This window comes from Ruminococcus sp. (assembly GCF_019423705.1).
Taxonomy (GTDB): domain Bacteria; phylum Bacillota; class Clostridia; order Oscillospirales; family Ruminococcaceae; genus Hominimerdicola.
This window is the reverse complement of record NZ_JAHZAX010000010.1, coordinates 67,156-124,826: the sequence shown is the minus strand read 5'-3', so window position 1 is coordinate 124,826 and position 57,671 is coordinate 67,156. Positions and strand designations below refer to the sequence as shown.

General features: G+C 44.9%; 46 protein-coding genes, 1 tRNA gene and 1 pseudogene. 19 read left to right on the top strand and 29 right to left on the bottom strand.

The window, feature by feature from the left end:
- Positions 1 to 463: 463 nt before the first annotated feature.
- The 6 genes and pseudogenes from QZ371_RS09615 to QZ371_RS11595 all read left to right on the top strand — a co-directional run.
- Positions 464 to 1,585, top strand: a complete 1,122-nt coding sequence (locus QZ371_RS09615) for a metallophosphoesterase (protein WP_295211967.1) — start codon at positions 464 to 466, stop codon at positions 1,583 to 1,585.
- 175 nt (positions 1,586 to 1,760) lie between these two features.
- Positions 1,761 to 1,883: a hypothetical protein gene (locus QZ371_RS09610; RefSeq protein ID WP_295211966.1), complete on the top strand. Its 123-nt coding sequence runs from the start codon at positions 1,761 to 1,763 to the stop codon at positions 1,881 to 1,883.
- Between the two features lie 194 nt (positions 1,884 to 2,077).
- Positions 2,078 to 4,348, top strand: a complete 2,271-nt coding sequence (locus QZ371_RS09605) for an ABC transporter ATP-binding protein (RefSeq protein WP_295211964.1) — start codon at positions 2,078 to 2,080, stop codon at positions 4,346 to 4,348.
- Between the two features lie 27 nt (positions 4,349 to 4,375).
- On the top strand, positions 4,376 to 4,933 hold the full coding sequence (locus QZ371_RS09600; RefSeq protein ID WP_295211962.1) for a DUF1854 domain-containing protein: 558 nt from the start codon (positions 4,376 to 4,378) through the stop codon (positions 4,931 to 4,933).
- A 33-nt stretch (positions 4,934 to 4,966) separates the two neighbouring features.
- Positions 4,967 to 7,147: an ABC transporter ATP-binding protein gene (locus tag QZ371_RS09595; protein ID WP_295211960.1), complete on the top strand. Its 2,181-nt coding sequence runs from the start codon at positions 4,967 to 4,969 to the stop codon at positions 7,145 to 7,147.
- Positions 7,148 to 7,353: 206 nt separating this feature from the next.
- Positions 7,354 to 7,503: pseudogene (locus tag QZ371_RS11595) on the top strand (alpha/beta-type small acid-soluble spore protein); the annotation flags it as partial.
- A gap of 168 nt (positions 7,504 to 7,671) precedes the next feature.
- Here QZ371_RS11595 and QZ371_RS09585 read toward each other — a convergent pair.
- Entirely contained in the window at positions 7,672 to 8,544 is an 873-nt protein-coding gene (locus tag QZ371_RS09585) for an Abi family protein (protein ID WP_295211957.1), read from the bottom strand.
- A 320-nt stretch (positions 8,545 to 8,864) separates the two neighbouring features.
- On the opposite strand from QZ371_RS09585, the gene QZ371_RS09580 reads away from it, so the two are divergent.
- The 7 genes from QZ371_RS09580 (at position 8,865) to QZ371_RS09550 (ending at position 16,798) form a co-directional block, all read left to right on the top strand.
- Positions 8,865 to 9,257 carry a BlaI/MecI/CopY family transcriptional regulator gene (locus QZ371_RS09580; protein WP_278944050.1) on the top strand — a complete coding sequence of 131 codons (393 nt, stop codon included), beginning with the start codon at positions 8,865 to 8,867 and terminating at the stop codon, positions 9,255 to 9,257.
- Positions 9,247 to 10,470 carry a M56 family metallopeptidase gene (locus QZ371_RS09575; protein ID WP_366558728.1) on the top strand — a complete coding sequence of 408 codons (1,224 nt, stop codon included), beginning with the start codon at positions 9,247 to 9,249 and terminating at the stop codon, positions 10,468 to 10,470. Before QZ371_RS09580 ends, QZ371_RS09575 begins: the two co-directional genes overlap by 11 nt.
- Positions 10,460 to 12,175, top strand: a complete 1,716-nt coding sequence (locus QZ371_RS09570; RefSeq protein WP_366558727.1) for a DUF2079 domain-containing protein — start codon at positions 10,460 to 10,462, stop codon at positions 12,173 to 12,175. The genes QZ371_RS09575 and QZ371_RS09570 overlap by 11 nt, the downstream gene beginning before the upstream one ends.
- Before the next feature lie 61 nt (positions 12,176 to 12,236).
- Positions 12,237 to 12,689: a hypothetical protein gene (locus QZ371_RS09565; RefSeq protein ID WP_118124755.1), complete on the top strand. Its 453-nt coding sequence runs from the start codon at positions 12,237 to 12,239 to the stop codon at positions 12,687 to 12,689.
- A gap of 411 nt (positions 12,690 to 13,100) precedes the next feature.
- Positions 13,101 to 14,135 carry an AAA family ATPase gene (locus QZ371_RS09560; protein ID WP_295211954.1) on the top strand — a complete coding sequence of 345 codons (1,035 nt, stop codon included), beginning with the start codon at positions 13,101 to 13,103 and terminating at the stop codon, positions 14,133 to 14,135.
- Between the two features lie 651 nt (positions 14,136 to 14,786).
- Positions 14,787 to 14,936, top strand: coding sequence for a hypothetical protein (locus tag QZ371_RS09555; protein ID WP_158455053.1), 150 nt, complete (start codon positions 14,787 to 14,789; stop codon positions 14,934 to 14,936).
- Between the two features lie 155 nt (positions 14,937 to 15,091).
- Complete coding sequence (locus tag QZ371_RS09550) at positions 15,092 to 16,798, top strand: recombinase family protein (RefSeq protein ID WP_295211953.1); 1,707 nt, start codon at positions 15,092 to 15,094, stop codon at positions 16,796 to 16,798.
- Positions 16,799 to 16,881: 83 nt separating this feature from the next.
- On the opposite strand, the gene QZ371_RS09545 is transcribed toward QZ371_RS09550, so the two are convergent.
- The 6 genes from QZ371_RS09545 to QZ371_RS09520 form a co-directional block, all read right to left on the bottom strand.
- Entirely contained in the window at positions 16,882 to 18,300 is a 1,419-nt protein-coding gene (locus tag QZ371_RS09545) for an SGNH/GDSL hydrolase family protein (RefSeq protein ID WP_295211952.1), read from the bottom strand.
- A gap of 173 nt (positions 18,301 to 18,473) precedes the next feature.
- The gene (pulA, locus tag QZ371_RS09540) at positions 18,474 to 20,435 is read right to left on the bottom strand and encodes a type I pullulanase (RefSeq protein ID WP_295211951.1); all 1,962 of its coding nucleotides are present in this window, start codon (positions 20,433 to 20,435) and stop codon (positions 18,474 to 18,476) included.
- A gap of 76 nt (positions 20,436 to 20,511) precedes the next feature.
- Positions 20,512 to 21,387 (bottom strand): phosphatidylserine decarboxylase, encoded by an 876-nt coding sequence (locus QZ371_RS09535; RefSeq protein WP_295211949.1) that lies wholly within the window; start codon positions 21,385 to 21,387, stop codon positions 20,512 to 20,514.
- A gap of 78 nt (positions 21,388 to 21,465) precedes the next feature.
- The gene (locus QZ371_RS09530; RefSeq protein ID WP_295211948.1) at positions 21,466 to 22,095 is read right to left on the bottom strand and encodes a CDP-alcohol phosphatidyltransferase family protein; all 630 of its coding nucleotides are present in this window, start codon (positions 22,093 to 22,095) and stop codon (positions 21,466 to 21,468) included.
- Between the two features lie 16 nt (positions 22,096 to 22,111).
- Positions 22,112 to 23,191: a lysylphosphatidylglycerol synthase transmembrane domain-containing protein gene (locus QZ371_RS09525; protein ID WP_295211947.1), complete on the bottom strand. Its 1,080-nt coding sequence runs from the start codon at positions 23,189 to 23,191 to the stop codon at positions 22,112 to 22,114.
- 82 nt (positions 23,192 to 23,273) lie between these two features.
- Positions 23,274 to 24,236, bottom strand: a complete 963-nt coding sequence (locus tag QZ371_RS09520; RefSeq protein WP_295211946.1) for a phospho-N-acetylmuramoyl-pentapeptide-transferase — start codon at positions 24,234 to 24,236, stop codon at positions 23,274 to 23,276.
- Positions 24,237 to 24,526: 290 nt separating this feature from the next.
- Here QZ371_RS09520 and QZ371_RS09515 point away from each other — a divergent pair, with 290 nt between their 5' ends.
- From QZ371_RS09515 to QZ371_RS09500, 4 genes are all read left to right on the top strand, one after another.
- Complete coding sequence (locus QZ371_RS09515) at positions 24,527 to 25,501, top strand: biotin--[acetyl-CoA-carboxylase] ligase (RefSeq protein ID WP_295211945.1); 975 nt, start codon at positions 24,527 to 24,529, stop codon at positions 25,499 to 25,501.
- 378 nt (positions 25,502 to 25,879) lie between these two features.
- Positions 25,880 to 26,365, top strand: coding sequence for an NAD(P)H-dependent oxidoreductase subunit E (locus tag QZ371_RS09510; RefSeq protein ID WP_295211944.1), 486 nt, complete (start codon positions 25,880 to 25,882; stop codon positions 26,363 to 26,365).
- Between the two features lies 1 nt (position 26,366).
- A complete protein-coding gene (gene nuoF / locus QZ371_RS09505; protein ID WP_295211943.1) occupies positions 26,367 to 28,259 on the top strand; it encodes an NADH-quinone oxidoreductase subunit NuoF in 1,893 nt (630 codons plus the stop codon).
- An 8-nt stretch (positions 28,260 to 28,267) separates the two neighbouring features.
- On the top strand, positions 28,268 to 29,950 hold the full coding sequence (locus tag QZ371_RS09500) for a [FeFe] hydrogenase, group A (protein ID WP_295211941.1): 1,683 nt from the start codon (positions 28,268 to 28,270) through the stop codon (positions 29,948 to 29,950).
- A gap of 255 nt (positions 29,951 to 30,205) precedes the next feature.
- Here QZ371_RS09500 and QZ371_RS09495 read toward each other — a convergent pair whose 3' ends face one another.
- The 3 genes from QZ371_RS09495 to QZ371_RS09485 all read right to left on the bottom strand — a co-directional run bounded on the left by QZ371_RS09495 (position 30,206) and on the right by QZ371_RS09485 (position 32,978).
- Positions 30,206 to 31,333 (bottom strand): serine hydrolase, encoded by a 1,128-nt coding sequence (locus QZ371_RS09495; RefSeq protein WP_295211940.1) that lies wholly within the window; start codon positions 31,331 to 31,333, stop codon positions 30,206 to 30,208.
- A gap of 86 nt (positions 31,334 to 31,419) precedes the next feature.
- On the bottom strand, positions 31,420 to 31,875 hold the full coding sequence (locus QZ371_RS09490) for a CBS domain-containing protein (protein ID WP_295211939.1): 456 nt from the start codon (positions 31,873 to 31,875) through the stop codon (positions 31,420 to 31,422).
- Between the two features lie 188 nt (positions 31,876 to 32,063).
- Complete coding sequence (locus tag QZ371_RS09485; protein ID WP_295211937.1) at positions 32,064 to 32,978, bottom strand: hypothetical protein; 915 nt, start codon at positions 32,976 to 32,978, stop codon at positions 32,064 to 32,066.
- A gap of 179 nt (positions 32,979 to 33,157) precedes the next feature.
- Between QZ371_RS09485 and QZ371_RS09480 the strand changes: the two genes are divergently transcribed.
- Positions 33,158 to 33,844, top strand: a complete 687-nt coding sequence (locus QZ371_RS09480) for a DUF2461 domain-containing protein (protein WP_295211936.1) — start codon at positions 33,158 to 33,160, stop codon at positions 33,842 to 33,844.
- A gap of 385 nt (positions 33,845 to 34,229) precedes the next feature.
- Here the strand turns inward: QZ371_RS09480 and QZ371_RS09475 are convergent, their stop codons facing one another.
- The 5 genes from QZ371_RS09475 to QZ371_RS09455 form a co-directional block, all read right to left on the bottom strand.
- On the bottom strand, positions 34,230 to 35,180 hold the full coding sequence (locus QZ371_RS09475; protein ID WP_295211934.1) for an AEC family transporter: 951 nt from the start codon (positions 35,178 to 35,180) through the stop codon (positions 34,230 to 34,232).
- 275 nt (positions 35,181 to 35,455) lie between these two features.
- The gene (locus QZ371_RS09470) at positions 35,456 to 37,210 is read right to left on the bottom strand and encodes a 1-deoxy-D-xylulose-5-phosphate synthase (RefSeq protein ID WP_295211932.1); all 1,755 of its coding nucleotides are present in this window, start codon (positions 37,208 to 37,210) and stop codon (positions 35,456 to 35,458) included.
- Positions 37,211 to 37,494: 284 nt separating this feature from the next.
- Positions 37,495 to 38,046, bottom strand: coding sequence for a histidine phosphatase family protein (locus tag QZ371_RS09465; protein WP_295211930.1), 552 nt, complete (start codon positions 38,044 to 38,046; stop codon positions 37,495 to 37,497).
- A 159-nt stretch (positions 38,047 to 38,205) separates the two neighbouring features.
- Positions 38,206 to 43,977 carry a DUF3320 domain-containing protein gene (locus tag QZ371_RS09460; protein ID WP_295211982.1) on the bottom strand — a complete coding sequence of 1,924 codons (5,772 nt, stop codon included), beginning with the start codon at positions 43,975 to 43,977 and terminating at the stop codon, positions 38,206 to 38,208.
- Between the two features lie 320 nt (positions 43,978 to 44,297).
- A tRNA-Met gene (locus tag QZ371_RS09455) sits at positions 44,298 to 44,374 on the bottom strand.
- 376 nt (positions 44,375 to 44,750) lie between these two features.
- Between QZ371_RS09455 and QZ371_RS09450 the strand changes: the two genes are divergently transcribed.
- Positions 44,751 to 46,244, top strand: coding sequence for a sodium/solute symporter (locus tag QZ371_RS09450; RefSeq protein ID WP_295211980.1), 1,494 nt, complete (start codon positions 44,751 to 44,753; stop codon positions 46,242 to 46,244).
- Positions 46,245 to 46,356: 112 nt separating this feature from the next.
- On the opposite strand, the gene QZ371_RS09445 is transcribed toward QZ371_RS09450, so the two are convergent.
- The 14 genes from QZ371_RS09445 to QZ371_RS09380 all read right to left on the bottom strand — a co-directional run bounded on the left by QZ371_RS09445 (position 46,357) and on the right by QZ371_RS09380 (position 57,431).
- On the bottom strand, positions 46,357 to 46,884 hold the full coding sequence (locus QZ371_RS09445; RefSeq protein ID WP_295211928.1) for a hypothetical protein: 528 nt from the start codon (positions 46,882 to 46,884) through the stop codon (positions 46,357 to 46,359).
- Positions 46,885 to 47,136: 252 nt separating this feature from the next.
- A complete protein-coding gene (locus QZ371_RS09440) occupies positions 47,137 to 47,541 on the bottom strand; it encodes an NUDIX domain-containing protein (protein WP_295211926.1) in 405 nt (134 codons plus the stop codon).
- Positions 47,542 to 47,756: 215 nt separating this feature from the next.
- Positions 47,757 to 47,990 (bottom strand): acyl carrier protein, encoded by a 234-nt coding sequence (acpP, locus tag QZ371_RS09435; protein WP_038672418.1) that lies wholly within the window; start codon positions 47,988 to 47,990, stop codon positions 47,757 to 47,759.
- 149 nt (positions 47,991 to 48,139) lie between these two features.
- Positions 48,140 to 48,958 carry an acetyl-CoA carboxylase carboxyltransferase subunit alpha gene (locus QZ371_RS09430; protein ID WP_295211923.1) on the bottom strand — a complete coding sequence of 273 codons (819 nt, stop codon included), beginning with the start codon at positions 48,956 to 48,958 and terminating at the stop codon, positions 48,140 to 48,142.
- Positions 48,951 to 49,832 (bottom strand): acetyl-CoA carboxylase, carboxyltransferase subunit beta, encoded by an 882-nt coding sequence (accD, locus tag QZ371_RS09425; RefSeq protein WP_295211922.1) that lies wholly within the window; start codon positions 49,830 to 49,832, stop codon positions 48,951 to 48,953. The genes QZ371_RS09430 and accD overlap by 8 nt, the downstream gene beginning before the upstream one ends.
- Positions 49,832 to 51,202 carry an acetyl-CoA carboxylase biotin carboxylase subunit gene (locus tag QZ371_RS09420; RefSeq protein WP_295211920.1) on the bottom strand — a complete coding sequence of 457 codons (1,371 nt, stop codon included), beginning with the start codon at positions 51,200 to 51,202 and terminating at the stop codon, positions 49,832 to 49,834. The genes accD and QZ371_RS09420 overlap by 1 nt, the downstream gene beginning before the upstream one ends.
- Positions 51,203 to 51,228: 26 nt before the next feature.
- Complete coding sequence (locus tag QZ371_RS09415) at positions 51,229 to 51,795, bottom strand: hypothetical protein (protein ID WP_295211919.1); 567 nt, start codon at positions 51,793 to 51,795, stop codon at positions 51,229 to 51,231.
- A gap of 65 nt (positions 51,796 to 51,860) precedes the next feature.
- Positions 51,861 to 52,292 (bottom strand): 3-hydroxyacyl-ACP dehydratase FabZ, encoded by a 432-nt coding sequence (fabZ, locus tag QZ371_RS09410; protein WP_022288125.1) that lies wholly within the window; start codon positions 52,290 to 52,292, stop codon positions 51,861 to 51,863.
- Between the two features lie 33 nt (positions 52,293 to 52,325).
- On the bottom strand, positions 52,326 to 52,802 hold the full coding sequence (gene accB / locus QZ371_RS09405) for an acetyl-CoA carboxylase biotin carboxyl carrier protein (RefSeq protein ID WP_295211916.1): 477 nt from the start codon (positions 52,800 to 52,802) through the stop codon (positions 52,326 to 52,328).
- Between the two features lie 15 nt (positions 52,803 to 52,817).
- Positions 52,818 to 54,050, bottom strand: coding sequence for a beta-ketoacyl-ACP synthase II (fabF, locus tag QZ371_RS09400; protein WP_295211914.1), 1,233 nt, complete (start codon positions 54,048 to 54,050; stop codon positions 52,818 to 52,820).
- A 217-nt stretch (positions 54,051 to 54,267) separates the two neighbouring features.
- Complete coding sequence (gene fabG / locus QZ371_RS09395) at positions 54,268 to 55,002, bottom strand: 3-oxoacyl-[acyl-carrier-protein] reductase (protein WP_295211913.1); 735 nt, start codon at positions 55,000 to 55,002, stop codon at positions 54,268 to 54,270.
- Between the two features lie 55 nt (positions 55,003 to 55,057).
- Positions 55,058 to 55,996: an enoyl-[acyl-carrier-protein] reductase FabK gene (gene fabK / locus QZ371_RS09390; RefSeq protein WP_295211912.1), complete on the bottom strand. Its 939-nt coding sequence runs from the start codon at positions 55,994 to 55,996 to the stop codon at positions 55,058 to 55,060.
- 2 nt (positions 55,997 to 55,998) lie between these two features.
- Positions 55,999 to 56,397: a hypothetical protein gene (locus QZ371_RS09385; RefSeq protein WP_295211910.1), complete on the bottom strand. Its 399-nt coding sequence runs from the start codon at positions 56,395 to 56,397 to the stop codon at positions 55,999 to 56,001.
- A 26-nt stretch (positions 56,398 to 56,423) separates the two neighbouring features.
- A complete protein-coding gene (locus QZ371_RS09380; protein ID WP_295211908.1) occupies positions 56,424 to 57,431 on the bottom strand; it encodes a beta-ketoacyl-ACP synthase III in 1,008 nt (335 codons plus the stop codon).
- Between the last annotated feature and the right edge of the window lie 240 nt (positions 57,432 to 57,671).

Genomic DNA, 57,671 nt, shown 5'->3' with positions numbered 1-57,671 from the left:
CGGCAATTTTGCCAATTATGATATTCTATAAAGTCTGAGGCAAACTGGCAGAGCTGAACAAAGCTTCACGCTATCCGCCGCAGACAAAATCTCACGTCTGCGTTGCCCGAAACTATCACCACTATTCACTCTGCTCACCTCACTTTAAAATTAGCATTTGCAACACTTTTATTTTAACATTTTCAAGCAGGCAGGTCAAGGTGGGTCAAAGAATTTTTAAAATCTTTTTAGATTTCCTTACCTGCCCTTTACACACATTCTTTATAAAATATACATTGACATTGTTTTGTCCATAAACTATAATGTTTTTTGTACGATAACGCAAATATATACAATATATTTCGTTGAAAATATTGAAAAGGCAGACAACTTTTGGGCGACCACAGATTGTTGAGAGCATTGTCGAACAACAATTTTCGCCCCTACATCAAACTATGTGATTTTTTAGGAGGACGACATAAAAATGCTTATGTGGGCTTTTATAGCAATTGCTGTGCTTTGCGGTTCAGCGGCGGGTGTTATTTATCTTGTGAACAGGCTCACCAAATTCGGGATATATGAAAAGCTTTCAAAGGGCAAGCGCTGGCTCAAATACACTTTGAGCGCTGTTACTATCGTGATAATATCGGTAGTGCTCACGCTGTTGTGGGGATACATAAACGCTATCATCTGCGTTTTGCACCTTGTTATATTCTGGCTCATATTCGACCTTGTGCGCTTTATTATACAAAAGGCAAAAAAGAAGGATATCAAAAAAAGCCTTTCGGGATATCTTGCTATCCCTGTGACGGTGATATATCTTGCTGTGGGCTGGTATCTTTGCAACAACGTTTGGGTGAAAGATTATACCATTGAGACGGACAAAAAGGTTGGAAATATCAAGGTAGTTCAGATATCAGATTCCCACGTTGGCACGACGTTTGACGGCAAGGGCTTTCAGAAATACGCTGACGAGATATCAGAGATCAATCCCGATGTTGTGCTCATAACAGGCGACTTTGTTGACGACGGCACTTCAAAAGAAGATATGATACTTTCCTGTCAGGCAATGGGCAGCATAAAGACGAAATACGGCGTTTATTTCTCTTTCGGCAATCACGACAAGGGCTATTACGGCTCTGAGCAGCGTGGTTACAGCGGCGATGATCTTATCGCTGAGCTTGAAAAAAACAACGTAACTGTATTGCAGGACGAGAACGTTCTTATCGACGACCGCTTTTACATAATCGGCAGACAGGACAGGTCTGAGGAAGTTGAAAAGAACGAAAGCAGAGCCTCTATGGAAGAGCTTATGGCAGGCCTTGACAGCTCAAAGTACACCATTGTAATGGATCACCAGCCTTGCGATTACGAGAATCAAGCTGCGGCGAAGGCTGACCTTGTGCTTTCGGGTCACACCCACGGCGGACAGCTTATACCGATAAACTTTATGGGCAGGCTCATAAGCGACAACTGCCGCAATTACGGCTATGAAAAGCGTGACGACACCAACTTTATCGTAACATCGGGCATTTCAGACTGGGAGATAAAATTCAAGACTGGCTGCAAGTCTGAGTATGTTGTTATCGACATCGAGGGAAAATAAGCGGTCAAAAGCCGCAAAGTGACAAATGTCACAACTTTAAAAAGTTTTTAAAAAGCTATTGACAAACAACAAAAAGCGTATTATAATAAGTCTTGCGTGATATTTCACGGACATTCGTATAATGCTTGAAATGTTTAATGCTGACACATTTTTAGACTGAAAGGAGGTGGGTAAAATGAGAAAAATGAGAAATATTCTATTTGATCTTATCAAGACTAATGAGAATAACGCTACAAACAATGCAAGTGCGAACCGCCTTTCAGAAGTCATTTTACCTGCCTTTATAATAAAATGCTGATACTATTTTCAGCAGCTTTTTGGTATTTATATCGCAGACATTTTGAGACCTCTGATATTCGGTATCAGAGGTCTTTTTGTGTGTTGTGACATTTTGGCGAAGCTGCATTGCCGGTTTACATTATACGAATTTAGAAGCAAAAGATTATGAAAAACTAAAAACTAAAACTATTCCGCAAAAGGAGGGGAAAATATATGAAGTTTTTTGACGTTCTGCCTGAGCTTGCTGAGAAAGAGCTGCTCAAGCGTGGCGTTATGACTGACGAGCTGCTTTACTGCGTTAAGGCCGATCTTGACGGAGAGGGCGGATATGTGGACGTATACATAACTTTCACAAAAGAAAACGTGTACATCCTCCGTGGCTATGAAAAATACGGCAAAATGAAGCGTGGGCAAAAGCGCAAGCAGCTTGTTGATTTCACCGTCACGGGCTATGAGGAATACCCTATCGGTGATATCGAGGAAATGTACGTTGACAGGTACGCAAATTCCGCACGGCTTATGATAAAGGACAAGGCAGCAAAGGAATTTCCCGTGGCAAGGTTCTCGCTGGGCTATGCGGACAAATTCGAGAAATTCAGCCAGCGTGTGAGCTGCACCGCAAAGAACGAACCTATCGACGACCGCCTGCTTGAAGGTGTAAAGACCCATTGCCCTATCTGCGGCGAACCTTATCCCGACCCGAACAGGCCTGTCTGTCCTAGGTGCGTTGACAGGCGCTCAGTATTCAAGCGGCTGCTTTCGATGTTCGGCGAATTTAAAGAGGCGGTGTTCCTTATACTGCTCACTATCGTGCTGAGCAACGTTTTCGCCGTGCTTTCGCCGATATTCGGCTCGCAAATGCTTTATGACGACGTGCTTGCGGAAAACGGCAAGTATTACGGCAGGATACTGATGATAGTAATGCTCATCGTGTGCGTTAATATCGCAGGAATGATAATGAGGATAATCTCGGGCATAATCACATCAAGGGTCGTGCCGATCGTAACGCACAGACTTAGGGTGAAGATATTTTCATCAATGCAGCGGCTATCCCTTGACTTTTTCACCAGCAAGCAGACAGGCTCGCTTATGTCAAGAGTTGACAGAGACAGCCAGAACATTTACTGGTTCTTCACCGATATCGTGCCATACGGACTGACGAACGTTGTGAAGATTCTGGGCATTGCGGTGATAATGCTGACAATATCTCCCCTGCTTTCTATCGGCATTATACTGACTATCACGGTGATAGAGATAGTTCAGCATAGGTTTTACAAGAGCCAGCGCAAGCTTTACCGCAAATATGACGTTGCAATGCGTTCGGCGAACTCCGTGCTTTCGGACGTTATGAACGGTCAGCGTGTTGTAAAGGCTTTCGCCCGTGAGGACAGGGAGATAGAACGCTATCGTTTGAAAAACACCGACGCTTTCACAATAAACACCCGCATAAATTCTAGGATAGCAAACACTATCCCCGTTATATGGACGTTTTACAGGATAGTCAACAAGCTTGTTTTCTGTATCGGCGCTGTGCTGGTCATCAAGGGGCACATACTTTTCGGCGCACTTTCGGCGCTTATATCCTACACCGAAATGGCAATGGACCCTATCAACTTTTTCACTTGGATAGGCGACCGCTGGGCGAAATGTATGGACGCCGCTTCAAGAATGTTTGAGATTATGGACGCTCTTCCAACAGTCAAAGAGGACGAACACCCTGTTCACATCGAGAATATGAAGGGCGATATCGAGCTTAAAAACGTTTCATTTGAATATGAGGCAGGCCACCCCATCATAAAAAATGTGTCCTTCAAGGTGCAGGCTGAGCATATGTTCGGTATTGTGGGCAAGACAGGCGCAGGAAAATCAACTATCATAAACCTTATGGCAAGGCTTTATGACGTAACGGGCGGTGAGATAACAATTGACGGCGTGCCAATAAGAAAGATAGCCTTTGAGGACATTCGCCGCAATATCGGAATTGTTTCACAAGAGACTTTCCTTTTCATCGGCTCGATCGCTGACAATATCCGCTATGCAAACCCTGACGCCACAATGGAAGAGGTCATCGAGGCGGCAAAGTCCGCAAACGCCCACGAATTTATTACGAAGCTCCCCGAGGGTTACAACACCAAGGTGGGCGAGGGCGGCGTTTCACTTTCGGGCGGCGAAAAGCAGCGTATCTCTATTGCAAGGGCTATCATTCAGAAGCCCAACATTCTTATCCTCGATGAAGCCACCGCTTCAATGGACACAAGGACAGAGCGCAAGATACAAGCCGCTATTGACAATCTTAAACAGGGCAGGACGATAATATCCATTGCCCACCGCCTTTCAACCCTTCGTGACGCTGATATGCTTTGCGTTATCGAAAACGGCGAGCTCAAAGAAATGGGCACTCACGACAAGCTTATCAAGTCAAAGGGCAAATATTACGAGCTTTACAAGCTTCAATCGGAAGCTTTGCAGTTTATAAATGATTAAATATTGTTTAGTAAGGAGATGAAATATATGGCTGAAAACAATATCCAAGAACAGGAGCAAGCAGAGCAGGAAGTTTACGAAGTCGATAAGCTGACGCTGCTTGACTGCAAGGAGATACGCCTTGCCAAAGAGGAAAGCGGCTTTCTGACGCTTTGTTATAAGGGCAAGACTTATCACAAAGTCAATCCAACACGGCTCATACCATTTTATTCAAAGACCACATACATAAGCCTTTCATATGAAAACGCTGAAAAGGAGTTCCGTGAGATCGGCGTGATAAAGGATATGGCGGAGCTTGACAAGGCTCAGTATGAGCTTCTTGACAGCTATCTTGAATACAAATACTATATGCCTGAGATAACAAAGGTTTACAGCATAAAGGACAATATGCGTGGTGCAATATTCGTCAAGGCAGACACCACATCGGGACAGAAAACTATCTGTATCCGTGACTGGTATCAGAATTTCAGAATGATCGGCTATGATTATCTTTACGTCAACGACGCCGACGGCAACAAGTATTTTTGTCCCGATATCCACAAGCTTGACAGAAAAAGCCTGCAAGTGCTGGAAATGTTTACTTGATAGCTGACACATTCAAGAAAGGAGTGTGAAAAAATGGACCTTAGAACTTCCCTCCCCAAAGGCGCCGGTGACGATATCATCTACTCTCTGCCTGCGAATTTCAGCAGAGAGGGCGAGAAAATGGACGGGCATTTCTGCGTTTCAAGGGAGAAGATATATGTTTACAGCGGCGATGAGATAATTTTGCAATTTGATATCGCCGATTTTGCGGAGTTTGAGTGCAAGCAGCAGATAGGCACTTCAATGGCGCAGGGCACAACGAAAAGCGGTGAGACAATCTGCTTCTGCGGCTTTTCACAAGATCAGTTCCTGCGATATGCAGAGCTTTTAAAGCTTCTCGATCATTACATACGCACAGGAAAGCTTATTGAAGAAGTTGACGATGAAGAGCCTGTTTGCCCGAAATGCGGTCTGCCCATTGAGGGCGCAAAGGAGTGCATATACTGCACAGGCAAGGGCAAGACGATGTACAAGCTCATAAAGCGCATTGCCCCATACAAGAAATATTTCGCCATTGCGGTGGTGTGCACAATACTTTCGGAGCTTATATGGGTGCTTGCACCATATCTTGACAGGGTTATCATCGACAAATACGTCACCCCGAAAAACGCCGACTGGGCAGGGCTTATCGGCGTTATCATCACAATAGTTACTCTGCTTTTGCTGGCTGGCGTGTTTGAATTTTTCAATATGAAAAACAGCTTCAAGGTGGCGCTGAACCTTGGTAGAGATTTAAGACAGGAGATATTTGAAAAATCCCAGCAGCTTTCAATGAACTCAATTTCCAAGCGGACGGCAGGCGAGCTTATCAACCGTGTATCAAGCGACGCCGCAAAGCTTGAGGACTTTATAACCGCAAACGGAAAAGACGCCATTGTTAAAATACTCTCACTTGTGATAATAGGCATACTGCTTTTTGTCATGGACTGGCGGCTGGCACTTATGACCGTTTTACCTGTGCCAATAGTTTTTATAATAGTGCAAAAGCTTTTTGACACAATGGCTATCCGCTACACAAAGGTATGGAAAAACAGCGTTTCACACGGCGAGACTTTGCACGATATCCTCAATGGTATCAGAGTTGTGAAGTCCTACGGCAACGAGGTCAGAGAGATACAGCGCTACACGGAATGTTCCGAGCGCTGGTCGAAAAGCTGCGTTCGTGCGGAGATAATGTGGTATCTGACTATCCCTGCTTCGGAATTTATCCTCACTATCGGCAACTTTTTCGTTCTGTATTTCGGCGGAAATATGATACTTGACCACACAATGTCGCTGGGTCAGCTCATTCAGTTCACCACCTATGTGGCAATGCTTTACGAGCCTATCCGCTGGCTTATTCAGATACCGAGGACGCTGGCGGACACGTCGGTCTCCGCAGGAAAGGTCTTTGAGATACTTGACGAAGAGACGGACGTTCGTGACTGCGACGACCCTATGGAGCTTGACATCAAGGGCGATATCGAATTTGACGGAGTGTATTTCGGCTACAAGGTCTACAATCCTGTGCTGAAAAATATCACCTGCAAGATAAATAAGGGCGAAATGATCGGCATTGTTGGTCATTCGGGCGTGGGAAAATCCACGATGATAAATCTTATCCTGCGGCTTTATGACTGCACCCAAGGCGAGATACGCATTGACGGGGTCGACATCAAGAAAATTTCACAGCATAGTCTGCGTTCGCAGGTGGGCGTGGTATTGCAGGAGACTTTCCTTTTCGACGGCAACGTGCTGGAAAACATCGCATACGCAAAGCCCGACGCAACCTTTGAAGAGGTCATAAGGGCGGCGAAGATCGCAAACGCACACGACTTTATAACCAAGCTTCCCGACGGCTACAACACCCGTGTGGGCAACAAGGGCTATCAGCTTTCGGGAGGTGAGCGCCAGCGAATCGCCATAGCAAGGGCGATCCTTCACGACCCGAAAGTAATAATCCTCGATGAAGCAACGGCTTCACTTGACACTCAAACTGAAAAGCAGATACAAGACGCTCTTGGCAAGCTCACCAAAGGCAGGACGACTATTGCCATCGCACACCGCCTTTCTACGCTAAGCAACGCCGACCGCCTTATCGTTCTTGACAAGGGCAGGCTTGCGGAATTTGGCACTCACGTCGAACTTATGCGCAAAAAAGGCGTATATTACAAGCTTGTAATGGCTCAGCGGCAGACGACTAAAATGAAGCGTGCCGAACCTGTTCAGGCGTAAAAAATATCAGAAACAATAAAACAAGAGCCTATAAATCTGTTAAAAGATCTATAGGCTCTTTAATTTTTTTTAATCTTCATAAAATTTTACACCTAAAAACCCAAAAATCCCCCTCTTTCATTCTATAAATTACCTCTTATAAACTTTGTAAGCAGTCATATAATATTATTGCAAACCCGAAATACAAATGAAAAGGAGATACGAAAATGAAAGGTATCACAACTCAGCAGGGAAGAGAAACTCTCAACAAGTTCAAGATGGAGGCTGCCAACGAAGTAGGCGTTAACCTCAAGCAGGGCTACAACGGCGATCTTACTGCCCGTGAAGTTGGTTCTGTCGGCGGTCAGATGGTCAAAGTAATTAGTCCTGAACAACAATGGATATTTACCCGAAACAGCGTAAGAAACACAGGTCATTGCATTGAGATTACATATGCCGTTAGACTGTCAGTATAGGAGCAGCACAACGATATATTTTCTTATCAAAACATCGCATTTGTAAAAACAAATGCGATGTTTTGATGTTTATTCGTTCAATATATTAACCCAATCATCTGGAAATCCCATAAGTTTTTTATCAACGTGAGGGTACTTGTGAAAAAGTTTATCTAGTTTGTCCACAAACGCTGTCCAATGTTGATCATTAGTTATTAGATGTTTTATGCAAAGAAGAGTTGCAAATACACGGATACTGCTTATCCCCTTTTCTGTATATTGCTTATATAGCTTTGGCGTTTTAGCAAGATTAACATTATACAAACGTCCATAGTGTGCACAAATATTCCGCACAAAAGCAATGTGTTCGACCCAGCTTTCAAGATAAGTATATCCCACGCCATACAACGTTGCAACGGCTTTTTTGTCCTGAGGTTTCATATTTTTATAAAACTTTGAGAGCGTACCGAAACTGAACAGCTCCACCAAAGCGTAAAACGGAATTTTGCCGTCAATATAATTATTTTTGAAATTCTTAACAAAAGGGGCTTTGCTATTTCTGGATATTTCCTTTTCTATCTCACAAAGAAAATCATAGTGATAGCCAGGATCATTAAAATTATCCGGATCTTCATATCCTAGTACACCATAAATATGTGAGAAATGATTAGCTACCCTACACCTGAGATTAACTTCAATTTGCTCTATCCAAGTAAATAAGAGTTGCCTGAAGTTGGCGTTAAACAGGTATAACTCAACGATTTGTTCAAAGGATATAGAACCATCAAAATTTTTATTTTTACCTTTTAGTCCAAGACCATATGCTTTTATCAAGCGGAAATATGAAATATCATTAAGAATTCGACGTGCATATTCTTCATTGACAATTCTCAACCCAAGCATTTTCAAGTTCTCGATTTGTTGATCAACATTCATTGATGGTTGCTGTTCTTTAAGCTGCATAAAAAAGTCCCCTAATAATTAAACGACCCGACGTGGTACGCATTGCTAAGAGGCGTGTCGGGTTCTGTTAATACTATTATATGCGATTTTTTCTAAAAAGTCAATGGTAAATATATCTAGATAGATGTCATGAAAATGAAATTATGTTATTCTTAAGTGCTATCGCTCTTTCATATTTTTTATATTAAAGATAGAGTACAGGAATCATTGCATTGTCGAAAATATTAAATAATTGTAAAATCATCACAACATAACTTGACTTGCATCTTAGACAAGTGTATAATATCATCATAGACAAACGTCTAACATGGAGGTGCATCATGAAGAACAATATAAAAAGACTTCCCGACGCAGAATTTGAGATAATGAAAACTATTTGGAGCATGAGCGAGCCTGTCACCAGTTCTCAGATAGCAGAAAAAATGAGCGACCATAACTGGAAACTTCCAACGCTCATTTCCTTTCTTAAACGCCTTATTGAAAAGGGCTTTTTAAGGACCGAGAAAACAGGCAAGGAGCGTCAGTATTATTCGCTGGTATCCCAATCGGATTATCTGAAATTTGAAACGGAAAATTTCTTTGGCTCGGTCCATAACAACTCACTTTCAAGCCTTGTTACAAATCTATACGAAACTGATAAGCTAAGCAGTCAGGATATCGATGAGCTGATACGTTTTCTTGAAGAAGTAAAGGACAGAAATAATGATAAATAATTTATTTACATATTTTATACGGAGCAACGTACTGATAGTGTGCCTGTATCTTTGCTGTAAAATATTTTTAGCCATGGGTAAAAAGCGTCAAAAATCATTGTTCTATAAGGTGTGCTCGGCGTTGTCACTGCTGATAATATTCCCCTTAGACCTGGCCACTCTTATTCCTCACCAGGCTGTCACCGCTGACGTAGTTCAGAATATTTACGTACAAAAATACATTTTTACAGAAACGCAGCATATTCCAGCTGTCAAGAAGATAATGCCTTTTCTTGTTGCGGTCTGGTGTATTGGTGTAGCTTTCAACAGCTTTGTCTGCCTTTACAAATACTTCACATTAAAGCACTTTGTTGACCGCTGGGCGACAGACAACGGAGTATACAAATTCGGCAATAAAAGTCTGAAGGTGAAAAAGTGTCCAGGTATTTCAAGTCCTATGCTTATGGGTATAATCGCCCCCGTGATAATTCTTCCTGATAATATTGCTCCTGAGAATTATAATGTGGTGTGTATGCACGAAAAATTTCACTATCTTGATCACGATATCTTCATAAGGGCAGTAATGCAGATCATTTGTATAATTAATTGGTTTGACCCGCTTGCATACAAGCTTTCAAACAGTATGAACTTGCTGTCTGAAATAGCTTGCGACGAGAAAGTTGTCAAGGTGATAAATGATGATGAGAAATATAATTACTGCGGTATGCTGATAAACGGCTGTGAAAATAAGCAGGATACGGCGTTTTCAGCTTGTTTGTATTCGCAGAAAGAAAAGGTGAAAACAAGGATAAACGAGATAACTGCAAGGAAAAAGATATCATACGCAAATGTCATTATACTTGTTGCCATAACTTTGAGCACGCTTATTCTCTGCTCTTTTGTTGACATTAATATCGGTGACGATAATTCAAGTTCGACATTTACATTTAATAATGGAGAAGAGGTAACAAAAGAGCCTGTGCACGCCAATGCAGGTCAAAACATAGACATAAAAATAGCACTTGATCTATCCTCTGTTTACTCTGACAAAAATGGAGAATATGTTGAGCTTGGTTACTATCAGAACGGAACAGAGCACAGGATTTTCTGTGACAAGACCATTGGCAGTAAAGTAACTTTTACCGCAGACAAAGACGGCGACCACACTTTTTATTTAAAAAATTACTCTGCATATAAAATAACCCTTTCGGAGTTTGACGTCAATGTTCAGTAACAAACAAAACCTCCTCTCGTGTATTTTATGCGGATATATTCTTGGCTGTTTGTATACCATGCTTATCAGCGACGCCAATCCTATCTCAAAGTATTATGTATCGAACATTTCGCTGCTGCAATTAGTCATTCCCACCATCGCATTTTCAGCAACACTTTGCCTTATAACTGTTTTCAAAAGAGTTAATTTAAATTTGCTTTTGACAGGATTGATATTTGCTTATTCGTTGATATCAATATGGAAAATGACCAATACCACAGCATATTTCGGCTTTGCCTGCATTGCTGTTTTGGCTATAATAATATTTAGGTTTGCTGATATAAAGGAAACTGAAATATTAAAATGCCGAAAAACGGAGATAATTTCAGTTCTGTTGTTCACGGTGATATCAGTAACAATATTGATGATCGGCACCGTATGCAGACTAAAAAGCTATGAATCATCGTGCTTTGATATGGGAATTTTTCTGCAAATGTTTGAATATATGAGTAAAACGGGCAAGCAATACACCACGGTCGAACGAAATGTGCTTATGTCACATTTCAATGTGCATTTCTCACCCTGCTGGTATTTGCTACTGCCAATATATATGATATTTAGAAACTCGGTTGTTTTAGTCATATTGCAAGTGCTTATCATTGCAAGCGGAGTATTGCCGCTGATAAAAATATGCAGGCTTTACAAGCTCGGCAGAACTGACACCGTTTTGTGCAGCATAATATATCTTTTCTACCCTGCATTTTGCAGTTCTCAGTTTTTTGATATCCACGAGAATATGTTTTTGCCTGCATTTATATTGTGGCTGTATTATTTTATGTGCAAGAAAAATCACATTGGTGAAGTTGCAGCGTGTCTGCTTATACTCTCAGTCAAAGAGGACGCAGGGGTATACATCATTTGCCTAGGTCTGTATTCCTTGTTTTCCAAAAAGAAAAAGACCAGCGGTTTACTTATCACTATAATTGGCATACTTGGCTTTATTGGCACAAATTTATACATAAACATTTTTGGCGAGGGTGTAAAAGTAAACCGATATGACATTTACTTGGCCGAAAACGACAGCGGACTTATTGCGGTGATCTTAAACGTCATAAAGAACCCGGCATATTTTGTGTCAAATCTGATAACAGTAGATAAACTGCTTTTCCTGCTGTTGATGACAGTGCCTTTTATTTTTGTTTGCTTTAAAATAAACAAAGCGTCAGATCTGTTTTTGCTCGTTCCGCTGATAATCGTTAACCTCAGCACAGACTACACATATCAATATAATGTAGATTACCAATACGTTTTCGGAAGCGGAGCAATGCTTTTCTGTGCTTTTGTTAAAGAGGTATCAACATTAAAGCAGAAACGAAAGGTATTACTTATATCCGCAATGTCAGCGGTCATACTTTTCTCGGTTACAGTTAGTGATAAAATACAGTTATACACCGAACGATATGAAAACACCGCACTTATAACGCAGACTAACGAATTTATCGACACCATAGACAAAACCGTCTGCATATATGCAGACACATATATAATACCGTCGCTTTACAAATTTGATAATGTATATCTTTTGGATAATGCTGATGTTTCAAAAGCTGAAATAATACTTCTTGACAACCGCAAAAATGATTATCAAGGAAAGCTTGAGAAATACAAAAAGACTTTTTCCATTTGTGAAGTTCACGGGATGGTTACTGTATTATTAAATTATTAAATTAAGAATATTATTAAGGCCTAATAATATATAATTTTTTTAGAAAGGAGGTTGTTTTGCAATGAAAAAAATTGTTTCCCTATTGCTTTCTCTGTGTATGATTTTTAGCTTTGCTACAATTTGTTACGCAGATGATGAAACAGTTATTCCACCTGTCAGCAATGAAATGATTATCAATCCATACTTAAGAAGTACTGCAACATTTGGTTCTTGTAAAATTGACCAAGGAGTCACAATGGGCTTTGCTTCTGGTGATAATGGATGGGCAATTGCCGCTAATACTACAGTTACACTTAAATTTTATATGAAAACTAAAGAATCTAATGTAAACTGTGGTTATTATCAGGGTTCAACATATGTTCAAAAATCACATACCGTTAAAGCGAATTCAAGCGGTGATGGGTATGTTTATACTTGCACAATGAAAATAACCAAAGGCGGAAATTACAAATTCTTCATTTCAAATATGACTGCCAAAACCATAACGGTTACAAAAACAACCGTTTCATTTTAAAGGTTGACCATTTAAAAGTTCAAATAAAATTTGAGTTGCAACTATGACACATAACATCAGTCGCAAGAAGCCCCAAAGGGTAACTTGCGACTGAACTTTTATTAAGGCAAAAGTTCTCTAAAAATTCACTTCTGTTAAATTAATAACGTTTTGACATAGGGGGTATCTCACAGTGCGACGGCGAAAACGCACATCTTACCCCCGTGTCAAAATCAAATCTCCTGTGCAAAACAATGAAAATGGACCATGACTATTGACAAACGTATTAAAATGCGATACCATAAGAATGGAGAATAATATAGGCTCGTAAAGATTTTAAAAGTCTTTGCGAGCTTTTTGTTTTGAATATAAATTTCGCTATGTTGAGTGACAATAACAGAAACTTGAAAACAGAATAGGAGGTCTGGTAGCGTGAAAAAACTCATCACTCGATCCTGCGAAGAAATAATGACAACTGTGTACAAGCCAATAGAGTTCGTTATAGACGGCTTGATCGCACAAGGTTTGTATATCTTAGCAGGAGCACCAAAGGTCGGCAAATCTTGGTTGGCACTTGATATGTGCTTGTCAATATCAAAAGGAGAAAGTGTTTTAGGTCAGAAAACATTGCAGGGCACGGCATTGTATTTGTGTTTAGAGGATAGCTACGTTCGTATTCAAAATCGCTTGTATGAAATAACTGATGTGCCAACTGAAAATTTGTACTTCTCTGTTATGTCTGAATCTATCGGCAACGGACTTGAAGAACAAATCGAAAGTTTTAAAATTGAACATTGCGGTCTAAAAATTGTGTTCATTGACACTCTGCAAATGGTTCGCAGCGATACTGATTCAAGCTATGGTTCAGATTACAAAGAGCTCTCTGTGCTAAAAGCACTTGCTGACAAGCTTGAAATCGCAATAATAGTTGTACATCATACAAGAAAATGCAAGGATACGGACCCGTTTAATATGATCTCAGGAAGTACAGGAATCAGCGGTTGTGTTGACGGCAGTATGGTTCTGATCGAAACAAAACGTGGAAGCCGTAATGCAAAACTCTATTGTGTAGGACGTGATATTGAAAACGCAGAAATAAGTTTGCATTTCGATAGTGACTTGAAAAAGTGGATAGTTACAGATGAGTTGTCCACAAGCAAAACCAAAGACAACATTTTTCTTGCAGCGTTGTATGTTTATCTAAAAAAGCACATTTCGTTTTCAGGTATGGCGTCTGAACTTGTAAGCGAACTAAAAGAAGTCACGCAAGAACAATTCTATCCGAATAGAGTTACAAGAGATCTGGTTCAGAACGGCTACACACTCAGAAAGTACGGGATAGATTTTCAGTACAAGCGAACTAGAAACGGCAGGCTGATAATTCTTCATTACGACCGTGAGCGTGACAGCAGTGACAGTAAAAACACTAGCGAAGTTACTGTCAACAAGCTGATTCAAAAAGTCTGAAAAACCTTGTAAAATCTTAATTCACAGAGTGTGACAGTAAAAAGTTAAATCAATGTTTACTGTCAACCCAAATCAGCGAACGTGGGGCGATTTGTGGGCTAAAAAAATCAGTCGGGTAAGTTTAGCAGAAACTCACCAAAACCACATACAAGCGATTTGTGAGCCGATGTGGGCGATGCGTTGAAAACAGTGACAATACAGATGAGAAAGTTTAGCTTATGGTGAGAAAAAATGACTTTTACAAGAGATAAGGAAACGCATAATATTTCATTGCAAGTTAAAGTATCGGGGTCAAAGCCCCCGATACGCTCACAGCGAACGAGCAAAGCTCGCCGCAAAAGTGTCGTAAATACGCAGTTTGCGAGATACGACAAGGTCGAGAAGTCAATGGGGTCGTAAAAACAGGTCCTTGATAATTCAGAGGTCGCACACCGCTAAAATCAGGCTGAAACAGCGTAAATGCGTGCTATCGTGTCGGCGTCGAAAGGTATAAATGCAATAAAATCAAGCAAGTTTTTTGTTGCAGTTGGTGATTACTATTTCAAAGTTTTTGTGATATCATTGACTGGAAAAACAGTGAAAAACAAATGGATAATTTTTGATGAGTGTGAGAAAATATTACTGATGCAAATGGAAAAGGAGAGATGTCTATTGAGTAAAAATCCGAAAAGTCCCTATTCCAAGCTGGAAATGAAGAAGAAAACCCTGGCTGCTTGGACTAAGCTGCTGCTCAACAGCGGCGAGATCGACATCAAAAAGTACAACAGAATGATAATGATGATCGAAAGACTGGCGGCATGACCGCAAATGCAGTGCCGAAAGGCATTGCTACATATTGCCACAGGTAAGTTATTCCGTGCCATTGACCCTGTGCTGTCGGCATGGTATAATCATATTAACTAAACAAAATCAAAGTCAAAACAATCAGTCAAGGCTTTGACGAAAGGAGAATTTTAATGGATATTTATGCAGCCGCTGACCTTATGAAACGTGAGCGGAAAACAATTTTTGATCTTGAAATCAATGTTACATTTTATGCACGAGTATCAACGACCCGTGATGAACAGGAAAACTCTATTGAAAATCAGATAAACTTCTTTACAGAGATGATAAAGTCAAACCCAAATTGGAATTACATTGAGGGGTATGTTGACAGGGTCAGAGGAGAACACGCTGAAAACCGTGCTGAATTTATGAAAATGATCGAAGATGGAAAAGCAGGAAGGTTTGACCTTGTACTTACAAAAGAAGTCAGCCGTTTCGCAAGAAATACTATCGACAGCCTTACCTATACCCGTGATCTTCTCCGAGCAGGGGTAGGGGTATTCTTCCAAAATGATAACATTTGTACCATTGATTCTGACAGCGAAATGCGTCTTACTATAATGTCAAGCATCGCCGCTGATGAAGTCAGGAAGCTTTCTGAACGTGTTCGTTGGGGTCACAAGCGTTCAATAGAAAGCGGAAATGTTATGGGCAACAATCGTATATTCGGCTATGATAAAGATGACTGTAAACTTGTCATAAACGAACCTGAAGCAGAAATGGTAAGAATGATATTTGACCTTTACTCTACTGGTGATATGAGCGTCAGAAAGATAGAACGAATACTATATGATAAGGGCTACCGTGGACGCAATGGTACAAGGATACATCACAACACCGTTTCAGGCATTATACAAAACCCAAAATATAAAGGATTTTACTGTGGTAACAAAGTAAGAATAGTTGACTACCGCACAAAAGAACAGCGTTTTTTACCCAAAGAAGAATGGGTGATGTACAAAGACGAAACAGGCGAAGTCGTACCTGCCATAGTATCTGAGGAAATATGGAACAAGTGCAACAGAATATTTGAAACAAGAAGTGCTGCCATAAAAAGCCGTGAACACTCATTTAAAGACACAAGTGTTTTCACAGGCAAGATATGGTGTGCCGCTCATGATAAGCCATACTGGCGTACAAGCTATTCAAACAGCGTATCAAAAGGTCAGCCAATATATCAATGGATATGCTCAGAAAAAAAGAAAGAAGGTGCAAAAAGCTGTGCTTCATTTGCAATAATGGAATCAGAACTTTATAAAATACTATCTGGATTTTTCAAAGATATTGTTGAAAACCTCGAGGATTATGTTGAAACATTCCTGCGTATATACAAAGAATCAGACCGCTCTGCCGAGGCAATGCGGCAGGTAAGCGGCCTGAAAGCAACACTGGAAAAGGAAAATAAAAAGCGTGATAAACTGCTGGAGCTTTATATTGAGGAGCTTATCACAAAATCAGAATTTACAAAACGTAATACCGAGAGCAGCGAACTAATAAAAGGAATAGAACATCAGATAAGATTTATCGAAAAGAAAAGCGAAAACGACAATAGTTATGCAAAAGCTATAAAGCGGATTGAAAAATACTTCCGTGAAATGTATGATCCTAGCCTACCAATGAACAAGGAACAAGTCGACGAAATGGCAAAGGCAGTCATAGACCGTATAAGTGTAGTTCCAATAAATAAGAACACAATGAAACTGGAAATTAAACTTCTGACAGGTGAATCAGAGCCGATGACATACATTAGGAACGGAGAAAGATATGCTCGGCGTTCTGGACTCACCAGCAAGAAGATGATCGACGCTTACAAGACAGCAGGCAATTCAAACAGCTAATAAGCACACCAAAACAAAAGCCCCAAGGATATTCCCTCGGGGCTTTTGCCTTTTTATCTCAATTTTACTTCATCAAAATGAAATTACTTTCTCTTTGTGCAAACGATAGCTGCGCCTGCAAGTGCTGCAAGTCCGATAGCGACACCCATTGCCGCATTTGTGTTAGGGTTGGTCGTGCTGGAATTTGCCGCTGCCTTTGATGATGTTGCCTCAGAAGCTGCCGCTGAGCTGCTGTCTGCTGTGGAGCTCTCAGCCTCAGATGTTGGCTCGCTTGCTTCGCTTTCCTCAGCCTGTGATGATGAATCTTCAACAATGCTGCTGAACTCTTCGTCATCATCCTTTGTCATTGCGTCAACGCCGTCGTCCTCAGGCTCAACTCTCTCCCAGCCGTAAATGCCCTCGATAGCATATGAAAGCTCAGCTGCTGCTGTCTTGTGTGAAACGGCAGATGGGTGATAGTCAACTGCATAGCCGTTATTTTCGCTGTCCTGATTACTGAACTCGAAAACTGATACCTTGCTGTCGCCTGTTTCAGTCGTGTAAGCATCAACCGCGTTTGCAACGGAAGGGTAAAGCTCCTGACCCATAATGCCAAGAGTGCAAAGGATCTCAGCGTCAGGGTTCTTCTCTCTTACCTGCTTGAGGAAATTTACATAGCCTTTTTCATACTCTGCGCACTTGTCAGCGTCGCCCTTTGTGTATGAATTGTCGTTTGTGCCAAGATTTATTACGATAAGCTCAGGCTGATACTGTGAGAAATCCCAGTCATACTTCGCAACTTCCTCGCCGCCGAGCCAGCTCCAAGTGAAGCAGAACTTGTCATAGAAATCGGGAACAAGAAGCTGATCGTTCTTTTCAGCTGAACCTGTGTAGCCCGAAATTATTCCTGCGCCGCTGACAGATACAAAGCTGTAATCAGCGTCGAAATTTCTTGCTGTCTTATATGCGTATGTCTTAGCCGCATTCTCGTTGTAGATAGAGAAGCTCTTGCCAAGTGGGTCGTCAACACCATAACCGCAGGTGATAGAGTCGCCGATGAACTCGATAGAATGCTTTGCAGCCGCTGTTGGCTGTGGAACTCCGTCAACTTCAAAGCTCTCAACTGCAACAACGCTCTGTGCACCCTCGGAAAGCTTTATGAGCTTAACTGTGCTCTCGCCCTCTGGGAGATCGACCTCAACTGCGTTTGTTTTCTTATTCTTTATGTAGCCCTGCTTCGCAAGCTTGCCGTTAACGAAAACGCCGATCCTTACCGCACCAGCCTCGCCGTTAAGATTGAAAACAGCCTTTGTGCCTGTACACTTGAATTCGATACCGCTTGCGGAATAACCGAGAATAGTGCTGTCGCCCTTTCTGTACGTACGGCCGATAAGCTTTACATTGTCGCTTGTTGCCTCATATGAGGTGAGCTTGTCCGAAGTCTCGGTGTCAGCCATTACTGTTACGCCGAGGCAGCTTGCTGCGATGGCAGCAGAGCAAAGTCCTGCTAAAAATTTCTTCATAATGATCCTCCATTGTTTGATTTCTTTGTATCGGCAATTTTTGTGTCTATTTTTCCGTCCGCCGATTTAATATTTTCCAATCAGATAATTTAATTATACATTAACACGCCACAAATTGTATGAATATTTATTTAACATACATAATATCAAATGTTAAATAAACGATCAAATCGCTATTTTCTGTCCTTGATACGCTTATAGACAACAGCAGACAGCGGCGGACAGTCAAAGCCGCCTGTTACAGGGAATTTGTTCATCTTGCCCATATTGTCAAGCCGCACATAATATCTGCCCGCGGGAAGACCGAAGTGCCTTGATTCATAGTAGGGGTTGAGTGCGATAACATAACACTCCCCGTCCTTCTCAAGCTTCCAGCTTATGCAGTTCCAATCGTCGTGATGAAGGAAATGCAGATGAGCGTTGACGTCTTCCTTTGTGCTCATTCTGAAAAGCGGGCTTCCCTTTCTAAGGCGTATCAGCGCCTTGTAATACTCAAAAACTTCCTTGTATTTTTTCTTTCTGTCCCACTTGATAGCGTTCGTGAAGTCAGGGGCGTTGTAGCTGTCGTGAGAGAAAATGTTCACATCATCAGGAGTTTCACCCTCCTTGAGTATCCTCGGCTTTGTGCGAAGAAAATCCTGTCCAAGCTGGATAAATGGCATACCCTGCGAAAGTATCACGATAGCAGCCGCAAGCTTGTCCATTTTTATCCTTACTTCCTCGGAATCGTTCTTTGCGGAAATGCAAAGCTTGTCCCAAAGGGTGTTGTTGTCGTGAGCCTCGCAGTAATTCACCGCCTGCGTCGGCTCGAACGCCCAGCAAGCTTCCTTTGCGTCGTTTATCTGATAGTGCGGCACAGAGCCGACGATTCCACGGCGAAGAGTTGAAGCTGCATTCCTATTGCCGCTTATATAGCCCTTGTCGTATGGATTGAAAGTTCCGCCCTTGATAGAATCTCTGATATTATCGTTGAAAAGTCCAACTCTGCCGAACTGATATGAGTTCCATTTATAGGCAAGCCTGTCCGCAGGCAATGGCGATTCACCGCCTGTCCAGCCCTCGCCGTACATCAATATCTGCGGGTCGATCTTATTGAGCTCATCTCTTATGATATTCACAGTTTCGATATCGTGGAGCGCCATAAGATCAAATCTAAAGCCGTCGATCTTATATTCAGTCGCCCAGAATTTCAGCGAATCTATCATAAATTTTCTCATCATAATATGGTTTGAAGCCGTTTCGTTTCCGCAGCCCGAACCATTTGAGAATGAGCCGTCATTCCTTATCCTATGATAATAATAAGGGAAAGACTTCTCAAACGCTGATTCTTCTGTATAATAAGTGTGATTGTATACCACGTCCATTACAACGCCGATACCATTTTTGTGCAGCGCCATAACAAGTTCCTTGAACTCTCTTATCCTGCATTTGGGGTCATATGGGTTCGTTGAATAGGAGCCCTCAAGGCAGTTGAAATTCTTAGGGTCATAGCCCCAGTTATACTGGTTGAGGTACGGCTTGCTCTCATCGACCGTGGCATAATCTTCCACAGGCAGCAGGTGAACGTGGGTAACGCCAAGCTCTTTAAGGTGAGCAAGGCAGGTGGCCGTGCCGTCATAGCTTGTGCCTTCCTTTGCAAAGGCGATATATTTTCCTCTGTTTTCGGGCACTATCCCAGAAGTTGGGTCGGCGGAAAAGTCTCTGACGTGACATTCGTAAACCACAGCGTCGCAGGCATTTGCGCACTTTGGCTTTTTGACCTTGTCCCAGCCCTCAGGGTCGGTAGTTCTGAAATCTACCACCGCACCCACGTTGCCGTTCACGCCGCAGGCTTTGGCATAGATGTCGATAGTTTCCTTTTTGACCTTGTGATCGAACTCAAATGTGTAGGTATAGAACACGCCGTCAAGCTCACGAAGCAGCTCAACATACCAAACGCCGTGATCGATCTTTTCCATTGGCAGCGATTCAAGCTTGCTCTTGCCCTCGCCGTCAAGGTACAAATTCAGATAAACGCCCGTTGCAAGGGGCGACCAGGTCTTGAAAACTGTCTTGCCGTCTCTTATCACCGCACCGAGATCGCCGCCGATATATTGATTGTCCCTGTCGAACTGTTCGTAATTCAGTCTGTACATTCAAAAAGCCCCTTGCTGATTATTTTTTACTTCCTGTTTCCTGCCTTCTATATTCCACACATTTACAATATTTTAATTAGCCATTAATGCTCTCGCCGATGATAGAACCCTGCAAAAGCTTTGTTTCAAAGCCCTCTTTGGTATTCTTTATAAGGTCGGGAGCGAGCTTTACCTTGTCCTTTTCGAGAAGCAGCAAAATAGTTGAGCCGCCGAACTCGAAATAGCCCTTTCCCTCGCCCTTTGTGACCTTTACGCCGCCTGCTGTCTCAAGATTAGTTATCTTGCCCACCATAAGAGCGCCCACTTCCATTTGCACGATATCGCCGAAATTCTCCGTTCTGATAAGGCAATACTCTCTTGAATTTTCCTTATATACAGGCAGATACCTGTTCACAACGGGGTTGACAGTATGCAAGATACCGCTTATCTTTCTGTTATGGCTCTTCACGCCGTCTGCGCAGTAGCAATAGCGGTGGTAATCGTCCACAGAAAGTCTGATTATTACCGCATATCCGCCCTCATAGCGCTTAGCAAGCTTGCTGTCTCTCAGCACAGAAGCCACGTTATAGACTGCGTTCTTTATAATAAAGGTATCAGAGCCTTTTATCTCATAAGCCGTTACCTTTCCGTCGGAAGGGCTAACAAGCATATTTTTGTCCTTTGTGACAAAACGTCTGCCGGGCTTTATTTTTCTTGTAAAAAAGTCGTTGAAGGAGCGATACATCCTGTCCTCGTAATCGAACATATCAATGCCGTTATTTTCCGCAAAGTTAAAGATGAATGGCACAGAGAACTTGCTGTCAAGTATTACTCTTGCGCACCTTGAGAATATCGGGCAGCCGAGAAATTTCATCAGCGCTCTGCCCATTGCAGAGCCATAGGCTGCTGCAAGAAACTTATCCTGCGATGTTGTTTGCTCATACTCTCTTCCCTGTCTGTCACGATACCTCATAACACATACTCCCTTCGCTAATGACAAAATTATTATTCGCCCATTAAATTCTGATTTTGGATTTGTCCGTCAGCCGACTTAAATTATATGCTGCATTTTAAGATAGCCGAGGAAGATTATTGCGCCGATAGTGAAAAGTATCAGCACGCCCTTCATCGAAAGCTTCTTGACGTTTATTTTCAGCACGAAGAGTATTGAAATAAGTATCATAAAGCCGTGGAAAACGTATGGGAAAACGTCCCTTGGGATATTGTGCTTGCCCATAAACAGCAGCGGCAGGATAATTGCCACAGTCGTTACAGGAAGTCCCTGATATTCCTTGCGGTTCTCGGTGGTCGTTCTCTGACGCTCCTCTTCCATAACGTTGAAGTAGCCAAGTCTGATAACGGCGCCGAGGACGATCATAATGCTTGCGATAAGTCTCAGCGGATAAACTGAAACGTAGTGATAGCCCATCACGGATGGGAAAACGCCGAAGCATACAAGGTCGCAAAGTGAGTCGATCTGGATACCGAACACCTTTTCGTGCTCAGTTCTGTTTTTCATACTTCTTGCGATCTTGCCGTCGAAAAGGTCGCATATGCCCGAAAGGAGCAGGCAGAGAAATGCGATAGACTCGTGTCCCTCGATTATCTGCGTGATTCCGAACACCGATGAGATAAGTCCTATGTATGTAAGTATTACCGAATAATTGTAAAATCCTATCATTTTTATATCCTCTTTTTTATTTTGGTTCTTTCATATCTTCGGCTTCAATGCCGTTTTTCTTGTCTTTTCTCATTACCATAAAATGTGCAACGAACGTTACGGCCGCACTCATAAACAGCAGGAAGTAAAAGCTCAGTCCTCTGCTGAGGAGCATTGCAGGCTTTACAAGATCCTTGCTGAAAATGTCCATAAACATATAAGTAAAGCAGCCCTCTGTTACGCCTGCCGCACCCGGCAGCGGTAGCATTTCCACCGCAATGCCTATCATAGTTTGCAACGCCACGATACCGATATATCCCGTACTGCTGAGGCCGTATGACCTATAGACTATCCACGTCACCGAAAGCAGGAACATTCTCTGCACAAGGGTGATAGCGAAAATGTTCACCACAGTATGGACGTTGTTTTTTATGTACTCCGCACCGACGATGTAATTATCACAGATACGCTTTAGCTTGTTGATGTATTTCTCGTTGTTTTTCTGCTTTAAAATCTTTAACCTTGTGAGGAAGTTTATAAACTTTATGCCCATTTTTCTTGCCCAAAGGGGTTTAAAGAATATGAACACAAGTCCCACGATATAGGCGATATTGAGCAGAAAGCCCACAAGCAGCAGCCACCACAGCCGCCCGATATGAACCTTTACAAAGCTGTAATTAAACAGCAGGAATATCACGCCCACAAGCACCTGCACGCCCTTGAACGCAATTGTTATCATCAGCATTATAAGGGTGGAGAAGCCTATTTTGATATCGTCCTTTTTCATATAGTACATCTGCGCAGGCTGACCGCCCGAAGCGGACGGGGTTATGCAGCTGAAAAAGAAGCCTATGAAGGAATATTTCAGACATCGGTGGAAAGGCGTCTTGACGTCGAAAAGCCTGAGCATATACTTTATTATCACCGACTCCCCTGCCACATAGCAGAACACGAACACGGTGCCCAATGCAAGCCAGCTTTTTTTCGCAAGGTGCAGGTCTTTGATTATATCGGAAAATTCCTCGCCCTTGAAAAGCAACCTCACGGTAAGCCAGCCGATAAGTGCGATAAAAAGCACGTTCAGCACATATTTCAGATTTTTTTTGATCTTCATCATCTCCGACTTTGAAATTCTTTTGTTCTTTTGTTTTGGTTTGTTTTTGTGATAAGCCGACATCTGCCGACTTATACGTTACAAGTTACAGCAGAAATGACACATAGCACAAATTAACAATGATCTGAATAAGAGTAAATCTTATTACGACCTGAGTATCCGACCAACCTTTGTTTTTTCTTGCGTGGTCGTGAAGAGGGGTTCTAATGCCCTCCATAAAGTTCTTTATTTTAAGGAAACGTCTGAACGAAAGCTTGAGAAGTCCCAGTCCGCCGTCCAGAATAATAATGATAGCAAGGGGGATAAATGCAAAAGGCGCAGCGGTCTTGAGGAACATTATTGCAAGGAAAACGCCCAGCGCTCTCGAGCCTGCGTCGCCCATAAGGATCTGGCTAGGTGAGCAGTTGAACCACAGATATGCCGCAAGAGTAACGAACATTATCATCGGCAGAAGCATTTCACTGAAGCCGCCTCTCGATACCATAAGAGCAAGTGGCAGCAGGACTGTCATAACCAGCGAGCCGCACAGCCCGTCCACACCGTCGGTGCAGTTTGTTACATTTATTGCCGTCCATACCAGCACGCCGGCAAGAATGATAAATATAGGCGCAGGGATAGTGAAAACTGAGCCTGTTATGTAAAGTTTGACCTCTGAGCCGTTGCTGAAATAATATGTAAACGCCGTACCAAGGGAGATAACAAGGTCGATAAGACCCTTTTTGAGGTTGCCCCAAGGCGTTTCGGCAGCGTCGTCAAAATATCCGCTGAGCATTGCGGCATAAACAAGGGCAAGGTATATCACGTTCTCAACGCTGAGAGGATAGAAAAGCGCCGCACACAGGGTAAATGAAGTTATGAAAATAAGTCCTGCGCCACGAGGTTTGCCCTCGGAAAGTGCTCCGTTTACAGCGAAAGCTCTTCCCTGGTCTTTCGGGAGGATACGCTTGAAATACTTCAAGCTTAAAAACGCTATCAAAAAGCTGCAAAGCAGCGGGATAAGCAGCATTAACGCCATATTATCGGTTTTAGCCAAAAGGTTATAAAACATCGTCATCGTCCTTTTCAGTTTCAATTCATACATATCTATACATATCGACATACGCATACATACACATATACTATTATATTATACAACAAACAGTTTGAAAATGCAAATATTATTATCCGTCATTTTGCACAATCTTTTGTATAACATTGCAAAAATGCAGAAAATGTGCCCTTTGCACGCCAAAATTTACACCAATGCTTGAATAAAGCGCCTATTTGTGTTATAATTAAGTATAATTAAGACGATCAAGGCAATGATATAATGCAAAATTCATAGCAGGAGGCATTTTTATGGCTGTCAAAGACAAAGTTCTTGATATATTAGACGCAAACAGGGGCGATTTTTTATCAGGGGAACAGCTTGCGGACTCGCTGGGCTGCACCCGTGGTGCGATATGGAAGGCTGTCAAAGTTTTGCAGGAGCAGGGCTATCCTATCTCTGCGGTGACGAACAAGGGCTATTCCCTTGACGAAAACACCGATATCCTTTCCCTTGCCGGCGTGAAAAAATATCTTGTTCCCGAAAGGAAGGATATGGATATAGAAGTCTACAAGGAAGTCACTTCAACAAATCTGCTGCTTAAAGACTGCGCAAATCAAGGTGCCTCCGAGGGCAAGGTCATTATCGCAGGTGCGCAGACACAAGGCCGTGGAAGGCTTGGAAGGTCATTTTTCTCGCCCTCAGATTCGGGACTTTATCTGAGCATACTTCTCCGCCCGAATATGGCGGCGCAGGACGCTGTCAAGATAACCACCGCTGCGGCGGTATCGGTAGCCCTTGCCGTTGAAAGCGTCAGCGACCTCAAGCCCGACATCAAATGGGTCAACGACATTTACATTAACGGCAGAAAAATTTGCGGTATCCTCACGGAAGCTTCTTTCAGTATGGAAAGCGGCGGACTTGATTATGCCGTGCTAGGCATTGGTGTGAACGCTTACGAGCCCGACGGCGGCTTCCCCGAGGCGATCAGAGACATCGCAGGTGCGGTGTTTGAGGAGCGCAAGAGCGATATGCGAAACAGGATCGCCGCAGAGATAATAAACAACTTTATGCGCCTTTACGAAAGCTTCTCCGAAAACAGCTTCTATCCCGAATACAGAAAAAGGCTTTTGTGGGTTGGCGAGAAGATCAACATTATCAGAGGTGAGGAAAAGACCCCTGCCATTATGCTTGGCGCCGACGAGGACTGCAAGCTCCACGTCAGATATGAGGACGGCAGAGAGGAATATATTTCCTCTGGCGAGATAAGTATTCGCAAAGCGTGATAGCCGCCATATAGTCTTTGATATGTTAGGTAAGTCTAATCAAACATACAGACGTTGTTTTTAATAATTATATTTGTAAACTTAATATATCGCAACTGACAGCTTCTTGAAAAAGGAGCTGTTTTTATATGCAATTTATACAATTTAAGGTTTCTCCACACGTTAAATATGACGAGTTAGTCAAAACTTATTCCTATTATATATGACGTATGTAAATAAAAACATTATTCATTATGCGTCATATGATATATAATTATAGTTGACAGTATGTCTTTATTGTTGACTTAATTTGTGTATTTAACAATATTTTTTGTGACAAATAGACAAATAAAGATATTGGGTCGATCGACCCAAGTCAATTATTATGGAGGAAGCGTTATGACAAATACAACAAAAGAATTTGACTATTCGCCTATTGATGAAATTCTTAAAGAACACGAAAAAACTGCCGTAATTGCGATCTTGCAGGATATTCAGGAGATATACCACTATCTTCCTGCGGAGCTTTTCCCCTACCTTGCGAAAAAGCTTGGTATGGGTGAGGCAAGAATTTACAGCGTTGCGACCTTTTACGAGAACTTTTCTCTCGAACCAAAGGGAAAATATGTTATCAAGTGCTGCGATGGCACAGCCTGCCACGTCAGAAAATCTATCCCGATACTGGAATATCTCAGAGGCGAGCTTGGGCTAAGCGAGACAAAGACCACAACGGACGATCTGATGTTTTCCGTTGAGACGGTGTCCTGCCTTGGCGCTTGCGGACTTGCCCCTGTTATGACTGTAAACGATGTCGTTCACCCCGAGATGAACCCCGACAAGGCTGCGGCTCTGCTCAAAGAGCTGAGAGAAAAGGAGGCTGAATAATATGCTGCTGAAAACGAAATACGACCTTGACTCCGCCCGTGAGCAATACGGCAGACTTGTTGACAAGCAAGCGAGAAAAGTCCTTGTCTGCGCAGGAACAGGCTGCGTTGCAGGCGGTTCGCTGAATATCTATCAGAAGCTTATCGACACCATTTCCGCCAAGGGGATAGAGTGCGTTGTCGCCCTTGCTGACGAGCCCCACGATGATGATGTGCACCAAGGTGCTGTTGGCGTAAAGCGCAGCGGTTGTCACGGCTTCTGCGAAATGGGTCCGCTGGTGAGGATAGAGCCTGAGGGCTGGCTTTACACAAAGGTTAAGCTTGACGACGTTGACGAAATAGTCGAAAAGACCATTTGCGGCGGCGAATGTGTTGAAAGACTTTGCTATAAGAAAAACGGCGAGATCTATCGCCAGCAATCGGAGATACCGTTCTATAAAATGCAGCAGCGTATCGTCCTTGAACATTGCGGACACATTGACGCCACTTCTATAAAGGAATATCTTGCTATCGGCGGATACAGAGCTTTTGAAAAGGCTTTGCTCGATATGTCGGCAGAGGATATCCTCAACGAGATGACCGAGTCAAACCTTAGAGGACGTGGCGGCGGAGGCTTCCCTCTTGGCAGAAAGTGGACGAGCGTTGCAAAGCAGAAGAGCCCCACAAAGTACATAGTCTGCAACGGCGACGAGGGCGACCCTGGCGCATTTATGGATCGTTCCATTATGGAGGGCGACCCGCACAGACTTCTCGAAGGTATGATGATCGCCGGCATCGCAACGGGCGCAAAAGAGGGCTATATCTACGTTCGTGCAGAATATCCGCTGGCTGTTTCACGTCTTAAAGGCGCTATCGCACAGGCTGAACAGTTCGGTCTGCTGGGCGACAATATCCTTGGAACGGATTTTTCATTCAGAATACATATCAATCGTGGCGCAGGCGCATTTGTCTGCGGCGAGGGTTCAGCGCTGACGGCTTCTATCGAGGGCAAGCGTGGTATGCCGAGAGTTAAGCCGCCGAGAACTGTCGAGCACGGACTTTTCAACGAGCCGACTGTCCTCAACAATGTTGAGACGCTGGCGAACGTTCCTGTTATAATAAACAACGGCGCAAAGTGGTTCAGAAGCATTGGTCCTGAGAACTCACCTGGAACGAAAGCATTTGCTCTGACGGGAAATATCTCCAACACAGGCCTTATCGAAGTGCCGATGGGAACTTCTCTCAGAAAGGTAATATTCGATATCGGCGGCGGTATGAGAGGAGACGGACAGTTCAAAGCCGTTCAGATCGGCGGTCCGTCGGGCGGCTGTCTTGTTACGCCAAATCTCGATATACAGCTTGATTTCGATTCGCTGAAAAAGGTCGGCGCAATGATCGGTTCTGGCGGACTTGTTGTAATGGACGATAAGTCTTGTATGGTGGAAGTTGCAAGGTTCTTTATGAACTTCACTCAGAACGAATCCTGCGGAAAGTGCGTGCCTTGCCGTGAAGGCACAAAGCGTATGCTTGAGATCCTCGAGCGTATCGTAAACGGCAACGGACAAGAGGGTGATATCGAGCTGCTTCTCGAGCTTGCGGACACAATATCTTCAACGGCGCTTTGCGGTCTCGGAAAGACGGCTGCGTTCCCTGTTGTTTCCACCATAAAGAACTTCCGTGAGGAATACGAAGCTCACATCAAGGACAAGAAGTGTCCTGCGGGCAACTGCAAGAAGCTTGTGACATATCAGATCGACCCTGAGATATGCAAGGGCTGTTCAAAGTGCTCGAGAGTCTGTCCTGTTGGTGCGATCAGCGGCGAGATCAAAAAGCCGTTCAAGATCGACACCTCAAAGTGCATAAAGTGCGGAGCTTGTATCTCCAACTGCCATTTCAAAGCTGTCAAGGAGGTTTAATTTTAGCTATGAATAAAGAGTTTATGATAATTGATAATATCCCCGTTGCGATAAACGGCGAAAAAAATCTGCTTGAGCTTATCAGAAAGGCAGGCATTGAGCTGCCGACATTCTGCTATTATTCCGAACTTTCGGTATACGGCGCTTGCAGAATGTGTATGGTGGAAAACAAGTGGGGCGGAATGGAAGCTGCCTGCTCAACTCCCCCAAGAAACGGAATGGAGATATACACAAACACACCAAGGCTCAGAAAATATCGCAAGATGATACTTGAGCTGCTGCTTTCAAACCATTGCGGCGAATGTACCACCTGCGATAAAAACGGCAAGTGCAAATTGCAGGAGCTTGCGGCGAGATTTGACATTCACAGGGTTCGTTTTGAGAACCCCAAGTCAAAGCCCTGCCTTGACGACTCGTCAGTCTGCATTACAAGAGACGCAAACAAGTGTATCCTCTGCGGCGATTGCGTGAGAGTTTGCAACGAAGTTCAAAATGTCGGCGCTATCGACTTTGCTTACAGAGGTTCAAAGATGAAAGTTGCCTGCGCATTTGACAAGCCTATCGGCGAGTCCACCTGCGTTGGCTGCGGACAATGCGCTGCGGTCTGTCCGACAGGTGCGATAGTAATAAAAAACGACAGCCACAGGCTTTGGAAAGAGCTCAACGATGAAAACACTATCGCCGTGGCTCAGATAGCCCCAGCGGTGAGAGTTGCGGTTGCAAAAGAGTTCGGCTACAACGGCGAAAACGTTATGGGCAAGATAGTTGCAGCACTTAGGAGAATTGGCTTCAACTATATTTTTGACACCTCTACTGCCGCCGACCTTACCGTTATGGAAGAGTCAAAAGAATTTGCTGAAAGGCTTGAAAACGGCGGAAAGCTTCCGCTGTTCACTTCCTGCTGTCCTGCTTGGATAAAATATGCAGAGAATGAGTATCCCGAGATTTTGCCGAACATTTCCACCTGCCGTTCGCCAATGCAGATGTTCGCTTCCGTTATCCACGAGAAGTTCAAAGACACGGGCAAGAAGATACTTTCCGTTGCGATTATGCCTTGCACAGCCAAAAAGGGCGAGGCCGCAAGGGACGAATTCAAGGACGAAAACGGCAAGCCACTGGTGGATTTTGTCATCACAACGCAGGAGCTTATAATGATGATAAAGGAAACTGGTATCGTGTTCAATGAGATCGAGCCGGAAGCCGTTGATATGCCATTCGGTACAATGACAGGCGCAGGCGTGATATTCGGCGTAACAGGCGGCGTAACGGAAGCTGTTATCAGAAGAGTTTCCACGGACAAGTCGCTTGCTTCCCTGCGCAATCTTGCATTCGAGGGCGTAAGAGGCTTCGAGGGCATAAAGGAGCTTGAAGTTCCCCTTGGCGACAAGGCTATCAAGGTCTGCGTTGTCAATGGTCTGCGCAATGTTGAAGTCATAATGAACAGAATGAAAGCAGGCGAGCATTTTGATCTTATCGAAGTTATGGCGTGTCCAAACGGCTGCATAGGCGGCGCAGGTCAGCCAAAGGCGACGATCGAGGAGAAAAAGCAGCGCAGCGTAAATCTTTACAATGCCGACAAGCTTTGCACTCTAAAGCGTTCGGAAGAGAACCCAATTATGGACGAACTTTACAGCACTATCCTCAAAGGCAGAGAGCACGAACTTCTCCACGTCAGCTATGTAAAAGAATAGAACTGTATAAATACGACTTTTGCACGATCATAAAAACGGGCGAACGATGTTCGCCCCTACACAAATAGGGCTTGTAGGAGAAAGTTGTTGTTCGACAAGGCTCACAACAATTTGCGTCCTCGACGTCCCACTTGATCTAAATGCTCATAACGATCCAACCTGTCTCCGAAAAGGGGGCAGGTTTTTTTGCAGCAAAAAGGCGGAAATGTCAGCCATACAAGCCGAACATTTCCGCCGAAAATATTTTTATTCTAATTAGTCCTCAACATCCGAAACAGATGAAGTGTCCGTGTCAGCCTTGCTGTCCTTGTCGGAAGCTGCGCTGTCGCCAAGGTACTTTTCATAGATCATAATCTGATCTTCAACAGACTGTAACTCATTTTTCGACTTTGATGTTACGCAGATGTAAGTCTTGCCGTTGTCGTCAAGGATAGTTGACAGGGTGTAAAGCGCCTCATCTGTGAAGCCTGTTTTACCGCCCTGAATAGAAATTCCGTCGTCAGCGTTTCCGTCACCGTCGCAGTCTACGAAATAGCCCTCAGTACGCTGTGCAACAATGCTTGTAAGCTCAATGCCGTCCTCGTGCTGTTTTGTTTTTGAAGTTGTGTAGCTCGTTGTTGTGAGCACCTTGCGGCAAGTCTCGTTTTCGAGAGCCGCCTTTGTGATAACTGCAATGTCAAGAGCTGTTGAATAATGGTTCTTGTTGTGAAGTCCGCTTGCGTTCACAAAGCTCGTGCCTGTAAGACCAAGCTCGGCGATCTTTGCGTTCATAAGCTCAACAAACTTTTCCTCTGAGCCTGCAACTGCATTTGCAAGGCCTGTTGTGCCGTCTGCACCGCTGACAAGGATAGCTGAATAGAGCAGATCTTCCATCGTAACGGTCTCGCCTGCTTCAAAACCGGCTCTTGAAGCGTTGTCCTCGATAAGAGGGTCGATATCATCGGAAGTGAATTTGTATGTTGCGCTCATATCGTCGATATTCTCGGCTGCGACCAACAGAGTGAGTATCTTTGTAAGAGAAGCAGGGTAAATTTTCTTTTCGTAATTATAGCCAGCAACGATCTCGTTCGTGTCTGCGTCGATAAGAACGGCTGTGTTGGCTGTCATCTTTTTAAGGCTGATATCCTGATAATTTGCAGCCTTTGCAGGATAGTTGTCAACAGGCTCTTCAACAACTGACGAAAGGTCGTCCACCTCTGACATATCTTCGGAAGAGCTGTCCTCCGGTGTGCTGTCGATCTTCACAACAGCGTCCGAGACCTTGCTTTCCTGAATGGTGTATCTTCCTGTGACGATAAGCGCCGCAGAACCCACCGCAACCAGCATTATGACTATAAGCACCGCAACGATCGCTGCGCCGCCCTTTCTGTTTTTCCTCTTCATTTTTACAACAATTCCTTTCTGAAAGCCGCACCAAAGCTATCTTTATTTCTGTCTGTATATATTAATACGTATACGCCTTAGTCGGCTCAATTTACGCTTACTTCCTCTCGGGTCTCTTCCGTGCCGTATTCCTGATCATAATCTTTGAGAGTGCTGTGGCAATATTTGAGAATATCACGCCTTGTGACGATACCGATAAACATTTCTCTGTCGTCGATAACAGGCACGAAGTTCTGATCCATTGAAAGCAGGATAAGATCCTCGATAGTGGAATAGACATAGACGGGTTTCATTCTCACACGTCTTGTTATCTCGCTTATCTTATACTCTTCCAGCTCACGCATATTCTGAATGCCGTTGTTGAGCATAAACCACAAGAAGTCGCCCTCTGCAAGGGTCTTGACGTACTTGCCCTCACGGTCGATAACAGGCACGGCGGTAAAGCTGTGGTTTTTCATCTTTTCAAGAGCCTGTCTTGCGGTATTGTCGTCATAAACGTAATCAACGCAAGCTTTCGGCTTCAAAAACTTTAATATATTCATTTTTCAAGAGTCCTTTATAAACCTATATAACCATATAAACAATAAACTGTGCTATGGCGTTTTCACGCCCACATATAATTATATCAAAAAAAGCTGTTTAAGTAAAGCAGAAAAGGGTGATTTTCGCTTCTGCGTTTTTAACAAATTTGCGTGTTAAGTTTGTGCAATTTAACGGCTCGCACAAATTATTACTGATCGTTATAGCCGTAGGTATAGATAAGCTCAACGAAATCGTCATAGGAAATAGTTTTGAGCTTGTCTGTGTCGATACCAAACTCATACATTTCATCTGTTGTCACGCCTGCCGTACCGCAAACGCCCTGACAATAGCCAAGTCGCTGATCTTCCGTCATACCGTCAAAGTCCATAAGCTTGGTGGCTGTTTCAGCGTTGAAGAGCATATCGTCAGCAGCGGCGGTCATTTCAACGACTTCCCAGCTTTCTGTGGTGTCGTCAGAGCCTTCAACGGAATAAGTAGCGGTATAGCTTTTAAGGTCTCCGCTATCCTTATCGAAGAAAAAGTCCACAACTGTGATAAAAGTATCGCCTGTATAGGTATACTCCTCGACGTTATATTTCTCCTCGTCCTCGGGGGAGATATGACCGTAAGTTCTTGGCAGGTTCTGCTTCACAACACTTTCAACAATGCTGTCAAGCTCTGTTGTATCGGTCTTTCTGTAAATACCGCAGACGTTATCGAAGTCATAGCTCTGTCCGTCCACACGGATAAAGCCGCTCGTGCCAAGAGGAGTTTTTTGCAGCTGGTAGATATTATCGCCGCTGACAGCTTTAGTAATATCCACAACGCTGCCGTCGGAGGTCGTAAGCTTAGTTTTAAGAGTATAGCTTTGGTTATCGAAGAACTTAGCGGCATTAGTGATAAGCTCGCCCTGTTCGTTTACGTTAGCTGAGCTATCGTCCGCATTAGAGTTATCCTCTTTGGAATCGTCAGCTTTGCTATAGGTCTTATCGTCTTTCACAGCGACGGAGCTTGCACTCTCGGTTTTTGAGGAGCTGCTATCCTTATTAGAGCAGCCGACGACGCTCAGGCACAGCACGAAGGCGCAGGCTGCGGCGGCTATTTTTTTCACATTTATATTCATTATATTTATCCTTTCAAGTTCTTTACATTGCTTGATGTTTTGCTGATTTTGATCTCTATAATTATACACCTGAGTTGTTTTTCTGTCAAGTGCGGGTGGTGGTATAGCCACGCTGTTGATTAATCGAAAATTTTGTGCTATACTATATTACAAAAATACACTATAATAAGGAGTTTTTTATGCTATTCACCGAGGAAGCTATCGGCTTTTTATTTAAAAATTATGCGAATAATAGCAAGGATTGGTTCAAAGAACACAAGCCCGATTACCACAGGCTCATCGAACTGCCCTTCGCTGAACTTATCACCACCCTCACCCAAGTTATGAATTCTATCGACGAAAAAATTATCTGCAACCCAAAAAAGATATCTCGCCTATACAAGGACGCTAGATACAACAAGGGCGGCCCTATCTTCCGTGACAGCGTTTGGTGCTCCCTACGCCGTGAACGTGACAAGTCCGAATATCACCCACTGCCCGAGTTTTATTTCTATATCTCCACCCATGGTTTCGGCTACGGCTGCGGATATTACTGCACCGAGCGTGACAGTATGGACGAGATAAGGCGACTTATACTTTCTGACTCGAAAGAGTTCAAAAAGGCGCAAAAAGCCCTCGCCGACAACCCGAAATTTGTCCTCTATGGCGACGAATATAAGCGGAATCATTATCCCGACGAGAGTGAGGAAAAGTGCCGATGGCTCAATCGGAAAACTATCGGCGTGTCATATGATTGCGATGACCCTGATCTGCTTTATTCTGACGACCTCGCCGACCGTGTTGCACAGGATATGTTTGCCATTAAAGACTTTTATTTGCTGCTTATGACCGCCGAGGACAACCTCACGGCGCAGAAACATCATTGATGTTTGTCAACAAAAACTTATTTCATTGTCTTTATTTTGTCTATAACATTGTCAATATTGTGTAAAACGTCAAAAATTACAACGGCATTTTATTAAAATATACAATTATTTTTTATAGAATTAAAAAAATATTGACTGTCAATTCATTATATGTTATACTTTTATTATCCAAGGCACCGTTGAAGTAAGGTGTATACTATGGGTGGATAAAAAATTTGAGGGGATAAATGCGGCAGACGGAGCGTGTTTGGTCTGTGCGCATAACAAAAAGGGTGGAATAAAAAAGCTCTCCGTGAGAATTTCATCACGGAGAGCGCAAAGTGTGTTTTATCTTCACAGCCTGCGGCGTAATTGCGGCAGGTCTTTTTGTTTTTATGAGGTAATTTTACATATGATATGTGAGCTTGTCGCAGAAGATCGTCATAAGCGGCAGGGTCACGGCGCTGAGGATCGTGGTTACGGTGAATATCTCAGAAGCGGTTTTCGGGTTCTTGTCAAGATTTACCGCAAACATCGTACACATCGTTGCAGATGGGCAGGCAGCGGCGATGGTCACAGTCATAAGAACGACTGGCGGCGGCGAAAGCAGCCAAGTGACAAAGAACGCAGCCGCAGGCAGGATAATAAGCTTGCAAAGGGAAACATAGTAAAGCCGCTTGTTTTGGAGCGCCTTGAGGACGTTCGTCTGAGCGGCGGTTGCGCCTGCGATTATCATAGCCATTGGCGTGTTCATATCGGCGATATACTGCAAAGCGGAAGCAGGCACGGAAGGCAGACGGATATTCGTCAGATAGAAAATAAGTCCGATGAAAACCGACAAAACAGAAGGCGAAAGAAGCGCCTTGATAAGGGACGAAAAGTCACGTTCGCCCTTCATTGTCATAAGTCCGTGCGTCCAAATGAGCAGGTTGAAAAATGTAAGATAAGCTGTCAGATAGAGCACGCCCTCGGAACCGTAAATGCCGTTGATAAGGGGTATGCACATAAAGGCGCAGTTTGAATAAATGCTGGAAACACGCTCGACAGCGAGGTCGGGGGTCTTTTTCCTAATGAGGACATATGTAAGCAAGATAGTGACTGCATAGGAAATTGCTGACAGCAGGAAAGACCACAAGAGGCCGTGAACGAGCTCCTTGTCGTATTCCGACTGATAGGACATAAATATCAGAACGGGGTTAACGATGTTGAGTGCCACGGAGGAGAGCTGTTTAGTGCCGTCCTTAGTGATTATCCCTTTGAGGTAGCAGAACGCACCGATGAGGAGGATAATGAACATAATGATGATCTGATTTCCGATGAGCATACCTGTTTTCATTACAAATACTTCCTTTGACATAATACTTGATACTTCAAAAACTGTGTTAAGCTATTAAGCACAAAAACTTTGTGGATAATACCCAAATATTATAACAGCTTTTTGTGAAATAAGAATGAACTCAGCGTATAAAAAGAAAATGGGGAGAGAATAAAGCCGTAATAGTGGCGAAAATTTTGTGAAAAGAGAATAGCTAAGTGAGGAATGAAGGTATCGCCTAGCGGCGATGATCTGCAAAACAAAAGAGCTCCCGATAAACGAGAGCCCTCATTGTGGAAATATTCAAGCAGCCTAAACTACTTTACTGCGTTTATATAATCCTCTGCGATCTGCTCAGGGGTAAGATGATTTGCCTCGAGAACTTCACCAACATCATATCTGTCCAAAAATTCTTTCTTGAGACCAAAGCAAAGTGTCTTTACATCGCTGCCGCCAAAGTATCTTGCTATCTTCTCGCCAAAGCCGCCGTCAAGTACGCCGTCCTCCAGAGTGATAACTGCCTTGTGATCTGCCTTGAGGCTTTCAAGCATTTCCTCATCAATGCCCGTGATATAGTACGGATTGATAACAGTCGGCTTTACGCCCGTTTTCTTCTCGATAAGCTTAGCTGCCTTTACGCCCATTTCATAGAACGAACCAAGGGCGATTATAGCCGCACCGCTGCCCTGCTGGGTCATTTCATACTTGTTGAGCTTGCTGAGATCCTTCGTGAACGCCTTGCCGTCAGAAACAAAGTTCGCAGGCACACGAACTGCAACAGGGTGCTCGGTCTGCTCCATTGCCCATTCGATCATCGCAAGGTACTCTTCCTTTGTTACAGGCGCAAGATATACAAGCTCCGGGATATTCGATATCATCGGGATATCGTAAATGCCAAGGTGGGTGACATCGTTCATTCCGTAAACGGAAGCTGCGAAAACTGCGATAGTTACAGGGCTCTTGTTTACGCAAACGTCCTGCGAAAGCTGGTCATATGTACGCTGGAGGAATGTGCTGTATACGCCGTAAAATGGCTTGCCGCCGTTCTTTGCGATACCCGAAGCCAGCGCAACTGCGTGCTCCTCTGCAATGCCAACGTCAACAAACTGCGAACCTGCTTCCGCTCTCTTGTCCGCCGTGAAGCCGAAAACTGTCGGCGTTGCGGAAGTGATAGCGCAAACGGACTTGTCCGACTTCATCTTGTTAAGAAGATACGAAGCCGTTACAGAGCCGTAATCCTCGCCGTCAAAGTTGAAAAGGGACTTGCCTGTCTCCGGGTCGAACGGCATACACCAATGCCAGTTTTCCTTGTTCTGCTCAGCAGGCGCATAGCCCTTGCCCTTGAGGGTGACAATATGAACTACAACAGGCTTCTTGCTGTCCTTAACGCTTTCAAATGCGTCGATAAGTGACTTTACGTCGTTGCCGTCCTTGACGAAGACATAATCAAGACCCATTGCCTTGAAAAGATTGCACTCAGCCTTGCCGTCAGTCTCACGGAGAATCTTGAGATTTTTGTACATTCCGCCGTGGTTCTCTGCGATAGACATATCGTTATCGTTCACAACAATGATGAAGTTGCCGTCCATTTCGCCTGCGAAATCAAGCGCTTCCAGCGCCTCGCCGCCGCTGAGCGAACCGTCGCCGATAACAGCGATAACATTGCCCTCCTCACCCTTGAGGTCTCTTGCCTTTGCAAGACCGCTCGCAAGGCTGACGGAAGTCGAGGTGTGGCCTACTGTGAAGAAATCGTGCTCGCTCTCATCAGGATTTGAATAGCCCGAGATATCGTCGAACTTGTCCTCATAAAGATATGAGTCCTTTCTGCCTGTGAGCATTTTGTGTGGATAGCTTTGGTGTGAAACGTCAAAAACTATCTTGTCCTTTGGTGACTCAAAAACATAGTGAAGTGCGATAGTTGCCTCAACCATACCGAAATTAGGGCCGAAATGGCCGCCGTGCTTGCTTAATCTGAAAAGCAGAGCGTTCCTCATTTCCTGCGCAAGTTCTGTCATCTCCTGCACGGAAAGCTTCTTTACATCTGCCGGTGAATTGATCTTTTCGAGATACATTTTTATTCCTCCTGATATTTGTATTTTTGTATTTGGCATTTATCCTCTTTGGTATGTTCCATTGCTTCGGGATAAACCTCAGCTTGCTTATATTGTAACACCTTGAGTTAACTCCAAGTCAAGAGGTACAGAACAGGTTTTACATTTTGTTAATAAACACATTACACCCACAAAAACGCATTTATGTGGTCAGTAGGTGCGAAACGTTGTTCGCCCGTTATTTTAATGGCTTTTTCATACTTGAAAACAGCAAAAGTCGCCCGTTTTTTTGTTATTTCATATGCTTATATCAGCTTCATAAGCTTACAATTCTCGATACCAGCACTCCAGAATTTGTCTATGGGGATATCCTTGACCTGACACACAATGCTGGAATTCATCGCCCCGTGACCGACGATAAGAACGTCCTTGCCCTCGTTCACAAGGGGCATTGCCACCTCTCTGAGAAATTCCCCTGTCCTTGCGAAAAGCTGTTCAAGGCTTTCTGCGCCCTCAAATGGGGTCTTGTATTTTTCGGGGTGGGTGAAAAGCAGATCAACAGGGTGCTCGCAGTCGTCAAAGCTGTATGGCTTGCCCTCATAAATGCCGAAACTCATCTCGATAAGACGATCGTCCGCTATTATGGGGATATCACGGCCTTTAAGAAGTATCTCCGCCGTTTCCCTTGCACGGCTCAGCGGCGAACAATAGCACACATCAAAATGCACGTCCTTATATTCATCGTGGGCTTTCAAAGCCATTTGCCTGCCCTCTTCACAAAGAGGGATGTCCGTGCGCCCCTGCAATTTATGTTCGGCGTTCCATTCTGTTCTGCCGTGCCGCATTATATATAGCATTGTCCCGACCTCCGAAAATCGTTTTTATCCTTTATCTTTTATCATTTATCACTAAACAGTATACCACAACTTAGGCGCAAAATCAACTTTACTATCAAAATACAAAAAGTGCAAAAAGGACAGCCGAACATAGCCCGACTGTCCTTTTTTGTATGCGTCCTATTCAGCCGCCGAGATATTGCCGTTCTCAGCCTTGATAAATCGACCTGTTGAAATGCCCTTTTTCACCGCATAAGAGATAACGCTTTCGGTGGTTCCCACAACTCGTGTGTAACCGAATTTCTTTGCGGTCTCTCTGATAAGATCGGCCTCTGAAAGGCTTATCTGCTGAGCGAGAACTTCTCCGGCCGCATTAAGTATCTCCTGCGACGGAGTGTTGTCCATTCCACGCTTTGCGGTCTCTGCGCCCTCAACACGGTAAAACTCATATGCCGCAGGGTCTTGCTCTTTCGCCCATATGAAAACTCTGTCCTCATCGGAGGTGATATTGTTCGGTATCTCGTTGACCACCTCAAGGAAAATGCCTTCCACCTTTGCGCCAACCCTTGTTATTGACCAAGCGCCGAACACCTTTTTCATAAGCTGTTTCTGACTTATTGGCGCTTCCGTGGCGATTATTTCCGCCGCTGCTTTGCTTATCTTATCCCTGTTCTGCGCCGAATAATAATCCTCCGACGAACCCATTACGCCGATATCTGCGCTGACGTAAGGCTTGCATATTGCCGAGGTCAGCTGGGAGATATCCTCTCTTTCAAACGCTTCAAACTGGGCAAACTTCGCCGCAGGCTCGACAGGCTTGACAGTCTCGGCCTGCTCCGCCGCTTGTTTCGGGATATTGTCGATAGCGGACTTTATGTTTCTCAGCACACGTTCTCTGTCATCGAACCAGTCCAAAGTCCACACTCTCATAATGTTCCAGCCAAGGCCTTTCAGCACGCTAGGCTGCAAGATAAATCTATCCTGCGCAGTTGAGCCCTCTGAGCCGCCCTGTCCGTCAAGGAGTATGCCCAGCAAATATTCGTCCTTGTTGTCGGGGTCGATAACGCCGATATCCACCTTAAATTCCGAGCTGCCGATATTGCACTTGACGTCATAACCCATTTCACCGATAGCCTTTGCGATACATTCCGCAATGGTGCTGTCTCCGCCGATCTTGGTGTCATTGTGCTGAACAACTGCAAGCCTGCCCTTTTCGGCAAATTCAAGGAAGCCCTTTAGCCCTGCAACGCCCTCTGAGCGTGTTCTTGAAAGGTCGATCTGCTCTGGTCTCAGCACGGAGTAAACTATCATAGCCTTTCTCGCTCTCGATATCGCAACGTTCAGTCGTCTCCAACCGCCGTCACGATTGAGCGGGCCGAAATTCATCGAGACCTGTCCCTTTTGATCGGGGCCATAGCCCACGGAGAAGAGTATAACGTCACGCTCATCGCCTTGAACGTTCTCGAGGTTCTTTATAAATATCGGCTCAGCCGACTTTTGGTCAAGCTCTTCAAGCTCGGGGTGCTTTGCCCACTCTTCGCAGAGCATATCGTCAATAAGATTCTGCTGAACTGAGCTGAATGTTACAACGCCAATGCTGTCCCCACGGAGCTTTTCATCGCTCATTCGCCTTATGATCTCGTCCACAACAGCCCTTGCTTCCGCCTTGTTCTGCTTCGTCTTGCCCTTGTCATAATAACCATCGGGGTGGATTATCGAGACCTTTGAAACAAGATCGTTATGTGACGGGAATGTCAGCAGCTTGTTGTCGTAATACTTCATATTGCTGTATGCGATAAGGCTTTCGTGCCTTGAACGATAATGCCATTTGAGATACTCCTGCGGCATTGATATTGCAAGACAGTCATCAAGGAGGCTCTCCAAGTCCTCTTTCTCGCTGTTCTCCTCGTCTATCCTGTTGGAAGAGAAGAAGTTTGTCGGCGGAAGCTGTTTTGGGTCGCCAACGATAACAACGTTCTCGCCCCTTGCGATAGTTCCTGCCGCCTCTGCCGTTGGAAGCTGCGAAGCCTCGTCGAAGATAACAAGGTCAAATTTGGGGAATGACGGGTCGATATACTGGGCAACAGATATCGGGCTCATCATCATACACGGGCAAAGCTTTCTAAGCAGGTTCGGTATCTTGTCGAACAGCCCTCTAAGCGACATCATTCTGCCGTTGCTCTTTATCGCACGCTTTAGTATGCCCATTTCCGAAGTTGAAGCGCAGTTCGAGCCTGCAACAGGCACTTTCGCCGAAAGCCTTGCGCAAAGCTCCTGAATAGTCAGCCGTGAATAGCTGTCAATAGTTTCCTTAAATTGCAAAATAAGATCGTTTGCGCTGTTGCTGCTGAAATTGCGTATGCGCTCATCGCCGTTTATTATCAAAATGGCAAGCTCGTAATTCAATGCGCAGGCGTATGCTCCCTCGATATCGCCGCTGTTAACGCTGCCCTTGCGATAGCTTTCACAAACTGAGTCAAGGCCGTTTTGCGCAAGCTCATTGTCCGCATTGTTGAACTCCGCCGCATATCTGAGCCTGTCGGCATTATTCGCCCAAAGGCTCAACTTCTCCGCCGCAGCTTCAAGCCATTTGTTGCTGTTTTCAAGCCTGCTCATATCGGCGGCAAAATCGGCTTCAAAAGCCGCTACCCTGTCAAGAAGCTGCGCAAGTGCATTGCCCTGTTCTGCGCAGTCCGCCGAAGCTATCTTCTGCGCTATTGCCGCTGGGTCAACGCCATTTTTGAGCTTTATCGCCGCCATAACAGCATCAGTCTTTGCCAAAGCCTTTTCAAGAGCGTTCCAGTCGGTCTGCTCGTTCATATAAAGCCCCGTGAGGAGCGCCGAAATGTCGGCAGGGATATTGCGCAGGCTGTCACGCTTTTCGCCGATAGTGCAAAGCTTTTCGATGATCTCGCCAAGGTTTTCCTTTGTCACCGCCGAAGGGTCTTTTGCGTGGAGCTTCAAAGCCTTCACAAGCTTGCCAAGCTTCATAGCTTTCGGCAAGAACCAGCTCTGCATTGCCTGCTTGTAAAGCATTCTCGACTCCGCAGCAGGATATTCAAACACGCTGTTCTCAAATCTGCCCGAGACCTCTCCGCAAAGTGCCTGATATTCCCTGCCGATCGTGATGATCTCTCTTATCTTCTGCGAAACTATGTCATAATGCTGCGCACCCAACAGGCCGCCAAGAAGCTCGCCCTCAGTCTGGCAAGCCTTTGATATCTCCGCCAGCATTTTGACCGCCGATCTATCCAACGCTCCGCTGTAATTATATGCCTGAGCGATATTTTCCGCACTCTGCTGACAATTTGCGGCTTTCTGCGTAAGCTCCCCAGCCTCATTGCGGAATTTGTCACGCAGCTCGATAGAATAAGCCTTTACGCCGATATCGTTCAGCGGAAAATCCGCAAAGCTGCCCGTCTCGGCGATAGAGACTGAATACTTGTGTACAAGCTGGCTGAAATTGTCAAGCTTGTCCTTTGTAATGCCATCAAGCAGTCTTTTTGGTATCTCTATCTTGCCCTTATCCCCGATATTGCGCTCATATTCCGACACAGCCTCATAAAGGCTCAATCCACAGCTGCGCTTTTGGTGAAGTGCGGCAATGGTATCGTTGAGCTGGGCTTTCTGCGTCTTTAGCTTCTCAGCCTCGGCGGAATATTCCTCGGGAGACTTTATCCTGCCCACTTCCAGCGCCTTGTCAAGCTCCCCAAGGACGGAAGTCTTGTTGGTCTTGTTTGAATGAAGCTCAAGGCAGAATGGGTCAAGGCCGATGTTTTCAAGACGTTTTTGCACAACGTTCAGCGCCGCCATTTTCTCGGCAACGAAAAGCACGGTCTTATCATTATAAAGGGCGTTTGCGATCATATTTGTGATAGTCTGAGACTTGCCCGTTCCCGGAGGACCGTGAAGGACAAAGCTCTGTCCGCTGCCTGCCGCTGCGATCGCCGCAAGCTGAGAAGAGTCTGCGCTCATCGGCACGGCCATACTTTGGATATCCACCCCGTCGATATTCTCCGATGTGACGTTGATATCCTCGGGGGTATAAGTCAGCGAACCGTTCATAAGGCTTGCGACCACCTTGTTTTGGCTTATCTCCTCCGAGCGGTTGCGCAAGTCGTTCCACATAACGAACTGGCTGAAGGAGAACAGCCCTATGAAAGCATATTCCTCGATATTCCAGCGCTTTTTGCCCATAATAGCCTGCCTTATGGTATTGAACACCAGCGGCAGATCAATGCCGTGCTCGTCAAGTGGCAGAGGGTCAAGCCCCGAAATAGTTATGCCGTGATCCTGTCTTAAATATTCCAGCAGGGTGACGTTTATCTGCGTCTCCTCCTGTCGGCTTCTGATTATGTAGCCCTTGTTGCGTGTATTTCGCACAATGTCTATCGGTATGAGCACCAACGGCGCATATCTCGGCTTTTCGGAAAGATCACTTTCATACCATCGCAGCAGACCAAGAGCCAAAAACAGCGTATTGCTGCCGTTTTCCTCCATACTCATTTTTGCGGAGCGATAGAGATTTTTAAGCGCCGTGTCAAGGTCGCTCTCATTAAGAAACGTCCTAATGCGGTTGTTTTTGAACTCATTTTCTGCGATATTCGTCACAAGATCTTTTTCGTTCTCGATAGCGAATATCTTTGCGTCACGGACTGAAACGTTCCATTCCGCAGGCATTTCCATAATGCGAAAATCGCTTCCGCTTGCAAGCTCGTCCTCAAGCTTGCCAAGGTCGGCGGTAATAATTTGCATTGTGCTTTTGGTCACACGGAAATTGAGCAGCGAATTGCGCAGGCTGAAATCAAGGAGCTTTCGCTCCCACAATCTCAGCTTTGTGACTGGCTGACCGTCACCCTCTGCAACTTTTCCAAGCAGCGAGCTGCCCAGCTCTGACGGCGCTGCCATTTCTCTTGGCTTATCAGCGTCCTCTGCAAGCTTTATACCGGAATATGACTGCTCGGGCTGCAAAGGTATAGGTCTTATGCCGCTTCCTCTGCTGCGCTGGATATCTATGACACATTCAAACTCGCTATCCTCGCCGATGTGAGCCATTGCGTGTTTGAGGGCACGGTCAAAATCCACCTCTCCGCCGTCAACAAAGTCGGTACATTCCACCAGCAGCATTTCCTCAGCCTCTGCCGCAATGCGCTTTTCAACGGCCGAAACGTCGTCAACGCAGCAATCCGCAAAGGTCTCATTTTCAAGCCAGCAGCCGCAAAATGCGTGACCCTTAACAAAAAACAGCAGCGGATAAAGTCCCACAGCCTCAAGGCAGGCCGCATAAAGCACCGCAAGATCAAGGCAGGTGCCAATTTTCTCTTCCAGCACATTATGTGCAAGGCGTATCCGCTGACCGCCGGTCTCATAATTGGCCGGCGGGTTGTTATACACTATCTTCTGTTGCGCCAAAGCCCCATATATCGCCGCCATTTGCAGCTTTACATTATTAGGATTGTTGGTTTGATAACCCGTGAAGGCAGGATCGTCCTTCCACTTTTTCAAAAACAGCGCAGCGTCGTGGATAACAGCCGACACCGCAGGGTGATTTGGTGTAACAAAAGCTGCGATCATTTCAGGCATAACCGAAAGTCCGCTCCATTGATCGTAAGCAAGCAGCTCGATCTGATCGGTGTGAGAGTAAATGCACTCACCGCTCTGCAAAAGCTCTATGGTGATATTTCCCACCATTTTCTCGGTCAGAGAGAAGAGAAATTCCGTGTTGGTCGTTATCCTCACAGGGGATATCTCCACAGAACCATTGGCAGGGATATTTTCGATATGATAAAAAAACTCCCCTGCAAACTCCGGCTCAAAGCTTATTTTCAGATCAATATTTTCCATTGCCACGTCTGAACTGTTACCAACAATAAGATTTCTGATAACAGGGACGTAGTTTTGCTGCATAGCAAAATTGATAGAAGCGTTTATGTGTCCGCCGACTGAAACCATGTTGTCCAAATTTACCCCTCCGTGTTGTATGTTTTTCAGATTTTGTCAGAAAAATGATATTGATTTAATTATATCACGTTTTAAATAAATATGCAATAATTTTATCTGATTTTTCAGGTTAATTTAACGATAAGGCAAAAACTTGGACAATGATAGAAAATTACGGGCGAACGATGTTCGCCCCCTACAAAACCAACGCATTTACGGGATTTGTTGGGGACGGCGTCCTCGATGTCCCGCTTGTTTGAACCTGTTTCAAAAAGCTGAAGCAATTTGGACACAAAAAAAGAAGCCACACCAAACGTGACTTCTTAGCTTACTGGTTGCGGGAGCCAGATTTGAACTGACGACCTTCGGGTTATGAGCCCGACGAGCTACCGAACTGCTCCATCCCGCGATATTCTTTTTTGCGCCCTTTTTGTGTCCTCTCTCGAGTGCTTATTTATTATATCACAAACAAATACAAATGTCAATACCTTTTTCGAAAAAAATATTGTTTTTTTCAGAAAAGTTTTCTCCGATACCACAAAACGACCTCTTTCGGTATTTTCACCAAAATATCGTCCGCAAAATCTATGCCCCGAATGCGCCATTTTTAGATAGTTAGCCTTGACAAAACTTTGCCCGTGTAATATAATTAAATCACCGCTTTAATAAATAAAAGCATAAAAAGGCAAAAGCATTAAAGTGGCATAACATATCAAACAATAGATTTTAAAGGAGTGTTCGTTTTGATCGCAAGATGGATCGTTTTGGTGGTCTACCTGGCTTTGATGATCGGCATTGGCGTTTATTATCGCCGAAAGTCCGCCAGCGTGACCGACTTTGTTTTGGGAGGAAGAGGCCTTGGTGCTTGGTTTACAGCATTTGCCTATGGCACGTCCTATTTCTCAGCCGTTATCTTCGTGGGCTATGCAGGAAAATTCGGCTGGAACTACGGCGTGGCTTCCACTTGGGTGGGTATCGGCAACGCTGTTATCGGCTCTTGGCTGGCGTGGAAAGTCCTCGGCAGGCGCACAAGAATTATGTCGAAGCACCTCGAGGCAAAAACTATGCCCGAATATTTCGAGAAGCGTTACAACAGCAAACCGCTGAAGATCGTTTCCGCACTTATCGTGTTCGTTTTCCTTATCCCTTATACCGCTTCGGTCTATAACGGCCTTTCAAGGCTCTTTGAAAAGGGCTTCGGCATACCTTATAAATACTGCATAATCGGTATGGCTGTTTTCACGGCGATCTACGTTATTATGGGCGGATATAAAGCAACTGCCCTCAATGACTTTATCCAAGGTATCGTTATGCTGGTGGGTATCGCCGCCGTGGTAATGGCTGTTCTCGGTCAAAACGGCGGTCTCGGCAGTTCTTTTGACTTGCTGGGCGATATTCCCGACGCTAACGGTGAAAAGGGCGCATACGCTTCCCTATTTGGTCCTGACCCGATAAACCTTGCAGGCGTCGTTATCCTAACCTCTCTTGGCACTTGGGGACTTCCTCAGATGGTTCAGAAATTCTATGCGATAAAGGACGATAAGGCTATCAAAACAGGCACTATCGTTTCAACATTCTTTGCCGTGATAGTTGCAGGCGGCTGTTACTTCCTTGGCGGCTTCGGCAGACTTTTCGTCAAGAACGTTGACGGCCTCCCAGAAGGCGGCTTCGACGGCATTGTACCGACAATGATGGAAAAGCTCCCGTCCCTGCTGTTCGGACTTGTTATCGTTCTGGTGCTTTCCGCTTCAATGTCAACACTTTCCTCACTTGTGCTCACATCAAGCTCAACGCTGACTATCGACCTTATCAAGCCAATTATGAAAGAGAAAATGGACGAGAAAAAGCAGCTTATCACAACGCGTATCTTCATCGCAGTTTTCCTTATCATCTCTGTAATTCTGGCAGTCATCACCCTTGAAAATCCACAAACTGTTATCTCCACCCTTATGTCTATCTCTTGGGGCGCATTGGCAGGCGCTTTCCTTGCGCCGTTTATGTACGGCCTGTTCTGGAAAGGCGTTACCAAAGCCGCTTGTATGGCAAGCTTCATCGCAGGAGTCGGCATAACAGTCGTACATATGGCATATTACACCCTTGCCGGCCACACGGGCACTCTTTGGGGCATTAACCTTGCTTCCCCGATCAACGCAGGCGCATTCACAATGCTCTTCGGACTTGTCCTCGTGCCGATCGTAAGCCTTATCACAAGGCAGAGCGACGCCGACAAAGCTCACGCCGCAAAGGTGTTCGAGTGCTACGATAACAGCGAGCTTTAATGACTAAATAACTAAACGCAAGTAATTATCCCCTTTATAGTCGCAAGACACAAAACAAGACCGCAGAAATTTTTCTGCGGTCTTGTTATTTGCAATTCGTAAATTGCAAATTTTACTCTTCCGTACTGCCCTTCCTGTTGGCATAAACGTCCTTAATGATATTGTCCAAACTGTCGTTAAACTTGTAATACTTGCCATCAATGATAAAATCCGCCGCACTATTCAGCGACTCTGTCACCTTTACAGCTTGATTATCCTCATCGCAGAAATAAATTTTCAGCGGCGTTGGACCTTTTGGTTCGCTGCCCTCGTCCAATTCAGCCTGCGAAACAGCCTCATACTTGCCTGCCTTGAAATCATCATACCAGTCAAATATCTTCTGTTTGAGCTCCTCGTCCTCGATATCCCAAGCGTCAAGCTCGGTGTGAACGCCATCGCCCAAAAGGTTTGCCGAAACCGTTGTGTCTCTTTCAACGGCCTTGTCCGCCGCATTATCAAGACTTACCGCCGCCGTGGTCGTTGTGGTGATCTTATCCTCCCCAGCGCTGTCAGCCACACTCCCGCAGCCATAAAGCCCCACGCTGAGCAAAGCCATTGTCAATGCGATCATCTTCTTTATATTTTCTGTTTTTGCTTTCATATTATCTCCTCCTCATAATGATCTATAAATTTCCTATTGTCTGCCCTTTAAAGTTTGTTTTTGTAATAAACACTTCTTTACTATATTATACATCATTTGCCTGACAATTTATATGCACATTCTGCCCAATCTTTGCCCCACAAAAATGTGCAAAGCACCAAACAGACCAATAAAAAAGTTCCCTAAAACCGCTTTCAATAAGATCTGAGAGCAATTTTACGGAACTCTTTAGGCTTTTGCTTTTCACCCTTGTCAGATGATAAATTTCTTCGCCTTGTTTACAATGCAGCGGTCGTTTTCATAGGAAAGCACCTGGCCGGCTCTGCCGATCTCCACCCAGCGGATATCAGCGATCTCCTCTTCTTGTGGAGTGTAGTCGGTGTTTTTCGCCCTGCCGATAAAATAGACCACGATCTTCTGCGTGTCCTTTCTTGGGGAATAAGACACTATCTCACGGAATGTGGTATCAAGATTCACGTCGATACCCGTCTCTTCCATTATCTCACGCTTGGCAGTTTCTTCCTCGGTCTCGTCGCCTTCAACGTGCCCCTTCGGGAAAGACCAATGACCGCTGTTGATATGCTTTATAAGCAGTATCTCGGTGTTGCCGTGATATTTTCGGTAAACAATAGCGCCACAGGATTTTTCGTGCAGCATTTACTTTATCCTTTCCGAGGCATTTCGCCCCATAATCATTCATTGTAATAATTATATCACACACCGCTTCATTTGTCTATACCCTTTAATAAATATACCTCGTTTTTGTGCATATTTCACAACAAGATTTTTTTTGCAGCTTGCTCTAAATGCCGTGAATGAAATAAAAAAAGCCGTGCCGAAGCACAGCTTTTAATAATCAGGATAAATAAAAATTATTCCTCTACCTTGTTCTCGATATACTTAACGATATCGCCAACAGTCTTGATGTTCTCGACCTCTTCATCAGGGATCTCTACATCAAAGCTCTCCTCAATGCTCATTACAAGGTCAACTACGTCCAGAGAATCAGCGCCGAGGTCCTCTGTGATAGAAGCCTCCATAGTTACTGCATCTTCCTCAACGTCAAGCTGCTCTACGATAATGTCCTTGATCTTATCAAATACCATTACTTTACCCTCCATTCTGTACAAAAACTAGGTCGCCGCTCAGCGCAGCATATATGACAGCCGCCGCCGCTCATCACGGCAATTCTCTCGGCATAATCATCATAGTCTTTCATTTTTTTCAGCGCACCTGCGCCATTTGCAAAAGCTTATCAGCCGTTCTGAGGATACTCCTCGAACTCGCCAACAGTCCTAAACTTATTATAACGCCCTGCAAGCAATTCGTCAAGCCCTTTTTGCAATTTTCTTTCCAAAGCTTCAGAAATATAATCGGAAATATTCTCCGCCGTCAGCTGTGGGTCATTGTGAGCGCCGCCGTCTGCCTCTGCGATAATGTGATCGCAGACTTTAAGGCGTGTAAGATCCTCCGCCGTTATCTTCATAATGTCGCAGGCCTCACGCTCTCTCGTGGAATCCTTCCACAAAATGCTTGCAAAACCTCTCGGCGATATTACCGAGTATATTGCATTTTCAAGCATAGCAAGCTCGTCGCATACCGCAAGCGCCAGCGCTCCGCCCGAGCCGCCCTCTCCCAGTATGATAGAGATAACAGGGGTCTTGAGGGTCATAAATTCCATTATGTTCTTAGCGATAGCCTCGCCCTGTCCACGCTTTTCAGCCTCAACGCCGCAGAACGCACCTGCCGTGTCAACAAGGCATATAACAGGTCTGTGGAACTTCTCAGCCTGTCTTGCAAGCCTAAGCGCCTTTCTGTAACCCTCTGGGTGCGGCATACCGAAATTGCACTTCTGATTTTCCGCAAGATCTCTGCCCTTTACCTCTGCGATAACAGTAACAGGTATGCCCTTGAAATAAGCGATACCACCCATAATAGCGCCGTCGTCGCCGTAAAGTCTGTCGCCGTGCATTTCAAAGAAGTCGTCAAATATAAGAGGGATATAATCAAGCGCCGTTGGTCTGCCCTTGTGGCGGATTATATCAAGTCTCTGACAAGCTGTCAGCTCACCCATTTTCGGACACCTCCTTAACAACAGGCTTGTGGAGCTTGAGGATATGCGCAAGCACTCTTCTCATTTTCTTTCTCTCCACGATCATATCAACAAAGCCGTTTTCAAGCATAAACTCGGCGGACTGGAAATCGTCGGGCAGCTTCTGCTTGATCGTGCCTTCGATAACACGTCTGCCTGCAAAGCCGATAAGCACCTTCGGCTCAGCGATTATGATATCGCCCAATGACGCAAATGAAGCCGTCACGCCGCCCGTTGTGGGGTCGGTCATAACCGCAATGTAAAGCAGTCCGGCCTGATTGTGCATTGCAACAGCTCCGCTGGTCTTTGCCATCTGCATAAGGGAAACTATTCCCTCCTGCATTCTCGCTCCGCCCGAAGCCGTGAATGCGATAACAGGCAGCTTGTTCGCCGTTGCGTACTCTATAGCTCTCGTTATCTTCTCGCCCACAACGCTTCCCATCGAAGCCATCATATAGTTTGAATCCATAACGATTATAACTATCTTCTCGCCTCTGATAGTCGCCTTACCCGTGAGCACAGCGTCTTTTAGCCCTGTCTTTTCTCTGAGGGCCTCCTGCTTTGCCTCATAATCGGGGAAGTCGATAGGGTTCTTTGATATCATATCCTTGTCGAATTCCTCAAAGCTTCCCTTGTCGATAGTAATGTCAAGACGCTCTCTTGCGGTCAGTCTTGAATGATAATTACAATGCGGGCAAACCTTTCCGTTTGCTTGGAACTCTTCCATAAATGTGACATTTCTGCACCTCGGACACTTGAAAAGCAAGCCCTTAGGGATATCGGTCTTTTTCTTGTCGTCCTCGGCCTTGTCGCCGTTGAATCTTACTTTAACGACTGAAAACAGGTCTTCAAGCATTATTCCTTACTCCTCTCGTCCGCTAAAATGTCAGTACGGTTAAGAAAACCGTTATCATAATTGCCCTCGAGAAACTCGGGACGTCTTATAAGCTTGAGCTGGAAATCAACATTCGTCGAAACGCCGTCAACGATAAATTCCGACAGCGCCCAAGTCATTTTCGCCACAGCCTCTTCCCTGTTCTTGCCGTGAACGATAAGCTTGCCTATCATCGAATCATAATAAGGCGGGATCTCATAGCCCTGATAAACAGCCGTGTCAACTCTTATTCCCGGGCCGCCTGGGATAAACAGCGACTTGATCTTGCCAGGTGAAGGTCTGAAATCGAGCAGCGGATTTTCCGCATTTATACGGCACTCGATAGCGTGGCCTGTCAGCTTGATATCTTCCTGCTTGATAGAAAGTCTCTCCCCAGAAGCGATAAGAAGCTGCTGCTTAACAAGGTCGACACCTGTTACAGCCTCAGTTATAGGGTGCTCCACCTGTATACGGGTGTTCATTTCCATAAAATAGAATTCGCCGTTCTTATCCACAAGGAACTCGATAGTGCCAGCATTTCTATAACCGCAGACCTTAGCGGCTGTACAAGCGGCTTTACCCATTTTTGCACGAAGCTCTTCATTCATAAAGCTTGCAGGGGAAGGGGCTTCTTCGAGGACTTTCTGATTACGTCTCTGCATCGAGCAGTCACGCTCGCCAAGATAAATAACGTCGCCGTAATTATCCGCAAGTATCTGTATCTCGATATGCTTAGGGTCTTGGATAAACTTCTCTATGTATATCTCGTCATTGCCGAAGCAGGCAAGCGCTTCCTGCTTTGCGGCGGTCATCTGCGCTTCAAGCTCGTCGTCTGAATGTACTATCCTTATGCCACGTCCTCCGCCGCCTGCGGAAGCCTTTACCATAACAGGATAACCCAAGTCTCTTGCAAGGGTATGCGCTGCGTGGATATTTGAGATCGCACCGTCAGAGCCCATTATAACAGGCACGCCTGCTTCTTTCATTGTTTCCTTTGCCTGCGCTTTATCGCCCAGCATTTCGATAGATTCCGCTCTCGGACCTATGAAAGTAATGCCGCACTTTTCGCACATTCTCGCAAAGGACGGATTTTCCGACAAAAAGCCAAAGCCGGGGTGGATAGCGTCCGCACCTGTTATCTCACAGGCAGAGATGATCGCTCTGACATTGAGATAGCTGTCCTTGCTAGGCGCAGGACCTATGCAGACGGCCTCGTCTGCTATCTGAGCGTGGAGAGCGTTCCTGTCGGCGGTGGAATAAACCGCAACAGTATGTATGCCAAGCTCTCGGCAGGCTCTTATAATGCGGACAGCGATCTCGCCTCTGTTCGCAATCAATACTTTTTTGAACATATTATGCCTCACTAATAATTATTTAATTATTTTCGGAACTTTCGGACTAGATAAACTATCTGCCATATGAGCATAAACGGCAGAACAGGCAGAATGGTAAACATAAGGCAAGTCCAGAACATAGCCCTAAAAAAAGCTTCCGTCCCGTAATACATTGAACATTCGCCCATAACAGGTCCTTCTTTATATCCTGCAAACATACTGTACAAGCTGTAAAGAAATATCAGCACTATGGGAGCAAATGAGATCAGAAACAGCACAAAGCTTATTTTTCTTTGTTTATAGCTCTGCAAAGACTCAGCATATCTTTTGTTTATCACTCTTTTTATCAGATAGGTCAGCAGCCACACCAACTGGTAAAGAACAGCAGCGGTGGGAATTATCCACAAAAGATCATCAAAAGCAGACCATACCCAGCGGCCAAACCACTCGGCGATGAACTTTTCCGCCAAATTTGAAAATGACTTATCCTCATAAGATCTTGCCAGCTCTGACACATAATTCACAGCTCCGATGGTATGACCAATGATACCGATGAAAACAAATGCTGCTGATATATACAGCGGTGTTTTTGAACGCTCAAACTTTGCCACAAGCACTACCCCCTGCTTACCGCATATCCGAACTTATTAAATCACTAAATCGCTAAATCACTTTATTACTTGATAGCAAAAGTTATCTCAGCCGAAACAGCCTTCTTGCCGTTTACAGAAGCAAGAGCCTTTCCAACGCCGATAGGACCTTTCACCTTGATGATCTCCACCTCGATGTCAAGCTTGTCCCCCGGCACTACCTGCTGACGGAACTTGCAGTTGTTTATTCCGCCGAAGAGACCGATCTTGCCCTTGTTCTCAGGCAGCGAAAGCAGCGCCACAGCGCCGGCCTGCGCACACATCTCGACCATAAGCACGCCCGGTGTTACAGGATAGTTCGGGAAATGTCCCTTGAACCAAAAGTCCTCAGCCTTTATGTACTTTGTCGCCTTTACACGCTTGCCGACTTCAAGCTCGTTTACCTCGTCGATAAGCAGAAAGGGGTCACGGTGAGGGATAATTTCCATTATCTGCTCTTTATTCAAAACAACTGCCATTGTCTTTCCTCCAAATCAATATCAATCTAACTATTAATCAAGTATCATTATGGTCTGATCGAACTCAACAGCGTCGCCGCTGTTTACGCATATCTCTCTTACCACGCCGTCAAATTCGCTCTGAACTTCGCTCATAACCTTCATCGACTCGATGATGAAGATAGTGTCGCCCTTCTTCACCTTGTCGCCAACGCTTACGAACGGCTTTGAGTCAGGTGATGGCGCAGCGTAGAATGTTCCCACGATAGGCGCTTTTACAGCCTTTCCGCTTGCCGCCGGAGCTGAAACAGCCGCAGCCTCAGGAGCGGAAGCCTGCGGAGCAGGTGCGCCGCCCATTGCCATTGGAACAGGCATACCCATAGGCGCAGGAGGCGGGCACTTTTTGCTCTTGACCGTGATGACCTTATCTCCGTCAGCTATGGTTATCTCGCCGAGATCTTTGTTCTTGACGATATCGGCAAGCTTTTCTATTGTTTCAAGGTCAAACTGACCGTAAATCTTTTCGCTCATATCAGTTTCTCCTTATCAGTCGCACTTCTTTATGCAGATAGTAGCATTGTGTCCGCCGAAGCCGAGAGAGTTTGAAAGCGCAGCGTAAACAGGCATTTCTCTGTTGCCCTCAACGCAGTAATCAAGGTCGCACTCTGGGTCTGGGGTGGTGAAGTTTATTGTCTTGTGTACAAAGTCGTTCTTTACCGAAAGGGCTGTAACGATAGCCTCAACGCCGCCTGCCGCACCAAGAAGGTGTCCGATCATCGACTTTGTTGAGTTGATAACAGTCTTTCTTGCAGCCTCTTCGCCAAGAGCGATCTTGACAGCAGTTGTCTCATACTTGTCGTTAAGGCCTGTTGAAGTGCCGTGAGCGTTGATGTAATTTACCTGCTCTGGCTTGAGACCAGCTTCTTCATAAGCATACTTCATAGCGTGTGCAGCAGCCTCGCCTGTTGGTGAAGGGCTTGTCATATGATAAGCGTCTCCTGTTGCGCCGTAGCCTGCTACTTCAGCGATGATGTTTGCGCCTCTTGCCTTTGCGTGCTCATATTCCTCAAGGCAAAGTATGCCAGCGCCCTCGCCGAGAACAAAGCCCTGTCTGTTGAGGTCGAAAGGAGTTGAAGCCTTGTCAAGCTCAGTTGCCTTTGAAAGAGCCTTCATATTGTTGAAGCCGCTGAGTGCAAAGTGTGAGATACAAGCTTCCGCACCGCCGCAGAGACAAACGTCAAGATATCCGTCCTTGATCTTTCTGAAAGCTTCGCCGATAGCGTGTGTCGCAGAAGCGCAAGCCGTTGTTGTGCAGTAGTTATCGCCCTTAAAGCCTGTCTGCATCGCAACAGTTCCGGCAGCCATATTGCCGATCATCATAGGGATAAAGAAAACGGATACCTTGTCAGGCTTCTCGTTGAACTTTGTTACTTCCTTCTCAGTCATATTAAGTCCGCCGATACCAACGCCGATTATAACGCCTGCCTTGAAAGGGTCAACATCCTTGAAGTCAGAGCCAGCCATTTCAATGGCCTGCTTAGAAGCGCACACAGCGAACTGTGTGAACCTGTCCATTCTCTTTGCTTCCTTCTTGTCTATATACTGTGTGCAGTCAAAATCCTTAACTGCGCCAACTATCTTAACAGGAAAGTTCTCAGTATCGAACTGATCTACATAAGAAAGGCCGTTCTTGTTAGCCTTGATGTTCTCCCAAAATTCCTCAACGCTCTTTCCGAGAGGATTTACTGTACCCATACCTGTTATTACAACTCGTCTCATTTAAACACTCCTTCATTTATTAACAATGATATTATTTCCACAGCGCATACCTAGCATATGACTTGTGTGGATAGCGGGCGAACGCTGTTCGCCCCTACATATTTTTATTTGAACACGGCGAATGACAAATTTCATTCGGTCAGCACTATCTTGCCCAGCGGCTCAAACGTCCCCCACACCGTAATGTACGGCGTAAAGTGCCCGCCACGGCGAGTGGCTACATCATCAAACCACCGCTGATCTCGATGACCTGTCCTGTAACGTAGCTTGCGTCCTTTGAAGCAAGGAATGATACCACGCCTGCGATCTCATCAACTTCGCCGTAACGCTTCATAGCGATCTGATTTATCATAGCCTGCTTCTGAGCGTCTGTGAGCTTGTCTGTCATTGGCGTCTTGATAAATCCGGGGGCAACAGCGTTGCAAGTGATACCTCTTGAACCAAGCTCCTTGGCAACTGTCTTTGTCATACCAACGATAGCAGCCTTTGTTGCGGAATAGTTCATCTGTCCCGGGTTGCCGTAAAGACCTGCCACGGAAGCAAGGTTTATTATCCTGCCGGACTTCTGTCTCATCATAACGTTGCCAACGAACTTTGACATATTGAATACGCTCTTCTGATTTACAGCAACTACCATATCGTACTGTTCCTCGCTCATACGAGCCATAAGGCCGTCACGAGTGATACCTGCATTGTTTACCAGCACGTCGATAGAGCCGAACCTAGCCTTGACAGCCTTTACAGTCTCCTCCACCTGTGAATAGTTTGAAACGTCGCAGATGAACTTTTCGCACTCAACGCCCTCTGCCTTGATCTTTTCCATAATATCGTTGTCCTCGAACATTGCCTCAGAGATATCGTTGAGAGCGATGTTGAAGCCGTCCTTCGCAAGTCTCAGCGCAATAGCTGCGCCAATGCCTCTTGCAGAACCTGTTATCAATGCTGTTGCCATTTTATTTTCCTCCGTTTTAATCGTTATAATTGTTATGATCGTTGTATTTGTATAGTTACTTGCTCAAAAGCTTTTCAGCCTGTGCAAACATTTCGTCGATCATATCCTTTGCAGGCTCGATCTTCGTTACCATTCCGGCGATAGCTCCGCAAAGGAACGAACCCTCGTCAAGGTTGCCGTCCTGAACAGCCTTTCTCAGCGAACCAAGTGTGATCTCTTCAAACTCCTCCGGAGTGATCGTGCCGTTAGCCTCGCCGCTTGCAAGCTTCTTTGAGAACTTTGTCTTAACGTTTCTGCAAGGGTGACCTGTGTATCTGCCTGTAACGATGCTGTCTGTGTCCTTTGCCTTTACAACGAGCTCTTTGTAAACAGGGTTGATCTGACATTCCTCAGCCGCAAGGAAACGTGTTCCAAGCTGAACGCCCTCTGCACCAAGCATAAATGAAGCCGCAATGCCTCTGCCGTCAGCGATTCCGCCTGCTGCGATAACAGGTATCTCAACAGCGTCAACGACCTGAGGAACAAGGCACATAGTTGTGTTCTCGCCAATGTGTCCGCCCGACTCTGTGCCCTCTGCGATAACAGCGTCAGCGCCGGCTCTCTCCATTCTCTTTGCAAGTGCAACGGAAGGAACGACAGGTATCACCTTTATGCCAGCCTCTTTCCAAGCGGCCATATACTTGCCAGGGTTGCCTGCGCCTGTTGTAACAACAGGAACGCCCTCTTCAACCACCAACTTCGCAAGATCATCAGCGTTAGGGCTCATAAGCATAATGTTTACGCCGAAAGGCTTGCCGTTTACAGCCGCCTTTGTCTGTCTGATCTGATCTCTCAGATAGTCGATAGGAGCAGAGCCGCCTGCGATTATGCCAAGTCCGCCGGCATTTGAAACAGCAGAAGCCAGCGTGTGCTCAGCTATCCAAGCCATACCGCCCTGAAAGATAGGGTACTTTATACCCAAAAGTTCTGTTATTCTTGTTTTTGTAGTAGTCATTTTTATTCGTCCTCCATCATCGCATTAAAATGTCGTCTGTATCTGCGTGGAATGTTTATTCCTACCATAAACCCGATCTGCTGCAAAACGTCCGATATCACAGCAAAACCGTCTTTATAAAACTGTTTTATCCTTCTCGCCCTATCAGATATATTCTTGTAATCGGGCGGACAAACGAACGTCCAGTCTGCACCGTCATCATCAAGAACTATCCTGAAAAACTTGTCGATGTCCTTATCTGAAAAGCCTGCCTTCATAAGCAGAATGTAATGCTCAACAGCCTCGTCGATGTGGCTCATTATAACAGTCTCGCCGTCAAATGAGATAAGCAAGAGCAAAGGCTCTTTTTCATCAATGGCGCTTTGAACTTCTTTTTCCGAAGGATACTTTATTATCTTCATTCTTTCACCTAAACAGTTTATTTAGATCAATACTCAAAAATAGCCGCACCGTAAGTAAGTCCGCCGCCGAAGCCAACGAGACAAACCTTGTCGCCCCTCTTAACCTTGCCGTCCGCAACAGCGTCGCAGAATGCGATCGGGATAGAAGCGGAAGAAGTGTTGCCATAGCGGTCGATGTATACAGGGAACTTGTCCATAGAAACGCCAAGGTGCTTTGCCGCCGTCTCGATAATTCTGTTGTTAGCCTGATGAGGTACGATCCAGTCAAGATCCTCAGGTGTGATACCTGCCTTTTCGCAAGCCTGCTCAACAGCGTTAGGAAGCGCCTTTGTAGCGAACTTGTATACCTCTCTGCCGTCCTGCTTGAAGAAATAATCCTTTGTCTCAGGCATATCCATATCAAATTCCTCAGTATTAGTTCTGAAAGCATTTTCAGACTTGAGGGCACGAGAAGCAAGATACTTTGCTCCGTTGCCGTCTGCGCCAAGAAAGCTTGAATATGTTGTATCCTCTGCTGTCTCGAGAACGAAAGCCGCAGCGCCGTCACCGAAAAGCACGCAGGAAGAACGATCTGTATAGTCAACGAACTTTGAAAGCTCCTCAGAAGCCACCAGCAGAACAGTCTTTATTCCGTCGCCGCTCTGAAGATATCTCTTTGCAGTATCAAAGCCGTAAACAAAGCCTGCGCAAGCAGCGTTAAGGTCAAATGCGATACAGCCGATAGCGCCGATCTCTCTCTGGATAAGGCAGGAAAGTGACGGTGTGAAAAAGTCGCCCGTTACTGTCGTTGCAATGATAAGGTCGATGTCCTCAGCCTTTACCCCTGCGTCAGCCATTGCGGCCTTTGCAGCCATTGCACCGAGATAATATGTAGGCTCGCCATTTGTGATGTGTCTCTGCTTTATGCCTGTTCTCTGAGTTATCCACTCGTCGCTGGTCTCAACGATCTTTGTGAAATCCTCGTTTGTCGCAACCATTTCGGGCACATATTTGCCAATGCCCTTGATCTTTACGCCTGTTACTTTACTTCCCACTTGATTTTTCCTCCTGAAAATTTCTATATTATATATTGTATCTTTGCGCAATTTGTGCTATAATGTTCTTGTCGTTAAAAATAATTAAAAACAAGTAAAAATATATTATACCAAATGTAATTAGTTAATTATTTAACTATATAACACATATCATAACATTATAATTATAAACTGTTTTTTTAGATACGTCAATAACAAATTATGAACAACTCTTGATGAATTTAAACATTTAGAGAATTT

Bases quoted from the DNA above. Each gene is read 5' to 3' on its own strand.
- QZ371_RS09615 (WP_295211967.1), top strand. From the start codon at position 464: ATGCTTATGTGGGCTTTTATAGCAATTGCTGTGCTTTGCGGTTCAGCG.
- QZ371_RS09610 (WP_295211966.1), top strand. From the start codon at position 1,761: ATGAGAAAAATGAGAAATATTCTATTTGATCTTATCAAGACTAATGAG.
- QZ371_RS09605 (WP_295211964.1), top strand. From the start codon at position 2,078: ATGAAGTTTTTTGACGTTCTGCCTGAGCTTGCTGAGAAAGAGCTGCTC.
- QZ371_RS09600 (WP_295211962.1), top strand. From the start codon at position 4,376: ATGGCTGAAAACAATATCCAAGAACAGGAGCAAGCAGAGCAGGAAGTT.
- QZ371_RS09595 (WP_295211960.1), top strand. From the start codon at position 4,967: ATGGACCTTAGAACTTCCCTCCCCAAAGGCGCCGGTGACGATATCATC.
- QZ371_RS09585 (WP_295211957.1), bottom strand. From the start codon at position 8,544: ATGCAGCTTAAAGAACAGCAACCATCAATGAATGTTGATCAACAAATC.
- QZ371_RS09580 (WP_278944050.1), top strand. From the start codon at position 8,865: ATGAAGAACAATATAAAAAGACTTCCCGACGCAGAATTTGAGATAATG.
- QZ371_RS09575 (WP_366558728.1), top strand. From the start codon at position 9,247: ATGATAAATAATTTATTTACATATTTTATACGGAGCAACGTACTGATA.
- QZ371_RS09570 (WP_366558727.1), top strand. From the start codon at position 10,460: ATGTTCAGTAACAAACAAAACCTCCTCTCGTGTATTTTATGCGGATAT.
- QZ371_RS09565 (WP_118124755.1), top strand. From the start codon at position 12,237: ATGAAAAAAATTGTTTCCCTATTGCTTTCTCTGTGTATGATTTTTAGC.
- QZ371_RS09550 (WP_295211953.1), top strand. From the start codon at position 15,092: ATGGATATTTATGCAGCCGCTGACCTTATGAAACGTGAGCGGAAAACA.
- QZ371_RS09545 (WP_295211952.1), bottom strand. From the start codon at position 18,300: ATGAAGAAATTTTTAGCAGGACTTTGCTCTGCTGCCATCGCAGCAAGC.
- pulA (WP_295211951.1), bottom strand. From the start codon at position 20,435: ATGTACAGACTGAATTACGAACAGTTCGACAGGGACAATCAATATATC.
- QZ371_RS09535 (WP_295211949.1), bottom strand. From the start codon at position 21,387: ATGAGGTATCGTGACAGACAGGGAAGAGAGTATGAGCAAACAACATCG.
- QZ371_RS09530 (WP_295211948.1), bottom strand. From the start codon at position 22,095: ATGATAGGATTTTACAATTATTCGGTAATACTTACATACATAGGACTT.
- QZ371_RS09525 (WP_295211947.1), bottom strand. From the start codon at position 23,191: ATGATGAAGATCAAAAAAAATCTGAAATATGTGCTGAACGTGCTTTTT.
- QZ371_RS09520 (WP_295211946.1), bottom strand. From the start codon at position 24,236: ATGTTTTATAACCTTTTGGCTAAAACCGATAATATGGCGTTAATGCTG.
- QZ371_RS09515 (WP_295211945.1), top strand. From the start codon at position 24,527: ATGGCTGTCAAAGACAAAGTTCTTGATATATTAGACGCAAACAGGGGC.
- QZ371_RS09510 (WP_295211944.1), top strand. From the start codon at position 25,880: ATGACAAATACAACAAAAGAATTTGACTATTCGCCTATTGATGAAATT.
- nuoF (WP_295211943.1), top strand. From the start codon at position 26,367: ATGCTGCTGAAAACGAAATACGACCTTGACTCCGCCCGTGAGCAATAC.
- QZ371_RS09500 (WP_295211941.1), top strand. From the start codon at position 28,268: ATGAATAAAGAGTTTATGATAATTGATAATATCCCCGTTGCGATAAAC.
- QZ371_RS09495 (WP_295211940.1), bottom strand. From the start codon at position 31,333: ATGAAGAGGAAAAACAGAAAGGGCGGCGCAGCGATCGTTGCGGTGCTT.
- QZ371_RS09490 (WP_295211939.1), bottom strand. From the start codon at position 31,875: ATGAATATATTAAAGTTTTTGAAGCCGAAAGCTTGCGTTGATTACGTT.
- QZ371_RS09485 (WP_295211937.1), bottom strand. From the start codon at position 32,978: ATGAATATAAATGTGAAAAAAATAGCCGCCGCAGCCTGCGCCTTCGTG.
- QZ371_RS09480 (WP_295211936.1), top strand. From the start codon at position 33,158: ATGCTATTCACCGAGGAAGCTATCGGCTTTTTATTTAAAAATTATGCG.
- QZ371_RS09475 (WP_295211934.1), bottom strand. From the start codon at position 35,180: ATGTCAAAGGAAGTATTTGTAATGAAAACAGGTATGCTCATCGGAAAT.
- QZ371_RS09470 (WP_295211932.1), bottom strand. From the start codon at position 37,210: ATGTATCTCGAAAAGATCAATTCACCGGCAGATGTAAAGAAGCTTTCC.
- QZ371_RS09465 (WP_295211930.1), bottom strand. From the start codon at position 38,046: ATGCTATATATAATGCGGCACGGCAGAACAGAATGGAACGCCGAACAT.
- QZ371_RS09460 (WP_295211982.1), bottom strand. From the start codon at position 43,977: ATGGTTTCAGTCGGCGGACACATAAACGCTTCTATCAATTTTGCTATG.
- QZ371_RS09450 (WP_295211980.1), top strand. From the start codon at position 44,751: ATGATCGGCATTGGCGTTTATTATCGCCGAAAGTCCGCCAGCGTGACC.
- QZ371_RS09445 (WP_295211928.1), bottom strand. From the start codon at position 46,884: ATGAAAGCAAAAACAGAAAATATAAAGAAGATGATCGCATTGACAATG.
- QZ371_RS09440 (WP_295211926.1), bottom strand. From the start codon at position 47,541: ATGCTGCACGAAAAATCCTGTGGCGCTATTGTTTACCGAAAATATCAC.
- acpP (WP_038672418.1), bottom strand. From the start codon at position 47,990: ATGGTATTTGATAAGATCAAGGACATTATCGTAGAGCAGCTTGACGTT.
- QZ371_RS09430 (WP_295211923.1), bottom strand. From the start codon at position 48,958: ATGGGTGAGCTGACAGCTTGTCAGAGACTTGATATAATCCGCCACAAG.
- accD (WP_295211922.1), bottom strand. From the start codon at position 49,832: ATGCTTGAAGACCTGTTTTCAGTCGTTAAAGTAAGATTCAACGGCGAC.
- QZ371_RS09420 (WP_295211920.1), bottom strand. From the start codon at position 51,202: ATGTTCAAAAAAGTATTGATTGCGAACAGAGGCGAGATCGCTGTCCGC.
- fabZ (WP_022288125.1), bottom strand. From the start codon at position 52,292: ATGGCAGTTGTTTTGAATAAAGAGCAGATAATGGAAATTATCCCTCAC.
- accB (WP_295211916.1), bottom strand. From the start codon at position 52,802: ATGAGCGAAAAGATTTACGGTCAGTTTGACCTTGAAACAATAGAAAAG.
- fabF (WP_295211914.1), bottom strand. From the start codon at position 54,050: ATGAGACGAGTTGTAATAACAGGTATGGGTACAGTAAATCCTCTCGGA.
- fabG (WP_295211913.1), bottom strand. From the start codon at position 55,002: ATGGCAACAGCATTGATAACAGGTTCTGCAAGAGGCATTGGCGCAGCT.
- fabK (WP_295211912.1), bottom strand. From the start codon at position 55,996: ATGACTACTACAAAAACAAGAATAACAGAACTTTTGGGTATAAAGTAC.
- QZ371_RS09385 (WP_295211910.1), bottom strand. From the start codon at position 56,397: ATGAAGATAATAAAGTATCCTTCGGAAAAAGAAGTTCAAAGCGCCATT.